The 57,671-nt window shown below is 46.2% G+C and carries 53 protein-coding genes, 4 tRNA genes and 1 pseudogene (2 of these 58 running past the window's edge); 32 read left to right on the top strand and 26 right to left on the bottom strand.

Annotated features, from left to right (window positions below):
- The 14 genes from rseP to FIU99_RS12790 form a co-directional block, all read left to right on the top strand.
- Positions 1-922 carry the 3' portion of a sigma E protease regulator RseP gene (rseP, locus tag FIU99_RS12855; protein ID WP_006957905.1) on the top strand. Its footprint begins 437 nt before the window's first position, so the window shows 922 of its 1,359 coding nt (coding positions 438-1,359); its start codon lies beyond the left edge, outside the window; it ends in the stop codon at positions 920-922.
- Between the two features lie 38 nt (positions 923-960).
- On the top strand, positions 961-3,366 hold the full coding sequence (gene bamA / locus FIU99_RS12850) for an outer membrane protein assembly factor BamA (protein ID WP_006957904.1): 2,406 nt from the start codon (positions 961-963) through the stop codon (positions 3,364-3,366).
- A gap of 26 nt (positions 3,367-3,392) precedes the next feature.
- A complete protein-coding gene (locus FIU99_RS12845; RefSeq protein WP_171366175.1) occupies positions 3,393-3,893 on the top strand; it encodes an OmpH family outer membrane protein in 501 nt (166 codons plus the stop codon).
- A 6-nt stretch (positions 3,894-3,899) separates the two neighbouring features.
- Complete coding sequence (lpxD, locus tag FIU99_RS12840; protein ID WP_152472300.1) at positions 3,900-4,931, top strand: UDP-3-O-(3-hydroxymyristoyl)glucosamine N-acyltransferase; 1,032 nt, start codon at positions 3,900-3,902, stop codon at positions 4,929-4,931.
- Between the two features lie 158 nt (positions 4,932-5,089).
- Positions 5,090-5,542, top strand: a complete 453-nt coding sequence (fabZ, locus tag FIU99_RS12835; RefSeq protein WP_006957902.1) for a 3-hydroxyacyl-ACP dehydratase FabZ — start codon at positions 5,090-5,092, stop codon at positions 5,540-5,542.
- 1 nt (position 5,543) lies between these two features.
- A complete protein-coding gene (lpxA, locus tag FIU99_RS12830; RefSeq protein WP_006957901.1) occupies positions 5,544-6,332 on the top strand; it encodes an acyl-ACP--UDP-N-acetylglucosamine O-acyltransferase in 789 nt (262 codons plus the stop codon).
- A gap of 73 nt (positions 6,333-6,405) precedes the next feature.
- Positions 6,406-7,551, top strand: a complete 1,146-nt coding sequence (gene lpxB / locus FIU99_RS12825; RefSeq protein WP_006957900.1) for a lipid-A-disaccharide synthase — start codon at positions 6,406-6,408, stop codon at positions 7,549-7,551.
- A gap of 2 nt (positions 7,552-7,553) precedes the next feature.
- A complete protein-coding gene (gene rnhB, locus FIU99_RS12820; RefSeq protein WP_171340005.1) occupies positions 7,554-8,174 on the top strand; it encodes a ribonuclease HII in 621 nt (206 codons plus the stop codon).
- A gap of 91 nt (positions 8,175-8,265) precedes the next feature.
- Complete coding sequence (gene dnaE, locus FIU99_RS12815; RefSeq protein WP_006957898.1) at positions 8,266-11,745, top strand: DNA polymerase III subunit alpha; 3,480 nt, start codon at positions 8,266-8,268, stop codon at positions 11,743-11,745.
- 38 nt (positions 11,746-11,783) lie between these two features.
- Positions 11,784-12,743, top strand: coding sequence for an acetyl-CoA carboxylase carboxyl transferase subunit alpha (gene accA, locus FIU99_RS12810; protein ID WP_006957897.1), 960 nt, complete (start codon positions 11,784-11,786; stop codon positions 12,741-12,743).
- 94 nt (positions 12,744-12,837) lie between these two features.
- A complete protein-coding gene (tilS, locus tag FIU99_RS12805; protein ID WP_006957896.1) occupies positions 12,838-14,172 on the top strand; it encodes a tRNA lysidine(34) synthetase TilS in 1,335 nt (444 codons plus the stop codon).
- Positions 14,173-14,208: 36 nt separating this feature from the next.
- Entirely contained in the window at positions 14,209-14,523 is a 315-nt protein-coding gene (locus tag FIU99_RS12800; protein ID WP_006957895.1) for a c-type cytochrome, read from the top strand.
- 103 nt (positions 14,524-14,626) lie between these two features.
- Entirely contained in the window at positions 14,627-14,965 is a 339-nt protein-coding gene (glnB, locus tag FIU99_RS12795) for a nitrogen regulatory protein P-II (protein ID WP_006957894.1), read from the top strand.
- A gap of 53 nt (positions 14,966-15,018) precedes the next feature.
- Positions 15,019-15,876: an endonuclease/exonuclease/phosphatase family protein gene (locus tag FIU99_RS12790; RefSeq protein ID WP_006957893.1), complete on the top strand. Its 858-nt coding sequence runs from the start codon at positions 15,019-15,021 to the stop codon at positions 15,874-15,876.
- On the opposite strand, the gene FIU99_RS12785 is transcribed toward FIU99_RS12790, so the two are convergent.
- The 3 genes from FIU99_RS12785 to gloB all read right to left on the bottom strand — a co-directional run bounded on the left by FIU99_RS12785 (position 15,856) and on the right by gloB (position 18,933).
- A complete protein-coding gene (locus tag FIU99_RS12785) occupies positions 15,856-16,542 on the bottom strand; it encodes a YIP1 family protein (protein WP_006957892.1) in 687 nt (228 codons plus the stop codon). The two genes, FIU99_RS12790 and FIU99_RS12785, sit on opposite strands and share 21 nt — an antisense overlap.
- Positions 16,539-18,104 carry a LysM peptidoglycan-binding domain-containing protein gene (locus FIU99_RS12780; RefSeq protein ID WP_006957891.1) on the bottom strand — a complete coding sequence of 522 codons (1,566 nt, stop codon included), beginning with the start codon at positions 18,102-18,104 and terminating at the stop codon, positions 16,539-16,541. Before FIU99_RS12780 ends, FIU99_RS12785 begins: the two co-directional genes overlap by 4 nt.
- Before the next feature lie 70 nt (positions 18,105-18,174).
- A complete protein-coding gene (gene gloB / locus FIU99_RS12775) occupies positions 18,175-18,933 on the bottom strand; it encodes a hydroxyacylglutathione hydrolase (RefSeq protein WP_006957890.1) in 759 nt (252 codons plus the stop codon).
- 39 nt (positions 18,934-18,972) lie between these two features.
- On the opposite strand from gloB, the gene FIU99_RS12770 reads away from it, so the two are divergent.
- Positions 18,973-19,716 carry a class I SAM-dependent methyltransferase gene (locus tag FIU99_RS12770; protein WP_006957888.1) on the top strand — a complete coding sequence of 248 codons (744 nt, stop codon included), beginning with the start codon at positions 18,973-18,975 and terminating at the stop codon, positions 19,714-19,716.
- Here FIU99_RS12770 and rnhA read toward each other — a convergent pair.
- Entirely contained in the window at positions 19,709-20,173 is a 465-nt protein-coding gene (gene rnhA / locus FIU99_RS12765) for a ribonuclease HI (protein ID WP_006957886.1), read from the bottom strand. The two genes, FIU99_RS12770 and rnhA, sit on opposite strands and share 8 nt — an antisense overlap.
- 56 nt (positions 20,174-20,229) lie before the next feature.
- Between rnhA and dnaQ the strand changes: the two genes are divergently transcribed.
- Entirely contained in the window at positions 20,230-20,970 is a 741-nt protein-coding gene (gene dnaQ / locus FIU99_RS12760; protein ID WP_006957885.1) for a DNA polymerase III subunit epsilon, read from the top strand.
- An 8-nt stretch (positions 20,971-20,978) separates the two neighbouring features.
- Complete coding sequence (locus FIU99_RS12755; RefSeq protein WP_006957883.1) at positions 20,979-22,226, top strand: TIGR03503 family protein; 1,248 nt, start codon at positions 20,979-20,981, stop codon at positions 22,224-22,226.
- A gap of 62 nt (positions 22,227-22,288) precedes the next feature.
- Here FIU99_RS12755 and fadE read toward each other — a convergent pair whose 3' ends face one another.
- Complete coding sequence (gene fadE / locus FIU99_RS12750) at positions 22,289-24,739, bottom strand: acyl-CoA dehydrogenase FadE (RefSeq protein ID WP_152472299.1); 2,451 nt, start codon at positions 24,737-24,739, stop codon at positions 22,289-22,291.
- 309 nt (positions 24,740-25,048) lie between these two features.
- Here fadE and lpcA point away from each other — a divergent pair, with 309 nt between their 5' ends.
- Complete coding sequence (gene lpcA, locus FIU99_RS12745) at positions 25,049-25,627, top strand: D-sedoheptulose 7-phosphate isomerase (RefSeq protein WP_006957880.1); 579 nt, start codon at positions 25,049-25,051, stop codon at positions 25,625-25,627.
- Positions 25,628-25,701: 74 nt separating this feature from the next.
- A complete protein-coding gene (locus FIU99_RS12740) occupies positions 25,702-26,547 on the top strand; it encodes a class II glutamine amidotransferase (protein WP_006957877.1) in 846 nt (281 codons plus the stop codon).
- A gap of 85 nt (positions 26,548-26,632) precedes the next feature.
- On the opposite strand, the gene FIU99_RS12735 is transcribed toward FIU99_RS12740, so the two are convergent.
- A complete protein-coding gene (locus FIU99_RS12735; RefSeq protein ID WP_006957875.1) occupies positions 26,633-28,348 on the bottom strand; it encodes a proline--tRNA ligase in 1,716 nt (571 codons plus the stop codon).
- Between the two features lie 111 nt (positions 28,349-28,459).
- Positions 28,460-29,155 carry a tRNA (N6-threonylcarbamoyladenosine(37)-N6)-methyltransferase TrmO gene (gene tsaA / locus FIU99_RS12730; protein WP_006957873.1) on the bottom strand — a complete coding sequence of 232 codons (696 nt, stop codon included), beginning with the start codon at positions 29,153-29,155 and terminating at the stop codon, positions 28,460-28,462.
- A 116-nt stretch (positions 29,156-29,271) separates the two neighbouring features.
- Here tsaA and FIU99_RS12725 point away from each other — a divergent pair, with 116 nt between their 5' ends.
- The 4 genes and pseudogenes from FIU99_RS12725 (at position 29,272) to FIU99_RS12710 (ending at position 32,091) form a co-directional block, all read left to right on the top strand.
- Positions 29,272-29,532: a type B 50S ribosomal protein L31 gene (locus tag FIU99_RS12725; protein ID WP_006957871.1), complete on the top strand. Its 261-nt coding sequence runs from the start codon at positions 29,272-29,274 to the stop codon at positions 29,530-29,532.
- Complete coding sequence (gene ykgO, locus FIU99_RS12720) at positions 29,533-29,658, top strand: type B 50S ribosomal protein L36 (RefSeq protein ID WP_005380299.1); 126 nt, start codon at positions 29,533-29,535, stop codon at positions 29,656-29,658. It abuts the gene before it with no gap.
- Positions 29,659-29,886: 228 nt separating this feature from the next.
- Positions 29,887-31,473, top strand: a complete 1,587-nt coding sequence (locus FIU99_RS12715) for an AbgT family transporter (protein WP_006957869.1) — start codon at positions 29,887-29,889, stop codon at positions 31,471-31,473.
- 119 nt (positions 31,474-31,592) lie between these two features.
- Positions 31,593-32,091, top strand: a pseudogene (locus tag FIU99_RS12710) (N-acetyltransferase family protein).
- A gap of 75 nt (positions 32,092-32,166) precedes the next feature.
- On the opposite strand, the gene FIU99_RS12705 reads toward FIU99_RS12710, so the two are convergent.
- The 3 genes from FIU99_RS12705 to metN are packed head-to-tail and all read right to left on the bottom strand — an operon-like array spanning position 32,167 to position 34,709.
- Positions 32,167-32,976, bottom strand: coding sequence for a MetQ/NlpA family lipoprotein (locus tag FIU99_RS12705; protein ID WP_006957865.1), 810 nt, complete (start codon positions 32,974-32,976; stop codon positions 32,167-32,169).
- Between the two features lie 31 nt (positions 32,977-33,007).
- On the bottom strand, positions 33,008-33,685 hold the full coding sequence (locus FIU99_RS12700; RefSeq protein WP_006957863.1) for a methionine ABC transporter permease: 678 nt from the start codon (positions 33,683-33,685) through the stop codon (positions 33,008-33,010).
- Entirely contained in the window at positions 33,675-34,709 is a 1,035-nt protein-coding gene (gene metN, locus FIU99_RS12695) for a methionine ABC transporter ATP-binding protein MetN (protein WP_006957861.1), read from the bottom strand. Before metN ends, FIU99_RS12700 begins: the two co-directional genes overlap by 11 nt.
- A gap of 224 nt (positions 34,710-34,933) precedes the next feature.
- On the opposite strand from metN, the gene gmhB reads away from it, so the two are divergent.
- From gmhB to treC, 5 genes are all read left to right on the top strand, one after another.
- Entirely contained in the window at positions 34,934-35,485 is a 552-nt protein-coding gene (gene gmhB / locus FIU99_RS12690) for a D-glycero-beta-D-manno-heptose 1,7-bisphosphate 7-phosphatase (protein ID WP_006957858.1), read from the top strand.
- A 60-nt stretch (positions 35,486-35,545) separates the two neighbouring features.
- On the top strand, positions 35,546-35,884 hold the full coding sequence (locus tag FIU99_RS12685; protein ID WP_038160950.1) for an MliC family protein: 339 nt from the start codon (positions 35,546-35,548) through the stop codon (positions 35,882-35,884).
- 51 nt (positions 35,885-35,935) lie between these two features.
- Positions 35,936-36,883 carry a trehalose operon repressor TreR gene (gene treR / locus FIU99_RS12680; protein ID WP_006957854.1) on the top strand — a complete coding sequence of 316 codons (948 nt, stop codon included), beginning with the start codon at positions 35,936-35,938 and terminating at the stop codon, positions 36,881-36,883.
- A gap of 193 nt (positions 36,884-37,076) precedes the next feature.
- On the top strand, positions 37,077-38,501 hold the full coding sequence (treB, locus tag FIU99_RS12675; protein WP_039951246.1) for a PTS trehalose transporter subunit IIBC: 1,425 nt from the start codon (positions 37,077-37,079) through the stop codon (positions 38,499-38,501).
- A gap of 84 nt (positions 38,502-38,585) precedes the next feature.
- Positions 38,586-40,265, top strand: coding sequence for an alpha,alpha-phosphotrehalase (gene treC / locus FIU99_RS12670; protein WP_006957850.1), 1,680 nt, complete (start codon positions 38,586-38,588; stop codon positions 40,263-40,265).
- 114 nt (positions 40,266-40,379) lie between these two features.
- Here the strand turns inward: treC and FIU99_RS12665 are convergent.
- The 4 genes from FIU99_RS12665 to FIU99_RS12650 form a co-directional block, all read right to left on the bottom strand.
- Positions 40,380-40,464: transfer RNA gene (locus FIU99_RS12665), tRNA-Tyr, on the bottom strand.
- Positions 40,465-40,520: 56 nt separating this feature from the next.
- A tRNA-Tyr gene (locus FIU99_RS12660) sits at positions 40,521-40,605 on the bottom strand.
- Positions 40,606-40,661: 56 nt separating this feature from the next.
- A tRNA-Tyr gene (locus FIU99_RS12655) sits at positions 40,662-40,746 on the bottom strand.
- A gap of 55 nt (positions 40,747-40,801) precedes the next feature.
- Positions 40,802-40,886 (bottom strand) — tRNA-Tyr (locus FIU99_RS12650).
- Positions 40,887-41,154: 268 nt separating this feature from the next.
- Between FIU99_RS12650 and FIU99_RS12645 the strand changes: the two genes are divergently transcribed.
- Positions 41,155-42,219 carry an efflux RND transporter periplasmic adaptor subunit gene (locus FIU99_RS12645; protein WP_006957343.1) on the top strand — a complete coding sequence of 355 codons (1,065 nt, stop codon included), beginning with the start codon at positions 41,155-41,157 and terminating at the stop codon, positions 42,217-42,219.
- A complete protein-coding gene (vexH, locus tag FIU99_RS12640) occupies positions 42,219-45,329 on the top strand; it encodes a vibriobactin export RND transporter permease subunit VexH (RefSeq protein ID WP_006957345.1) in 3,111 nt (1,036 codons plus the stop codon). The genes FIU99_RS12645 and vexH overlap by 1 nt, the downstream gene beginning before the upstream one ends.
- Before the next feature lie 61 nt (positions 45,330-45,390).
- On the opposite strand, the gene FIU99_RS12635 is transcribed toward vexH, so the two are convergent.
- Positions 45,391-45,990 (bottom strand): YitT family protein, encoded by a 600-nt coding sequence (locus FIU99_RS12635; protein WP_006957346.1) that lies wholly within the window; start codon positions 45,988-45,990, stop codon positions 45,391-45,393.
- A gap of 366 nt (positions 45,991-46,356) precedes the next feature.
- Between FIU99_RS12635 and glyA the strand changes: the two genes are divergently transcribed.
- Both glyA and FIU99_RS12625 read left to right on the top strand, forming a co-directional pair.
- On the top strand, positions 46,357-47,607 hold the full coding sequence (gene glyA / locus FIU99_RS12630; RefSeq protein WP_006957347.1) for a serine hydroxymethyltransferase: 1,251 nt from the start codon (positions 46,357-46,359) through the stop codon (positions 47,605-47,607).
- Between the two features lie 281 nt (positions 47,608-47,888).
- A complete protein-coding gene (locus tag FIU99_RS12625; protein ID WP_006957348.1) occupies positions 47,889-48,455 on the top strand; it encodes a hypothetical protein in 567 nt (188 codons plus the stop codon).
- A 71-nt stretch (positions 48,456-48,526) separates the two neighbouring features.
- Here FIU99_RS12625 and FIU99_RS12620 read toward each other — a convergent pair whose 3' ends face one another.
- The 11 genes from FIU99_RS12620 to holA form a co-directional block, all read right to left on the bottom strand.
- The gene (locus tag FIU99_RS12620) at positions 48,527-48,853 is read right to left on the bottom strand and encodes a hypothetical protein (RefSeq protein ID WP_019277808.1); all 327 of its coding nucleotides are present in this window, start codon (positions 48,851-48,853) and stop codon (positions 48,527-48,529) included.
- Between the two features lie 133 nt (positions 48,854-48,986).
- Complete coding sequence (lipA, locus tag FIU99_RS12615; RefSeq protein WP_006957350.1) at positions 48,987-49,952, bottom strand: lipoyl synthase; 966 nt, start codon at positions 49,950-49,952, stop codon at positions 48,987-48,989.
- A gap of 24 nt (positions 49,953-49,976) precedes the next feature.
- On the bottom strand, positions 49,977-50,630 hold the full coding sequence (lipB, locus tag FIU99_RS12610; protein WP_006957351.1) for a lipoyl(octanoyl) transferase LipB: 654 nt from the start codon (positions 50,628-50,630) through the stop codon (positions 49,977-49,979).
- A 178-nt stretch (positions 50,631-50,808) separates the two neighbouring features.
- The gene (ybeD, locus tag FIU99_RS12605; protein WP_006957352.1) at positions 50,809-51,087 is read right to left on the bottom strand and encodes a DUF493 family protein YbeD; all 279 of its coding nucleotides are present in this window, start codon (positions 51,085-51,087) and stop codon (positions 50,809-50,811) included.
- Positions 51,088-51,230: 143 nt separating this feature from the next.
- Positions 51,231-52,409 (bottom strand): serine hydrolase, encoded by a 1,179-nt coding sequence (locus FIU99_RS12600; protein ID WP_006957353.1) that lies wholly within the window; start codon positions 52,407-52,409, stop codon positions 51,231-51,233.
- Positions 52,410-52,498: 89 nt separating this feature from the next.
- The gene (locus FIU99_RS12595; protein ID WP_006957354.1) at positions 52,499-53,281 is read right to left on the bottom strand and encodes a septal ring lytic transglycosylase RlpA family protein; all 783 of its coding nucleotides are present in this window, start codon (positions 53,279-53,281) and stop codon (positions 52,499-52,501) included.
- Entirely contained in the window at positions 53,282-54,403 is a 1,122-nt protein-coding gene (rodA, locus tag FIU99_RS12590; RefSeq protein WP_006957355.1) for a rod shape-determining protein RodA, read from the bottom strand. It abuts the gene before it with no gap.
- Complete coding sequence (gene mrdA / locus FIU99_RS12585; protein ID WP_006957356.1) at positions 54,403-56,286, bottom strand: penicillin-binding protein 2; 1,884 nt, start codon at positions 56,284-56,286, stop codon at positions 54,403-54,405. Before mrdA ends, rodA begins: the two co-directional genes overlap by 1 nt.
- Before the next feature lie 6 nt (positions 56,287-56,292).
- Complete coding sequence (rlmH, locus tag FIU99_RS12580; protein ID WP_006957357.1) at positions 56,293-56,763, bottom strand: 23S rRNA (pseudouridine(1915)-N(3))-methyltransferase RlmH; 471 nt, start codon at positions 56,761-56,763, stop codon at positions 56,293-56,295.
- A 3-nt stretch (positions 56,764-56,766) separates the two neighbouring features.
- Positions 56,767-57,084, bottom strand: coding sequence for a ribosome silencing factor (gene rsfS, locus FIU99_RS12575; RefSeq protein ID WP_006957358.1), 318 nt, complete (start codon positions 57,082-57,084; stop codon positions 56,767-56,769).
- Positions 57,085-57,144: 60 nt separating this feature from the next.
- Positions 57,145-57,671: the 3' portion of a DNA polymerase III subunit delta gene (gene holA, locus FIU99_RS12570; RefSeq protein ID WP_006957359.1), read on the bottom strand. The gene runs 487 nt beyond the window's last position; 527 of the gene's 1,014 nt are visible here — the last part of the coding sequence; its start codon lies off the right edge, out of view; it ends in the stop codon at positions 57,145-57,147.

Below are 57,671 nucleotides of genomic sequence, written 5' to 3'. Positions count from 1 at the left end.
ATCTGGAATGGAACTAAAAGCCGTCTCTGGCGTCCAAACTCCGGACTGGGAATCCGTCAATATGGGATTGATTGGCCATATTGGTGATAAGCGATTAACGATGACAGTGGCACCCGCTGATGGTGTGGGTGTTGAAGAAGTTAGAACGTTTGACTTAACCAATTGGAACTTTGACCCAGAACACGAGTCTGCTATGTCAGCATTGGGTTTTAAACCTTTTACTCCTGAAATCTCAACCACACTGGTGACGATTTCTGAAGGAGGTGCTGGTGAGGCGGCAGGCTTACAAGCTGGAGATACATTGCTCGCGGCTAATGGTCAACCGATCATCAATTGGCAGCAAGTAGTTGAGCTGATTCAAGGGCACCCGAATCAAGCCATTGACTTGCAGATTGAGCGTGCTGGTGAGGTACAAAACCTCATCCTAACTCCTGATAGTCGTGAACTTGCGGATAAGCGAACGATTGGATTTGCCGGAATCGCTCCTGAAGTCGCAGAATGGCCGGAAAATTATCGCTTCGAGCTCCAATTTGGTGTATTTGAATCAGTCGGAAAAGCGGTTGAGAAAACCGGACAAATTATCGATCTAACGATCAGCATGCTTAAAAAGCTGATCGTTGGTGACGTTGGATTAAATAACCTAAGTGGACCTATTTCAATTGCGAAAGGAGCAGGGACGACCGCCGACTACGGGCTGGTATATTTCCTAGGTTTCTTAGCGTTAATTAGTGTCAACTTAGGCATCATTAACCTTGTACCATTACCTATGTTGGATGGTGGACACTTATTGTTTTTTGCTATTGAAGCAGTGATCAGACGACCAGTTCCTGAGCGCATTCAGGAAATGGGGTACCGCATTGGTGGGGCAATTATTTTCTCTCTGATGGCAGTGGCGATATTTAATGATTTTGCTCGTCTGTAACAGGGCAAAGGTTGTAGTAAGGAATAACTAAAACAAATATGGCGATGAAAAAAATTCTATTTGCAACGCTATTGGCAACGAGCGTAACTGCAAATGGTGCCGAGAACTTTGTTGTTGAAGACATACAGATTGACGGTTTACAGCGTGTCGCACTGGGTGCGGCATTGTTAAAAATGCCGGTACGCATCGGTGATACTGTCGACAACCAAGACGTGTCTGAGATCATTAAAGCGTTGTACGCGTCAGGCAATTTTGAAGACATCAAAGTGCTGCGAGATGGTAACCAGTTATTGGTTCAGGTCAAAGAGCGGCCTACGATTGCTAACATCTCCTTTTCTGGTAACAAGGCTATCAAAGAAGAGCAATTACAACAGAATCTAGACGCATCTGGTGTGCGTGTGGGTGAAGCTCTGGATCGCACAACGCTATCGAACATTGAAAAAGGTCTCGAAGACTTTTACTACAGTGTTGGTAAGTACAATGCAACGGTGAAAGCGGTCGTCACTCCTTTGCCTCGTAACCGCTCGGATCTGAAATTTGTTTTCTCTGAGGGTGTGTCGGCAAAAATCCAGCAGATTAACTTTATTGGTAATGAGGTCTTTACTGATGAAGAGTTACTAAGTCGCTTCAACCTGAATGTAGATGTCGCTTGGTGGAACTTCCTGTCTGATGATAAGTATCAGAAGCAGGTATTAGCGGGTGACATCGAAGCTCTTAAGTCTTATTACCTAGACCGTGGTTATCTCAAATTCAAAGTCGATTCAACGCAGGTAGCGATCTCCCCAGATAAGAAAGGGGTCTACATTACCCTTGCGGTGAATGAAGGCTTACCTTACACGGTTAAAGACGTGAAGTTCCGTGGCGAGCTGATTGGCAAAGAAGCGGAGTTTGAAGCTCTGGTTCCGTTTGAAAGCGGTGACGTCTATAACGGTTCCCAGGTAACAAGCTTAGAAGAAAACGTGAAACGTGTTCTTGGTGAAGCTGGTTACGCGTACCCTCAGGTTCGTACTATTCCAGAATTTGATGATGAGACTCAACAGGTCTCTCTCGTGGTTAACGTTGAAGCTGGTAAGCGTATCTATGTGCGTGATATCCGCTTTGTCGGTAACAACGCTACTAAAGACGAAGTCTTACGTCGTGAAATGCGTCAGATGGAAGGCAGCTGGCTTAACTCAAAATCGATTGAAACCGGTAAGAACCGCCTTAATCGTCTAGGGTACTTTGAAACAGTAGACGTCCAAACTGTTCGTGTGCCGGGTAGCGAAGATCAAGTTGATCTCGTCTATAACGTTAAAGAAGCGAACTCAGGCAGCGTAAACTTTGGTATCGGCTACGGTACAGAGTCTGGTGTGAGTTTCCAGGTTGGTTTACAGCAAGATAACTTCTTAGGTTCAGGTAATCGCGTGGGCGTCAGCGCAATGATGAACGACTACCAGAAAAACGTGAGCCTTGATTACCGTGACCCATACTGGAACCTTGATGGTGTCAGTTTGGGCGGTAAGATTTTCTACAACACTTTTGAAGCTTCTGAAGCGGGTATCGTTGACTATACCAATGAAAGTTACGGAACCAGTTTGACATGGGGTTTCCCAGTTAACGAGCTGAACAGTCTAGAGTTTGGTATCGGATATACGCACAATAAGATTGGTAACGTCCCTACTTACGATCAGGCTCAATTATTTGCTCAGAGTATTGGTCAACCTGAAGGCGATATCATTACCAACGATTTTGATTTGAATATCTCTTGGACACGCAACAATCTGAACCGTGGTTTCTTCCCAACTGCCGGTAACTATCAGCGTGCATTTGCCAAAGCAACCATTCCAAGCTCGGACGCACAGTACTTCAAAGTTCAGTATGATGTACGTCAATACGTGCCAATTACTAAGAAGCACGAGTTTACTCTCTTGATGCGTGGTCGTTTAGGTTACGGTAACGGCTATGGTCAAACAGATGGTAACGATAACCTGTTCCCATTCTATGAAAACTACTATGCGGGTGGCTTTACTTCATTACGCGGCTTCCGCTCTAACTCAGCCGGTCCTAAAGCGGTGTATACCACCAATAATGGCAGCTGTGGTAACAACGGCTGTGTGAATGCTACCGATGATTCTGTGGGTGGTAACGCGATTGCGCTGGCGAGCATGGAGCTTATTGTACCGACGCCATTTGCTTCGGATGAAGCGCGTAGTCAGATTCGCACCAGTTTATTTGTCGATGCGGCTAGTGTCTGGGATACAGAGTTTGCTTATAACTCAGCCTATCAAGGTACGCAGTACTACGAAGATTACTCTGATCCAACCAATTACCGTGCATCTTATGGTGCCGCACTGCAATGGATGTCTCCAATGGGGCCATTGGTCTTCTCTATTGCGAAACCAATTAAAATTTACGAAGGTGATGACGAAGAATTCTTCACTTTCACTATCGGCAGAACCTTCTAAATACAGAGGAATATACAGTGAACAAAATGATTAAAGCGGCTGGTCTTAGCCTTGTTGTAATGTCGTCTTCATTCTTTGCTAATGCAGCAGAAGCCGCGCAGAAAATTGGCTATATCAATACAGCTCAAGTTTTCCAAGCACTTCCTCAACGTGAAGTCGTACTGCAAAAAATGCAGGAAGAGTTCAAAGATAAAGCCGATGAACTGAAATCTATTCAGGCTGAAGCTAAAACAAAAATTGAAAAGTTGCAGCGTGATGGCGAGTTGTTAGGCCAAGAAGAAGTTGAAAAGCTGCGCGTTGAAGTTGCTCAGCTTGACAGCAAATACAAAATCAAAGCTCAAGCCCTAGAAAAAGCTTCAGCTCGCCGTGAAGCGCAAGAAAAACAGAAACTGTTCAAAGTAATTCAGGAAGCTGTTAAGAAAGTGGCAGAGAAAGAAGGCTACGACATCGTTGTCGATATTCAGACAATGCAATACGGTAAGCCAGAATACAATATCTCTGAACAAGTTATTAACTCACTGAAATAATTGGCTATGACAGCAATTACACTAGCCGAATTGGCTTCAATTACTGGCGGGAAACTACATGGTGATGCCGATGCAGTCGTGACCATGGTAGCCCCTATGGATAGAGCGATGGAAGGCCATGTTACTTTCCTATCTAATCCTAAATACGCTAAGCACCTTGGTGAATGTCAGGCGACTGTCGTAATGGTTAAGGATGCGCAGCGTGAGTTGTGCACTGGTAATGTTTTGGTGGTTGACGATCCTTACATCGCTTTTGCTAAAGTGACACAAGCTTTGGATACCACGCCACTACCGGCCAATGAGATAGCACCTTCCGCGGTTATCGCCGATGATGTTCAGCTTGGTAACAATGTTTCCATTGGTGCAAACGCTGTGATTGAGTCGGGTGTTCAACTAGCTGACAACGTCGTGATTGGCGCTGGCTGTTTTATTGGTAAAAAGGCTCAAATTGGTGCAAATACCAAATTGTGGTCGAATATCAGTATCTATCACGATGTTGTGATTGGTTCTGATTGTCTTATCCAAGCGAACACAGTTATTGGCGCAGATGGGTTTGGGTATGCGAATGACAAAGGTGAGTGGGTTAAAATCCCTCAACTGGGTACTGTGCGCATTGGCAATCGTGTTGAAATTGGCTCTTGTACAACGATAGACCGTGGTGCTTTAGATGATACTGTGATTGAAGACAATGTGATCATTGACAACCAAATGCAGATCGCTCACAACGTACACATCGGATATGGTTCAGCTTTAGCTGGTGGTACGATTGTCGCTGGTAGTACTACAATCGGCAAATACTGCATTATCGGTGGTGGTACTGTTATCAATGGCCATATCGAAATTGTCGATGGCGTTACTATTACCGGTATGGGAATGGTCATGCGCGGCATTAAAGAAAAGGGCATGTACTCTTCCGGTATCCCACTGCAGCCAAATAAAGAGTGGCGTAAAACTGCAACTCGGGTTCATCGAATTGATGAGATGAACAAGCGTCTTAAGGCGGTTGAAAAACAGCTGGATCAGGGTGAAGACACTTAATCTGATTCTGAATAAAAAGACTCGCGATGTGCGGGTCTTTTTTTCTGACTGATTATGTGGACTCAATACAACAACATCGCAGTGCGTACTTAGCATATTGGGATGACTTGGGTATAATGCCTGCCAGTTAATTTAGCATTCAAGATAGGAATATGACTTTGACTACTGAAAACAAAACGATGAACATCACTGAAATCCAGGAACTGTTACCACATCGCTACCCATTCTTGCTGATCGATCGTGTTATCGATTTCCAAGAAGAAAAATACCTTAAGGCGATCAAAAACGTTTCAGTGAATGAGCCTCAGTTTACAGGTCATTTCCCTCAACTGCCGGTTTTTCCAGGTGTTCTAATCTTGGAAGCGATGGCTCAGGCTACGGGTCTTCTAGCATTTAAATCGTTTGGTGCGCCTTCTGAAAACGAGCTGTACTACTTTGCAAGTGTTGACGGAGCAAAGTTCCGCAAACCAGTAACGCCAGGCGATCAACTGGTTATTGAAGTAGAATTCATTAAAGAGCGTCGTGGTATTGCAGCATTTAACGGTGTTGCGAAAGTAGACGGCGAAGTTGTGTGTTCTGCAGAGCTTAAGTGTGCTCGTCGAGAGTTTTAATATGATTCATGAAACAGCTCAGGTGCATCCTTCTTCAGTGATTGAAGGAGATGTGAAAATTGCCGCTAACGTGACTGTCGGCCCTTTTACCTATATTTCAGGCAACGTTGAAATTGGTGAAGGTACAGAAATCATGTCGCACGTGGTTATTAAAGGCCATACCACGATTGGTAAAGATAACCGTATTTTCCCGCATGCCGTGATTGGTGAAGAAAACCAAGATAAGAAATACGGTGGTGAAGATACAACAGTTGTTATTGGCGACCGAAATGTGATTCGTGAAGCAGTGCAGATCCACCGTGGTACCGTGCAAGACAAAGCGACAACGGTCATTGGTGATGACAATTTACTGTGTGTTAATGCACACATTGCTCACGATGTAATTGTTGGTAACCACACTCACGTTGGCAACAACGCTATCTTAGGTGGCCATGTGACAGTTGAAGATCATGCCGGTGTGATGGCATTGTCTGCAATTCATCCTTTCTGTAAAGTGGGGGCATTCAGCTATATCGGTGGCTGTTCAGCGGTAGTGAAAGATGTCCCGCCATATGTGCTTGCTCAAGGTAACCATGCGACACCATTTGGGTTGAATTTAGTGGGCTTGCAGCGTAATGGCTTTGAAAAGAGTGAACTGCGCGCATTACGCAACGCTTATAAAGAATTCTACCGAGCGGGTAAAACACAGGCTGAGGCCAAAGAAGTTTTGCTGGAAATGGCACAACAGTGGCCGTCCATTAAGCACTTTATTGATTTCGTAGAAAGTTCAGAGCGTGGCGTTATTCGCTAACTGTTACTGAATCTAAATTGAAAAGATCGCGGCCTTAGGTTGCGGTCTTTTTGTGTTTTTGAGGTTAGGGATTATGGATAACAAAAAGCCACTTCGCGTTGGTATCATTGCTGGGGAGTTATCTGGCGATACTTTAGGTGAAGGTTTTATCAAAGCCGTTAAGCAACAGTATCCAGACGCAGAGTTCGTGGGTATTGGTGGCCCGAAAATGATCGCTCAGGGCTGTGAATCTCTGTTTGATATGGAAGAACTTGCGGTTATGGGGCTTATTGAAGTGCTAGGCAGGCTCCCTCGCTTACTGAAAGTCAAAGCTGAGTTAGTTCGCTATTTCACCGAAAATCCACCGGATGTCTTTGTCGGAATTGATGCACCAGACTTTAATCTGCGCCTTGAACTTGACCTTAAAAAAGCGGGAATCAAAACCGTGCATTATGTCAGCCCTTCCGTATGGGCATGGCGTCAAAAACGGATTTTTAAAATTGAAGCAGCCACTAATTTGGTGTTGGCTTTTCTGCCATTTGAAAAAGCGTTTTATGATAAATACCAGGTGCCATGCGAATTTATTGGCCATACCTTAGCCGATGCGATTCCTCTAGAGTCTCCAAAAGCGCCGGCCCGTGAGCTGCTAGGTCTCGAGCAGGAGAAAAAGTGGCTCGCTGTTTTACCGGGGAGTCGTGGTAGTGAACTAAAAATGCTGGCTGCCCCTTTTATTGAAACGTGTCGTCGTTTGCATCATAAATATCCGGATCTAGGCTTTGTCGTCGCCTTGGTCAATCAAAAACGCCGTGAGCAATTTGAACAAGTTTGGCAGGAACTGGCTCCAGAATTGGATTTCAAATTGGTCAATGATACTGCCCGAAATGTGATCACTGCTTCTGATGCGGTAATGCTGGCATCGGGTACTGTAGCATTGGAGTGTATGCTGATTAAGCGACCAATGGTGGTAGGTTACCGGGTGAATGCTGTGACTGCGTTTATTGCTCGCAAAATGCTCAAAACTGAATACGTTTCTCTCCCTAATATTCTTGCTGAACAAGAGCTGGTCAAAGAGTTGTTGCAAGAAGACTGCACGCCTGAAAACTTAGAGATCGAAGTTGAAAAGCTGCTTGGTGAACAAGGGCAGTGCATGATTGAGAAGTTCACAGAAATGCATCACTGGATTCGAAAAGATGCAGATAAACAAGCCGCCAAAGCCGTATTGAACCTGATAGGTAAATAGCCATCATGACAAAAGAAAAAAAAGAACTGCCACCATTTGAATACCCACAAGGGTACCGCTTGATTGCCGGTGTTGATGAAGTGGGGCGTGGCCCGTTGGTCGGTGATGTGGTGACTGCGGCCGTGATTTTGGATCCGAATAACCCTATCGAAGGTCTCAATGATTCAAAAAAATTGACTGAGAAGAAGAGACTCGCATTACTGCCAGAGATTAAAGAGAAAGCACTCGCTTGGTCTGTCGGGCGCTGCTCTCCGGAGGAAATTGATCAGCTCAATATTCTCCAAGCGACCATGGTCGCGATGCAACGAGCGATAGAAGGGCTGGAGGTGGCGCCTGACTTTGCACTCATCGACGGAAACCGCGTACCTCAACTCAATATGGATGCTCAGGCGGTGGTCAAAGGTGATATGCGCGTCGCAGAGATCAGTGCAGCTTCGATTATTGCTAAGGTTGTGCGCGATCAAGAGATGGAAGAGCTCGACAAGCTTCATCCTCAATTTGGTTTTGCAAAGCATAAAGGCTATCCAACCAAAGCCCATTTTGAGGCCATTGAGCAACATGGTGTGATTGATCAGCATCGTAAGAGCTTCAAGCCAGTCAAAAAAGCCTTGGGTTTAGATTAGAAACCCTTACTGACTGGGGTATATCTAAGATTTTATATCACGTAAAATACCCCAGTAATCTCTCCGAATAAGCAAAACTGCGGAATCATTGATGTCAGATCCTAAATTTATTCACCTAAAAGTTCACAGTGACTTTTCCATGGTCGATGGCCTATCGAAAGTGCCTCCTTTGGTTAAGAAAGTGGCTGAAATGGGAATGCCAGCCATGGCATTAACTGATTTCACCAACTTATGTGGTTTGGTGAAGTTTTATGGAACGGCTCATGGGTGTGGCGTGAAGCCAATTATTGGCGCTGATTTTGCGATGCAGTCAGAAGAGTTTGGTGAAGAGTTGACTAAACTCACCGTGCTGGCAGCAGACAATGAAGGGTATAAAAACCTAACTTTGTTGATATCTAAAGCGTATCTGCGCGGCCATGTTCAGCATCAACCCGTCATCGATAAACAATGGCTAGCTGAGTTGTCGGCAGGGCTGATTGTTCTATCAGGAGCAAAAAGTGGAGAGATTGGTAAAGCGTTACTGAAGGGGAACCATAAAGTTGCTCAAAACTGCGCGGATTTTTATCATCAACACTTTGCAGACCGATTTTTCCTTGAGCTGACGCGTACAGGACGAGCAGATGAAGAAACTTATCTTCATTTCGCCTTGGAGTTTGCAGAGAAAGAGCAACTGCCTGTTGTCGCTACTAACGATGTGGTGATTCTAGATGAAACGACGTTTGAGGCACATGAGATTCGAGTAGCGATTCATGATGGTTACACGTTAGAAGATCCTCGCCGCCCTAAAAACTACAGTGCTCAGCAATATTTACGTAGCGAAGAAGAGATGTGCGAGTTGTTCGCCGATATCCCTGAAGCGCTGGAAAATAGTGTTGAAATTGCTAAGCGTTGTAATGTGACGGTACGTTTGGGCGAGTACTTCCTGCCTGCATTTCCGACAGAAGGGATGGAGGAAACCGAATTTCTGGTCAAAAAGTCAGAGGAAGGTCTTGAAGAACGCTTGGAATTTCTGTTTCCCGACGAAGAAGAGCGAGCGAAGCGACGTCCTGAATATGATGAACGCCTAAAAGTCGAATTGGAAGTTATCAATAATATGGGTTTCCCCGGTTACTTCCTGATCGTAATGGAGTTCATTCAGTGGTCGAAGGATAATGATATCCCTGTTGGACCTGGACGTGGTTCGGGGGCTGGTTCGTTGGTGGCTTATGCGTTGAAAATTACCGACCTTGACCCGCTGGAATACGATCTGCTCTTCGAGCGATTCCTCAACCCAGAACGTGTCTCCATGCCCGACTTCGATGTCGACTTCTGTATGGATAAGCGTGACCAAGTGATTGACCACGTAGCAGAAATGTACGGCCGTGATGCGGTATCTCAGATCATCACCTTCGGAACCATGGCCGCTAAAGCGGTAATTCGCGATGTAGGCCGTGTACTAGGCCACCCATTTGGCTTTGTTGACCGCATTTCAAAACTGGTGCCGCCTGATCCTGGTATGACACTGGAGAAAGCGTTTAAAGCCGAGCCTGCGTTACCTGAACTGTACGAAGCTGACGAAGAAGTGAAAGAGCTTATCGATATGTGCCGCATCCTTGAAGGGTGTACACGTAACGCCGGTAAGCACGCGGGTGGTGTTGTAATCTCGCCAACCACCATTACTGACTTCGCGCCAATTTATGCCGATGCAGAAGGTCACTTCCCGGTTACTCAGTTCGATAAGAACGACGTAGAAACTGCTGGTCTGGTCAAGTTTGACTTCTTAGGTCTACGTACCTTAACCATCATCGACTGGGCTCTTGGCCTGATTAACCCACGCCTTGAGCGTGAAGGCAAAGATCCCGTTCGCATCGAATCGATTCCATTGGATGATGCGGCATCATTCCGATTGTTACAAAACTCGGAAACGACCGCGGTATTCCAGCTCGAATCGCGCGGTATGAAAGAACTGATCAAACGCCTGCAACCGGACTGTTTTGAAGACATCATCGCATTGGTGGCGCTGTTCCGCCCGGGTCCTCTACAGTCGGGCATGGTAGATAACTTTATCGACCGTAAGCATGGTCGAGAAGCGATCTCGTACCCAGATGAAAAGTGGCAACATGAATCGCTAAAAGAAATCCTCGATCCGACTTACGGCATTATCCTCTATCAGGAGCAGGTAATGCAGATCGCACAGGTATTGTCTGGCTACACCCTTGGTGGCGCGGACATGCTTCGTCGTGCGATGGGTAAGAAAAAACCGGAAGAAATGGCGAAGCAGCGTGCGACCTTCGAAGATGGTGCGGTAAAGAACGGCGTCGACGGCGAGTTGGCGATGAAAATCTTCGACTTGGTAGAAAAGTTTGCTGGCTACGGTTTCAATAAGTCACACTCAGCCGCTTATGCATTGGTGTCTTACCAAACGCTGTGGCTGAAGATGCATTACCCAGCTGAGTTTATGGCTGCCGTAATGACCGCCGATATGGACAACACCGAAAAAGTGGTCGGCCTGGTAGACGAGTGTTTCCGTATGAAGCTCAAGGTGCTTCCGCCGGATATCAACGCTGGCTTGTACCGTTTTAACGTCGATGAAAATGGTGCGATCGTCTACGGTATTGGGGCGATTAAAGGGGTTGGTGAAGGTCCAATTGAAGCCATTCTAGAAGCGCGCAATAAAGGTGGTCACTTTAAAGACTTGTTCGATTTCTGTGCTCGTATTGATCTTAAGAAAGTGAACAAGCGCGTGATAGAGAAGCTCATTTATGCAGGAGCGCTTGACCGACTTGGCCCGCACCGTGCGGCGATGATGGCATCGCTTAATGATGCGGTAAAAGCTGCCAGCCAATACCACCAAGCGGAAGCGTTTGGTCAAAGCGACTTGTTTGGTGTTCTGACCGAAGCGCCTGAAGAAGTTGAACATAAATATACCAAGGTACCCGCGTGGCCAGAAAAAGTTTGGCTGGAAGGAGAACGTGATACACTTGGCTTATATTTGACCGGGCACCCAATAAATGCCTACATAAAGGAACTTGGTAAGTACACCAGTTGTCGACTAAAAGATGCGACACCAACGAGACGTGATCAGAGTGTCACGGTTGCCGGTCTGGTGATTGCGGCTCGAGTAATGACAACCAAGCGCGGTACTCGTATTGGTATCATGACCTTGGATGACCGTAGCGGTCGTATGGAAGTCATGTTGTTCTCCGATGCGCTTGATCGCTACGCTGAATTGCTCGAACAAGACAAAATTTTGGTCGTTTCTGGACAGGTCAGCTTTGATGATTTCAATGGTGGTCTTAAAATGTCCGCGCGCGAGGTTATGGATCTCGGCACGGCGCGTGAAAAATATGCCCGTGGCTTATCGGTATCCATTGAACAATCTCAAATTGATGATCAATTTTTTGAGCGCTTTAGTAAGATACTAGAGCCTTACAAGGCAGGAACGGTTCCTGTTCATATATACTACCAACGCAGTGACGCGCGAGCGCGCTTAACGTTAGGTACCGAATGGCGTGTGACGCCTAGTGACGAATTAATAGACAATTTGAAACAACTGCTTGGTAAGAGCCAGGTAGAACTCGAATTTAACTAAGTTCGGCAGTCGAATGCCGAATCAGAAAGGATCTATAGATGAGCCTGAACTTTTTAGAATTTGAAAAGCCTATCGCAGAACTTGAAGCTAAGATTGAAGCACTTCGTGGTGTTTCTCGTCACGGTGGTGACTCTGGCGTTGATCTAGACAAAGAGATCGAACAGCTAGAAAAGAAAAGCTTAGAACTGAAGAAGAAAACGTTCAGCGACCTTGGCGCGTGGGAAACAGCTCAGATGGCTCGTCACCCGCTACGCCCATACACGCTTGATTACATTGAGCACGTTTTTACTGAATTCGAAGAACTAGCCGGTGATCGTGCTTACGCTGACGACAAAGCGATTGTTGGCGGTATGGCTCGTCTTGATGGCCGCCCTGTTATGATCATTGGCCACCAGAAAGGTCGTGAGACGAAAGAGAAAGTGAAACGTAACTTTGGTATGCCAAAGCCAGAAGGTTACCGTAAAGCGCTTCGCTTGATGGAAATGGCTGAGCGTTTCAACATGCCAATCATCACTTTCATCGATACTGCAGGTGCATACCCAGGTGTTGGTGCTGAAGAACGTGGTCAGTCGGAAGCGATTGCGAAAAACCTTAAAGTAATGGCTGGTCTAAAAGTGCCTGTTATTTGTAACGTGGTAGGCGAAGGTGGCTCTGGTGGTGCACTAGCTATTGGCGTAGGCGACTACGTGAACATGCTGCAATACTCGACTTATTCTGTTATCTCACCTGAAGGTTGTGCTTCAATCCTTTGGCGCGATTCAGATAAAGCGCCACAAGCAGCGGAAGCGATGGGACTAATTGCTCCACGTTTGAAAGAGCTAGAACTGATCGATGAAATCATCGAAGAGCCTTTAGGCGGTGCGCATCGTGATCACATCCAAATGGCTTCTAATATGAAAGCGACTTTGGTCAAGCAGCTTGATGAGCTACAACATTTTGACAATGATGCTCTGCTTGAACGCCGTTACCAGCGCTTAATGAGCTACGGTTATTGTTGATCGCTCAAGATTAAAAATCAAAGGCTGAACTTAGGTTCAGCCTTTTTTGTTATGGGTGGTAAACTAGCAGCATTGAAAACTCTCTTCTTTGTGTATGAATTTATATCAGACATTTTCTTCTGTCATTGACCAACACAGGCTGCCTGACGGTAAGTTAGTGCTTGCTTTGAGTGGTGGTCTGGATTCCAGAGTCCTGCTGTCACTAATGGCGAGGTACTGCCGCGAGCATCAGCAAGAGGGGCTAGCAGTACACGTCCATCATGGTTTAAGTAGTAATGCTGACGATTGGGCTGAGCAGTGTAAGCAGTGGTGCTCAGAAGACGGTATTCCTTTTAATCTTGAGAGAGTGACGCTGGAAAAAAGCGGAAAAAGCATTGAAGAAAGCGCACGAGAGGCTCGCTATCAGGCTCTAAGTAAGTATGTTTCCAAGGAAGATTTACTGCTTACGGGTCAGCATAGTGACGATCAGTTTGAGACATTCTTGCTGGCATTGAAACGCGGCAGTGGACCCAAAGGACTATCCGCTATGGCTCAGGCTATGTCTTTTGGTGAAGCACTGCTTGTTAGGCCATTGCTAGCAGTAAGCCGATCAGATGTAAAAGCCTATGCAGTAGCTGAACAGTTGCAGTGGGTTGAAGATGAAAGTAACCAAGACACGCGATTTGATCGCAACTTCATTCGCCATCAGGTAGCGCCTGTCATCACACGACGTTGGCCGCATTTCTCTCAGGCCGTGCAGCGCAGTGCCGAGCTGTGTGCTGAGCAAGAGCAACTTCTTGATCAATTATTGACTGAGCGCTTAGTAGAGGTGCTGCATCAAGATGGCAGCTTATGGATTGAGCCTTTGCAGAATATGACGCCCTTGATGCGAGCTCGCTTACTCAGGATGTGGCTCTCTCATCATCAGGCACGCATGCCCAGCCGTGAGCAACTGAACAAGGTGTGGCAGGAAGTAGCGCTCAGTCGTCAAGATGCCAACCCTGCACTCTCCATATCGGGTGGACAAGTTCGCCGCTTTGAACAGCGCTTGTATCTGGTTGAGCAGTGGCAAGAACTGTCTGGCTGGCAGCGGGATATTACCATTGGTACAGCGTTGAACTTGCCTGACTCATTAGGCTCTTTATTACTCCAACCTAGTAATAATGGGCAGCTTTCAAAAGCTGCACTTGAAGCCGCGCCATTATCCGTTACGTTTGAGCCTCAAGGCTTGAGCGCGAAGCCTACTGATCGCAACCATAGCCGAAAATTGAAAAAATTGTTTCAGGAATATGGAGTGCCGAGTTGGTTGAGGCGCCGCGTGCCGACTTTAATGTGTGGGGAGCGGGTTGCCGCTGTAGCCGATTTATTTGTTGATCATCACTTTGCAGGCCAAGACTGTGAACTTGTCTGGGACAAGCCAGTACCAGTTGTGTCAAAATTGTATACATAAAGACATATAAATAAAATGGAATTATAAGGAAGAGCAATGAAAAAAATCGCTATTGGACTAGTAGTCGGAATGAGTCTGTTTGCTGGACAAGCTATGGCTGCAGGTGATGTCGCAGCCGGAAAAGCAAAAGCGGCGGTATGTGCCGCGTGTCACGGCGCAGATGGTGTCGCTGTTATTCCAGGTTACCCTAACCTGAAAGGCCAAAACGAACAGTACATTGTGACGTCAATTAATGCCTACAAAAACAAAGAACGTAACGGTGGATTAGCTGCTGTTATGCAGGCACAAGCTGCAGCGTTAAGTGATGCGGATGTGGCCAATTTAGCGGCGTACTACGCGAGTCTAAAGTAAGTCATTAACAATAGTATTTGGCCCGAGCATAAAAAGCTCGGGCTTTTTATTGCCTGTTTATCATGGGATAATGAGACAAATTGCTGAAGTTTAAGGGATGAACATGAAAAAAATCGAAGCCATTATTAAGCCATTTAAATTGGATGACGTTCGTGAAGCGTTGGCGGAAGTTGGTATTACGGGCATGACGGTTTCTGAAGTGAAAGGCTTTGGTCGTCAAAAAGGGCATACAGAGCTGTACCGTGGTGCAGAATACATGGTGGATTTCTTACCTAAGGTTAAGCTTGAGATTGTTGTGACGGACGATGTTGCAGAGCAATGTGTCGATACCATTGTTGAGACGGCTCAAACCGGTAAGATTGGTGACGGCAAAATCTTTATCACTGATATTGAGCGCATTGTCCGTATTCGTACTGGTGAAGAAGACGAAGACGCAATCTAATTCGATATTCTTAAAAGAGCCGCAAGGCTCTTTTTTCTTAATGGTCGTTTCAAGTGAAAAAAAAGCGTCTGCTGATCTTACCTATTGTTGTTCTTGCCGCTGTAGTTGGAGGTTTCCAGCTGACATTTTCTCTTCCTAAGCAGCCTCAACTATTGACTATTTCTCCGTCAGGGGAAGATATTTCAATGCGTTGTACGCATGCATCTAACGTGGAGCCCATTGACAACAATGGCAACATAAATCTGCTCGTTTGGAATATTTATAAGCAAAATCGTGGCAACTGGTCACAAGAACTGACCAAGTACTCTAGCGAAAAACAGCTGGTTTTACTTCAAGAAGCTAGCATGACCGCTGAACTAAAGGAGTGGATGAAACAGCAACTTTGGTTTGGTAACCAAGTGGACGCGTTTAAAGCGTTTGAACGCAGCGCTGGGGTGCTTAATTTATCTAAGTCTCTGCCTAAACTCGCTTGCGCTTACACTGAGCTGGAACCTTGGCTGCGCTTACCTAAATCTGCTATTTATGCCACGTACCCTTTATCTGATGGTCAGGTGCTGTCGGTTGTCAATATCCATGCGGTGAACTTTACCTATGGTACGGATGAGTATCAGAGGCAGCTTGGTACACTGGTTGATGAGCTGAGCAAGCATCAAGGGCCGATTATCGTCGCCGGTGATTTTAATAGTTGGAGTGCAGATAGGATGGCGGTAATGAGAAGCGCACTGGACACGCTTGGAGTGAAAGAGGTGAGCTATCGCCCTGATCACCGTACTCAATTTATAACCGGATTGCCACTCGATCATGTTTTTTATCGAGGATTAACCCTGATAAAAGCAGAGGCGCCGGAATCCGACGCCTCTGACCATAATCCTCTTGAGGTTACGTTTAGCTTAGCTGATGACGATATATAGCGCCCAGATAATGTAATACGCCACCCATGGTAGCGCTGAAATTACCAACGCTTGACCACGTTCGAATTCCGTCCAAGTTCCGACAGCAGCATAGCCTAAAGCGATATACCAAGGTAAGAGCAGCGGGAATGAACTGGCAAATTGTGACCACTCATTGGTCAACGGCAGTTTCAACAGGCCATTGAGGCTATTGAGATCCGCCGCATACACCATTACCTGACCATGCTTGAGAAGCAGGCTGACGTAACTCGCCAGATCGCCAATGATCGCTGGAAACACGACGACAGTGCTTGCGGCAAACCAGCGCCAGAAGCCATGTTGGTGCTGACTGGGTTTGGTGGCTAAATTGAACCAGAACGCCAACATCACAATAGTTAACGTTCGGCCTGCTACGTCGCTGATGATCTCACTGGCCATCAGAGTGTTCGCATCAAGCAGCTCCAATTGTGTCGGGTTGGTTTGTGCGAGCTGAGCAGACAAGCCCTGTCGCAGCCACTCAAAATCGACAATATCAAAGTAGGCGCCCCAAAAGAGAAATGGGGACAACATCAACACGATATAGGTTTGCCAGCCCCAAGCACCACGTTGGTAAAGTGCGAGGAAACAAGCGCTGGGTGAGCGAAATACGTCAACCAGCATCACGAGAGGGTTTGAAGAAGGCGTCATACACTCACCTTAGTTACATCGACATAGAGTTTTAGCTTTTGACCAGGCTGTAGATATTTCTTTTTGCTTAGCCCGTTCCACTTCACGATGTCATTAGATTTCACTTTAAATTTGTTGGCGATGCCGCTGATGGTATCGCCAGATTTCACGTTGTAGAAAACGGTACGGATGATTGCGCCGTCAGAACTGTTTTTCCAGATAACCAGCTTTTGTCCAACACGTAGCGTGTCTCTTGGTCCCATGCCATTCCATTTTGCTAGAGACTGATGGGAGACTTTATTGGCACGCGCGATGCTCCATAAGCTATCGCCTGAGCGTACAGTGTGGGTGAGCTTATACTGACCACGCGATTTGGCTTGAGTTTTTGCCAATCGGTTGGTTGCACTCAGTGTATAGGCTTGATCATCCTTGGTTGATGTCGGGATCATCAAATGCTGGCCGACACGGATGTTGTATCCGTTAAGGTTGTTTGCACTCTGAATGACTTTCGTTGTGGTGTTGTATCGGGTGGCTAATACACTCAAGCTATCACCGGACTTGACCTTGTAACGAACCACTTTCATGCCTTTGCCACGGTTTTCCGCCACTTTGGCTTTGAACGTGTTGATCTTTCCAACTGGCAGCAACAGTTGATGTGGGCCATCAGGGGCAGTTGCCCACTGGTTGTATGCGGGGTTTAGGCTTTGTAGCTGTTTGACACTGATGCCTGCGTAGTTAGCGGCTATCGCTAAATCCAGTTGTTCCTTAGGATCAACCAGTTCTACTACTGGTCGGTTGGCAATGGCAGGTATATCGATGCCGTATTTATCTTGGTTTGCGATGATATCTGCCAGTGCGAGTAGTTTTGGCACATATCCACTGGTTTCCTTAGGCAGGTCCAGAGAGAAGAAATCAGTTGGCTTACCTAAACGCTTATTCTTGCGAATGGCGCTGGAAACACGGCCACCGCCGCTGTTGTATGCCGCGATTGCGTGACTCCAGTTTCCTTCAAAACGCTTATTCAATACTTCTAAATAATCAAGAGCCGCATCTGTAGAGGCGGCAACATCACGACGCCCGTCGTACCAGAAGTTTTGCTTTAATCCGTAATATTTTCCTGTACCTGGAACAAACTGCCATAGACCAGCGGCGCTGCCGTGAGAGTATGCAAAGGCATCAAATGAGCTTTCAACGATAGGTAGAAGAGCAAGCTCTAGGGGGAGGTCACGTTGTTCAATTTTTTCCGTGATTAGGTAAAGAAACGGCTGGGCACGTTCGGAAACGGTTTTAAGGTGATTGGGGTGTTTGAGATACCAGGTACGGTAGTAATCCACCATTTTGTCATCAGGAATCGGGAAATCCAATTGCATGGCAATGCGATGCCAAACATCTTCCTGAGATTGAGGTGTTACAACAGTTTTAGATGACTCTACCGACTCTGAAGTTTTGGTGGTCGGTTCTGAAGAAGTTACCGGTGGTGGATTATTGGTCTCCGGAGAAGCAGTTTTATCGCTCTCTGTCTGCTGGGTAAGCTGACATCCTGTTAGTAGCAGTGCTAATACCCAGCTGTGTTTAACTCGCATTTCACAGCCCTTTTTTTATTTGGCTGCTGATAATACTTGTCTAAATATGGAAGTGACAAGTTGCAAAACGTTAAAATTCGTTCTTCCACTCACGTAACGCCGAAAAAATGGCGAGTGAGTCCGTTTGTTGGGTCCGGTTAGCGACGGAACGTATGACGCTTTGCTGGTCTGTACGCAGAAAAGGGTTAATCCATTTTTCCTTACGAATGGTGGTCGGCAGAGTCGGTTTGTTTTGCGCTCGCAGGCGATTCACTTCGTCACGGTATTGCTGCAGTAGTTCGTTGTCTGGCTCCACCGCAAGGGCAAAAGCGACATTGCTGGCTGTGTATTCATGCGCACAGTAAACTTCGGTTTCCTCGGGTAGGGCAACCAGTTTATTGAGCGAAGTGTGCATTTGTTCCATCGTGCCTTCAAATACGCGGCCGCATCCGGCGGAGAACAGAACATCGCCGCAGAACAGTTTTCCATCACCGACATAACCAATATGTCCGCGTGTATGCCCTTCTAAGCCTAAAACGAAAAAGATCTCGCCAAACAGCTCGATTTGCTCACCGGCCTCAACGGCGTGGGTCAGCGTTGGCACTGGCTCATTGGCAGGGCCTACCACATCGACGCCCGGAAATTGTCTGACCAACTCTGGAACGCCGCCGATGTGATCATTATGGTGGTGGGTAATTAAGATCGCCTCTAAGCTTAACTCGTGCTGTTTAAGGTATTCCAATACTGGGGCCGCGTCTCCCGGATCGACAACAGCACAACGCTGATCGCTATTTTTAATCAGCCAGATGTAATTGTCGTTAAATGCAGGTATGCTTTTGATATCTAACATAGTTGTCTCTCCGGTTACCAAGAGTGAAGCAGGTTAAGTATGAAGCCAGCACGCAGTACTAAGAAGCTCGAAAAGCCTCATTCATGGTCTCAGCTTAAGAATGGCCAATGGGTCAGTGAATCAATACAAACCCGTGTTGATGAATGGTGCCCAAAACTATTTGGCTATCATATGCTTAAGCTGGGTGGGCTGAGCTGCGAGTTAACCAGCTTTAATTGTAATATTCAACACCAAGTTAACCTCGATATCCAGAACCCTTTGCACAATGTGATTGCAGATGGTTATGACCTTCCGTTTCTTGAAAAAAGTTTCGATGCTGTTGTGATGGCGCACCAGCTGGATTATTGCAATGACCCCCATCGAATGTTGAGAGAAGTCGATCGGGTGATGATCGACGATGGGTATTTGATCATCACTGGGTTTAATCCTATCAGCCTCACTGGTTTGGCGAGTCTGATGCCGTGGCGTAAGAATAACTTGCCTTGGAGTGGGCGTATGTTTACCCCGAATCGTATCCGCGACTGGTTGAGTGTCTTGAACTATCAAGTGATTGAGTGTGACAGCTACGCACTGTTTCCAATGCAGAAATACCGCACAATGTGGACTTGGCTGGAAAACAGCTTAGGGGATTGGGCATCTCCTATGGGCAGTTTGTACTTTATTGTTGCCCGCAAACGTACTTACCCACTAAAGCCTATCAAGCCACATTGGAAGCTAAAACGAAAATTGACGCCGATTGGCGTCAATTACAAAATCTCGAGCAAGCGAAGCAGCTCTAACTAGGCTGATAGCCTGTGTCTTCGTCGGTCGGATTTTCAGCAGCAGCACGGGCGAGCTCATCGCACATCTCATTCTCTCGATGACCCGCGTGGCCTTTGACCCAGCGCCAGTCTATTTTATGACGTCCGGTTTCAGCGTCGAGCGCTTTCCATAAATCGGCGTTCTTAACTGGCTTCTTATCGGACGTTTTCCAATCCCGTTTTTTCCAGTTATGGATCCATTGAGTAATGCCTTGTCGAACGTACTGGCTGTCAGTGGTGAGTATGACGTCACAAGGTTCTTTTAATGCTTGCAGTGCGACTATAGTAGCCATCATTTCCATGCGATTGTTCGTGGTTAGGGTATAACCTTTAGCAAGGGTCTTTTCTACTTGTTTGTAGCGTAAAACAATGCCGTATCCGCCAGGACCCGGATTGCCTAAACAAGAACCATCTGTGAAAATTTCCACCTGTTTCGTCATGATTTGATACTATTGGGTTAAGCACATTATTGGCATAGTCTGACACACAATTTGTTATGAATACCAGCAACAATTCCAACCACAATCGTATCGTGGTACTCGATACCGAAACTACAGGTATGAACCGTGAAGGCGGGCCTCATTATCAAGGGCACCGTATTATCGAAATCGGTGCGGTGGAAATCATCAACCGTAAACTGACCGGACGTCATTTTCATGTTTACATCAAACCCGATCGCGAAATTCAGCCTGACGCGGTCGAAGTTCACGGTATCACTGACGAGTTTCTGGTCGACAAACCAGAGTATCAGGATGTCCATAAGGAATTTCTCGAGTTTATTAAAGGCGCTGAATTAGTCGCTCACAACGCGCCCTTCGATACCGGCTTTATGGATTACGAGTTCAATATGCTCGATCCCGGCATTGGTAAGACGGATGACTACTGTAAGGTGACCGATACCCTTGCCATGGCGAAGAAAATCTTCCCAGGTAAGCGAAACAACCTTGATGTGCTATGTGACCGCTATGGTATAGATAACTCGCACCGTACCCTCCACGGGGCATTGCTCGATGCGGAGATTCTGGCTGACGTCTATCTGTTGATGACAGGTGGCCAGACATCACTGCAATTTAATTCTGGCAACGCAGACGGCAATGTGGGAGGCGAGTCAATAAAACGTGCAGCTGGTGGTCGAAAATCACTAAAGGTTATCCGTGCAACGGCCGATGAACTAGAAGCACATCAAAATAGATTGGATCTGGTGGAGAAGAGCGGAAGCTGCCTCTGGCGTCAATAGGAGAAGGAATGTTGAGGATTTGGTTTGCCCTGCTGGGCTTGTTGGTCAGTACCTTTGGTTATGCTGAGGAATCCTCAATGTCGCTGCTCGACAACCGTTTTCGAGTAGACCCAACCATTAAACAAATTACCTTTGTTATCTATCGTGCGGAGCGCTCACGTCCGGTCGTTCTGGTACGCCCGGATGGTAAAAAGTACTACGCCTGGCGCAGCCCAGACAATGTCCGTTGGTATCAAGAATCGTCCATGGACATCATCTCGATTGACAATCCCATGCCCGGTCCTTGGCAGGCAATAGGCAAAATCACACCTAAGAATAAAATCATTCTTATCTCCCACCTTGAATTGTCGACGGATACCATGCCGACACGGCTATTTCAAAATGAAGAAATTAAATTTACCGCTCGCTTGACGGCGGATGGCAAACCTTTGGTGCTCAGAGACTTCCTTGAACGAGTCAAGCTGATGGTCACTTTTACCAAGTATGTAGAAAACGAAGAGGAACTGATCAAGGAAGCAAGACCAATTCCCTACACGATTGGTGAGTTTGCTGATGATGGCCGTGGATTGGATGAAGTGGCAGGGGATGGTGTATTTACGGTTTCTTTGAACATATCCCCAGAACCGGGCAAATATCGTGTACGCATTACATCAGGCAATGGTGTGTTCCTCCGTGCTCAGGAGCAGGAAGTGCTGATTTATCCAACACCGATTGAAACCACTTTTATTCAAAGCCGAGAAGAAGGGAAAGATCACCAAGTGGTTTTCTCTGGGGAGCAGGGGATGATTCAGCCGGGCAGTTTGGCAGCCCAGATTGAGCACAAGTCTCCAGATAATAGCGAAATCTCGGCGGCGGAAAGCGCCTCAGAAGAATCAGAAAAAGTGGTACTGACCATCCCTTATAACGGCGAAATCGGCAATTATTCTTGGATGGGGCAGGTGTTTGCGACTGAAATGGGCTCCGGCCGCCCACTGGTGTTTCCAATCAAAGAACATACTTATAGTGTGCTTGAAGAAATTGATTTTGCAGAAACGCGTCGACTGCAGGAAGAAGAACGCATGATGCAACAGAAGCTGATGGAAGAAATGCGTTTGATTCAAATGCGAGAAGAAAAACGCACTCGAACCTTCATTATGATTGGGGTCGGAAATGTTGTGATGATTATTCTTGGTTTAGCGGTTTGGTTTGTGATGCGTAAGTTAAGAGCTAAGAAAGAAATGATGCCTGAAATGCAATTAGAGATGCCGAAGAAATAAGATTCGTGGTTACCTCAAAAAAGGGTTGCCAACTTGGCAGCCCTTTTTAGTCAGTGTGAACGTTATGCCACTTCATCCATCTGAGGTGTTATCTCTAGCGGCTTGGCAGCTAAGTCCTTTGGGTCAAAATCATCCACGTTAATGGCATATAAGCGATGCTCTTCTGCTTTGCGCAGTAGTTGTGCATCCGCAGAATCGATAATGCCTTTTTCTAAGCCAATGTCTGCGATTAAGTCGAGACGTAGGAATGGACGTCGTTCGTTGATGGCTTTACAGACTTTCTTAAATACCGGTTCAGCCTCAAGAATGATGTGCAGTGCCTCTTCAATCTTACCTGCGGCATTGAACTCGCTCGCCTGGAAGTATTGGTTGCGACCCAATCGATCACGTGTCGCTGACGGTGTTTGAAGAATCTGAGCAACTTGGCTATCAATCTTATCGCTTGGCGCTTTACGCACTCGACCAAATGGCAAGATCATCACGCGTAGCACTTTGCCCAGCCATTTGTTCGGAAAGTTAGCTAGGAATTCATCAATCGCTTCTTCTGTCTGCTTCAGGCTATCTTGTAGTCCCCAGTGAACCAGTGGAAGATCGTCGGCGATACGGCCATCGCTCTCATAACGTTTGAGTGTTGCTGAGCTGAGGTAAAGCTGGCTGAGAATATCACCCAGACGTGCTGATAAACGCTCTTTACGTTTCAGCGAACCACCTAACACGGCCATTGAAATATCTGACAGGAATGCAATGTTCGCACTGTAGCGGTTAAGCTGCTGGTAGTAGCGAGTAGTAGTGTCTTTGACTGGTGCGGATGAGAAACGGCCATCAGTGAGACCTAGCCAGAAGCTGCGTACCAGATTGCTCATTGTGAAGCTGATGTGGCCTGCAAGTGCAGCATCAAACTTATCTAGTGCATCAGAAGCGTCTGAATAAGCCGCATTCATCTCTTCAAGAACGTAAGGATGGCAACGGATAGCACCTTGACCATAGATGATCATTGAGCGGGTTAAGATGTTTGCCCCTTCAACGGTTACAGCAATAGGTGCGCCTTGGTAGCCACGTGCTAGGAAGTTCGAAGGCCCCATACAGATACCTTTACCGCCCACAATGTCCATGGCATCGATGATGCTCTGCTGACCTCGGTGGGTACAGTGGTATTTTACAATCGCGGAGATAACGGAAGGTTTTTCGCCCAAATCAATACCTGCGACAGTTAGGTTACTGGCTGCATCCATCACGTAGGCGTTGCCACCCAGACGCGCTAATGGCTCTTCCACACCTTCCATCTGACCGATTGGCTGTTTGAACTGGCGGCGAATACGAGCATAAGCCCCTGTAGCAAGCGCTGCCGTTTTAATACCACCTGTAGAGTTTGAAGGCAGTGTGATACCACGGCCAACTGACAGACATTCAACCAGCATACGCCAGCCTTGGCCAGCCATCTTAGGGCCACCGATGATGAAGTCGAGTGGAACAAACAAGTCCTCACCACGAGTTGGTCCGTTTTGGAAAGGAACGTTCAGTGGAAAATGGCGGTTACCAATCTCAACACCTTTAAGGTGGGTAGGGATCAGAGCACAGGTGATGCCCAGTTCTTCCTGTTCACCAAGTAAGCCTTCAGGGTCACGCAGTTTAAAGGCAAGGCCCAGAACCGTAGCTACAGGCGCTAAGGTAATGTAGCGCTTGTTCCAGGTTAAGCGCATACCTAGGACTTCTTTGCCTTCCCACTTGCCTTTACACACCACGCCGAAGTCAGGAATGGAACCCGCATCAGAACCAGCTTCAGGGCTGGTTAGGGCGAAACAAGGGATTTCTTTACCTTCTGCAAGGCGAGGTAGGTAGTAATCTTTTTGATCTGTCGTACCGTAATGTTGAAGTAATTCACCTGGGCCTAAAGAGTTAGGTACACCAACGGTAGAAGAAAGAACGCCAGACACGCCGGTCAATTTCTGTAGTACTAAGGACTGGGCATAAGCAGAAAACTCTAAACCACCGTATTTCTTTTTGATGATCATGGCGAAGAATTTGTTGTCTTTGAGGTACTGCCAGACTTCAGGGGGTAAATCTGCCAGTTCGTGCGTCACTTGGTAATCATTCACCATTGCGCAAACCTCGTTTACTGGACCGTCAAGAAACGCTTGTTCCTCGGCAGTGAGTTGAGGGTTTTGAATTGCATGCAGTTTGTTCCAGTCTGGCTTGCCTTTGAACAGCTCGGCTTCCCACCAAACGGTACCAGCATCGAGAGCTTCTTTTTCCGTTTGCGACATCGCTGGTAAGACTTTTTTAAATAAAGTCAGCGCTTTTTGACTGATCAGAGATTGGCGAACGGAAGGAATCGCGATTACCGCAGTAGCTGCGATGAAAAGAATCCAGCTGAGTGAGCCTGCGGTGCCAAGTATAGAAAGCACTGCCAGAGTGGCGGTAAGAGCAGCAATCGACTTCACCAGCGAAGTGCGATGGTAGAGACAGATCGCCAGAACTGCAGCAAATCCAAGTATAGAGAGCAAGATGTCCATAGTTAATGTTCCTTGTTCGGCGCTTGATATTCAGGTTACGCCGTTATCTAGTAAGAGGTCATACCAGTTAAAGTGTAATCAAAATATTAAAGAAATGTAAAACCCAAATGTGTTCAAAAAGTGATCTTGGTAGAGTGAAAGTTCTAAAAATGAAGAGGCAAGCGCTTTTTGATAGTGCAGAAACGGAATAAAGACGCAATTGTTTGCGGGCAGCTATCGACAGTGAGAATTGTTTGAGTAAACTCTGACTATAACCTTGGCGACGATAAGCGTCGGCCTTTTTAATACAAAATAATTAGAGAAAAACCTATGTACCAGGATCTGATTAAAAACGAACTTACCGAAGCTGCTGACGTACTGAATAAATTCCTTAGCGATGAAAGTAACATTGCGCAAATCGAAGCGGCGGCGAAGATGCTCGCTGACTCATTTAAGCAGGGTGGCAAGGTGCTTTCTTGTGGTAACGGCGGCTCACACTGTGACGCTATGCACTTCGCTGAAGAGCTGACAGGTCGTTACCGTGAAAATCGCCCGGGTTTACCAGGTATCGCTATCTCAGATCCAAGCCACCTATCTTGTGTAAGTAACGACTTTGGTTACGAGTATGTGTTCTCTCGTTACGTAGAAGCAGTTGGTGCGAAAGGCGATGTTTTGTTTGGTCTGTCGACATCGGGCAACTCTGGTAACATTCTTAAAGCGATTGAAGCCGCTCAGGCCAAAGGCATGAAGACGATTGCTCTGACTGGCAAAGATGGCGGTAAGATGGCGGGCTTGGCGGATATCGAAATTCGTGTTCCTCATTTTGGTTACGCTGACCGTATTCAAGAGATCCACATTAAGATCATCCACATTGTGATTCAGTTGATCGAAAAGGAAATGGAAAAGTAATTTTCAAACTGGTTTAGCAAGTGCCAGTGTTGTTTAAGCTGGCACTTAGGTAGTGCAAGGGAGTTTTATAAACCATGTGTGAATTGCTCGGAATGAGCGCCAATGTACCGACAGACATTTGTTTCAGTTTTACTGGCTTGATGCAGCGTGGTGGCAATACCGGCCCTCATCGCGATGGCTGGGGGATCACTTTCTATGAAGGTAAAGGTTTTCGGACGTTTAAAGATCCGAACCCAAGCTGCAAGTCTAAAATTGCTGAATTGGTTCAGAATTATCCGATCAAAAGCTGCGCAATAGTCAGCCATATTCGTCAGGCGAATCGTGGAGGTGTCAATCTAGAGAACACGCATCCATTTACCCGAGAATTGTGGGGACGCTATTGGACTTTTGCTCACAATGGTCAGCTGTCTGGTTATCAGGATCTGCATACGGGGCGTCATCGACCTGTGGGTCAGACAGACAGTGAATTAGCTTTCTGTTGGTTGCTTAAGCAGATGGAAGACCGATTTCCAGAGCCGCCTCAGGATATGATTGGTGTGTTCCGCTTTGTGGCGAAATGTTGTGAAACCCTGAAAAGTAAAGGGGTGTTCAACATGCTGTTGTCAGATGGTGAATATGTCATGACGTATTGTACCAACCATCTCTACTGGATTACTCGTCGTGCTCCATTTGGTAAAGCTTCTTTAATTGATGAAGACGTCGAGATTAATTTTCAGGAAGAAACGACACCCAATGACGTGGTTTCAGTTATCGCGACGCAGCCGCTAACTGATAATGAAGAGTGGCATCGAATGAAGCCTGGGGAATTTGGCATTTTACATTTTGGTGAAATTATCGATGGCAATGCCGATGAGCTCATTGACGTGCCATTTGCTCCGAAAAAGGTCGAAAGTCAGGCGCCAACTGAGCCGTTGGAGTGAGACAACAGATTGGGCTTGATGGAAACTCCAAGTAAAAAAGGCTGATGCAATGCATCAGCCTTTCTGTTTTTAAGCGTTAATCAACTTAAGCCAGTTGAGCTTTAATGTGTTCAACGATGTCAGCCATCGCAACAGGTGTCTTGTCACCAGTGCGGCGGTTCTTGTACTCAAAGTTTCCTTCTTTCATCGAACGATCGCCGATCACGATAGTGTGAGGGATACCGATAAGTTCCATATCAGAGAACATAACACCCGGGCGCTCTTTACGGTCATCGAATAGTACTTCGATGCCCATCGCCGTCAGTTCAGCATACAGCTTCTCAGCCGCTTCTTTTACTTCTTCTGACTTGTGCATGTTCATAGGAACGATAGCCACTTGGAAAGGTGCTAGTGCGTCTGGCCATATGATGCCGTACTTGTCATGATTTTGCTCAATCGCAGAAGCAACAACACGGGAAACACCAATGCCGTAACAACCCATCTCTAGAATAACGTTCTTACCGTCTGGACCAAGAACTCCACAGTTCATGGCTTGTGAGTAAACGTTACCTAGCTGGAAGATGTGACCCACTTCGATACCACGTTTTAGTGCGATAGTACCTTTACCACAAGGGCTTGGATCGCCTTCAACTACGTTACGCAAATCTTCAACTTGGCTTAGCTCAACATCACGACCCCAGTTGATACCGAAGTAGTGTTTGCCGTCAATGTTAGCGCCCGCGCCAAAGTCACTCATGACTGCTACAGAGCGATCAACGATGAATGGCAGTTCAAGACCCACAGGGCCTAGTGAGCCAGGGCCAGCACCGATTAGACCACGGATCTCTTCTTCTGTTGCCATCTCTAGAGGAGCTGCAACTTGAGGAAGGTTTTCCGCTTTCACTTCGTTCAGTTCGTGGTCGCCACGGATGATAAGCGCAATTAGGTCAGCTTCAACTTCATCAGACGCCTTAACAAATAGAGTCTTAACGGTTTTCTCAATTGCTAGACCGTGTTGCTCGACTAACTCTGCGATGGTTTTCGCGTTTGGTGTATCAACAAGTTCCATCTCTTGAGTTGGAGCAGCAGCTTCGTCAGCCAGAGCTAGCGCTTCAGCTTTTTCGATGTTCGCTGCGTAATCCGATTCAGTAGAGAATGCGATCAGATCTTCACCGCTTTCTGCTAGTACGTGGAACTCTTGAGAACCGCTGCCGCCGATTGCGCCAGAGTCAGCCAGTACCGGACGGTACTCAAGACCCATGCGGTCAAACGCTTTACAGTAAGCATCGTGCATTGCATCGTAAGACTTCTGCAGACCTTCTTTATCGATATCAAAGCTGTACGCATCCATCATGCAGAATTCACGTGCACGCATTACGCCGAAACGTGGGCGGCGCTCATCACGGAACTTAGTTTGAATTTGGTACAGGTTTAGCGGTAACTGCTTGTAAGAGCTTACTTCATTGCGCACAAGGCTAGTGATGACTTCTTCAGCGGTAGGGCTAAGAACAAACGGACGAGTATGACGGTCAGTAAAGCGAAGTAGCTCAGGACCCATCTTTTCGCTGCGGCCTGTCTCTTCCCATAGTTCAAACGGCTGAACAACGGGCATCAAAGTTTCGACTGCACCTGCATTGTCGATTTCCTGACGAACGATGTTTTCGACTTTACGCAGTACACGTAGACCGGTAGGTAGCCAGGTGTATAGACCTGAAGCCAGCTTACGGATCATACCTGCACGTAGCATGAGCTGGTGGCTCACTACTTCTGCGTCGTTTGGAGTCTCCTTCAGAGTAGAAAGAAGATAATTACTGGTACGCATTAAATTTATCCGTTTATTTAAGTTAGATACTCTAGCCAGAACGAGCTCGAGTAAAGAGATCCCATCAAGGGAAAATAGTTAGCCGCCTATAATATCAGCCAATTGGCTTTGTCAAAAGCGTTCAATGGTCGTAACCGTCACTAAGTTGCCTTCAACACGAAATTTCACGTTCAGATCGAATAGATTTACCGCGTATTCCTTATTGTCGGGCTTATTCTTCTTATAAGCGGGACGAGGATCTTGAGCCAGCACTTGTTCAATAACCAAAGTGACGTGTTGGCTGTCAGGAAGGAGGCTGAGTGTCGCTAACGCGCTATCGGTGAATACGACTTCTGAGGTGGACGGCGCTTCGTCGGCATAGCCGTTACTGCTATCAGTAATAGCATCTGAGTATTCGATGTAAGGTTTGACGTCGATAACAGGGGTACCATCAACTAAGTCAACACTTCCAAGCTCGATATAAAATTGGTCACCACACTGTGACATGCCTTTGAGTTCCACCGCAGACATGCCAATCCCGTTTGGTCTGAATGTCGAGCGTGATGCGAACACACCAATGCGTTCGTTTCCGCCTAATCTTGGTGGGCGTACTGTCGGCTTCCATCCGGCCTGCAAATTCTGATCGAACATAAACAGCAGCCATAGGTGGCTAAACTGCTCGATGCCTCTGATCGCTTCTGCACAATTTGCATCGCCCACTAAACGAAGTCTCGCTTTTGCCTCAGGCACCAGTCTAGGCTGCCTTGGTACGGCAAACTTCTCTTTATAAGGACTTTCAATAAAACCAATCGGCTCTACAGAATACATTTGTTTTCTCTCAAATACAGTGATTCGCAAAAAGTATCACAAAAAGGGTAGTAAAACCTTTTGATAATGATTATCATTTATTATGTTATAACATAACAGTTTATAGTGAGGTAACTATGCAACCTAATATTCACCCTGAATACAGAACCGTCGTTTTTCATGACACAAGTATTGATGAGTACTTCTTGATTGGCTCAACGCTGCAAACACAACGCACGATCGAGTGGAAAGATGGCAAGACGTATCCGTACTTTACGATTGAAGTTTCATCAAAATCCCATCCTTTCTATACCGGCAAACAGCGTGTTATTCATCAGGAAGGTCGAGTAGCTAACTTCAAGCGTCGATTTGGCCAATTCTCGAAAGGAGATAAGTAAATGAAAGTCGTGAAGTCTCTGAAAAGTGCCAAGAGCCGCCACCCTGATTGTCAGATTGTAAAAAGAAGAGGACGGTTATACGTAATATGTAAAACTAATCCCAGATTCAAAGCTGTCCAAAAATAGTGAATACATTATAAATTTCGATGATTCTATGTAATTTATAATTCTAATGATTGTTATATATGTGGATGAAACTGCTGGTTTTTTGTTTTTTTAGCGTTAAATATAATGATCTGGATAACACTTTATTACATTTCCGATTTCTAATTGACCTCTTTGTCGAGTAACCTGCGCGAGTTTTGTGGCAGCTCGTCACAATGACGCGCAGGAATAACTACAAGGAGGGAACAGATGAGTTCATCTGCTTCGATTAAACAAAACTCGCCTAAGAGGCCGATATTTACGCGCTTCTTAGATACAGTCGAATATTTGGGGAACCTGTTACCCCACCCGATCACACTTTTCGCCATCTTCTGTGTTGCTATATTAGTAGCTTCCGGTATTGCTGGTTACTTTGAAGTGGCGGTGGCAGACCCTCGTCCGGAAGGCGCACCTGGTCGTGCGGCTGACGGTATGATTCAGGTTGTTAGCTTATTAAATGCTGACGGTCTTGAGTTAATTGTTACCAATCTGGTTAAAAACTTTGTCGGCTTCGCGCCATTGGGCACTGTATTAGTTGCACTACTAGGTGTCGCGGTTGCTGAATATTCAGGTCTACTGTCTGCTGCAATGCGTGGTTTGGTGATGGGTGCTTCGAAAAGCATGGTCACTGTCACGGTAGTATTTGCTGGTATCATTTCTAATACGGCATCTGAGCTAGGCTATGTGGTACTTATCCCACTAGCGGCTATGCTGTTCCACTCTTTAGGTCGTCACCCTCTTGCGGGTCTGGCAGCTGCATTTGCAGGTGTATCGGGCGGCTATTCAGCAAACTTACTAATCGGTACCGTTGATCCACTGCTTTCTGGTATTACAGAAACTGCAGCACAAATGATCGACCCGACTTACACTGTTGGCCCAGAAGTTAACTGGTACTTCATGTTTGTTTCTACTTTCTTCATCGCTGGTATGGGTGCCTTCGTAACGGAGAAAATCGTTGAGCCTAAATTAGGTAAATACAACGAAGAAGAAGCGTCAGAAGATTTGTCCAACGATTCAATGGGCAAGCTGACAGACGTTGAGAAGAAAGGTCTGAAAATGGCTGGCCTAGCGGTACTTGCGGTTTCTGCTCTACTTGCTTGGACAATCGTTCCAGCAGATGGAATTCTTCGTTCAGACGCAGGCACGGTTGCGGGGTCTCCATTCCTGAAAAGTATCGTTGCTTTCATCTTTGTCTTCTTTGCTATCCCTGGCCTTGTTTACGGTAAGGTAGTTGGCACAATGAAGAACGATCGCGACGTGATTGATGCGATGTCTAAGTCAATGTCTTCAATGGGTATGTACATTGTACTGGTGTTCTTCGCGGCTCAATTTGTTGCGTTCTTCAAGTGGACTAACTTTGGTCAGGTGTTCGCGGTAGCAGGTGCAGACTTCCTACAGAGCATTGGTTTGACAGGCCCTATGTTGTTCTTCGCCTTCATTCTGATGTGTGGCTTCATCAACCTGATGATCGGCTCAGCTTCTGCACAATGGGCTGTGACTGCACCAATCTTCGTACCTATGCTGATGCTAGTCGGTTACGCGCCTGAAACGATTCAAGCGGCATACCGTATCGGTGACTCTACGACCAACATCATTACACCAATGATGAGCTACTTTGGTCTGATTCTGGCTGTTGCATCGCGCTACATGAAGAACCTAGGTATCGGTACGCTGATTGCGACCATGTTGCCTTACTCAATCTGCTTTATTGTGGGTTGGAGTCTACTGTTCTATCTATGGGTATTCGTATTTGGCTTGCCAGTTGGTCCTGGCGCAGCAACTTACTACACACCATAACGTATTATCGAACGACAAAACCGGAGCCAAGTGCTCCGGTTTTTTGTTTTTGGTATTGTGAGTAGACCTAACATTGCACAACTTGCGATTTCTAGTGGATAAGGGTGATGAGAGTGCCAATGGAAGTAACAATTAGAGAAGTCAAAATCGAGGATGCTGATGGTGTTCGTGGTGTATTAAATCCAATTATTGAGCAAGGCAAATTTACCGTGATTGATACCCCCGTTTTCACTTGCCGAAGAGCAGGCTTTTATACGCCAGTTTCCTGAGCGAGGTGTCTTCAATGTTGCCATATCAGAGAATCAACAGGTTCTAGGGTTTCAGAATGTAGAGCCGTTCGCGTCCTATACTCAGGCCTTTGCCCATGTTGGAATTATCGGGACCTATGTGGATGAGCAGTTTCGAGGGATGAAGATCGCCAGCCGTCTATTTGCTGAGACGTTTGCAGCGGCAAAAAATAAGGGATACGAAAAGCTGTTTGCTTACGTTAGAGAAGATAATCTAACGGCGTTAGCGGCGTATCTTAATCAGGGCTTTGAAGTGATAGGGACGGCAAAGAAGCACGCTTATGTGCAAGGTCAGTACATAGATGAAGTGCTGATTGAGAAGTTCCTTTGAACAATAATCAAAAAGAGGAAAGAAAAAGGGCTGACGCAGTAACGTCAGCCCTTGTTTAATTCGGCGAGTAAGTGATTACCAACCCTTAACTACGCCACCTTTAAAGATGTCTGAAGCGGCTGTGTATACTTCGTCTGTCTGGTAAGACTTAACGAAGTTTTGTACGTTTTCAGCTTCGACGTTATCTTCACGCGCAACAATCAGGTTTACGTATGGAGACTCTTTGTCTTCAACAAATACGCCATCTTTTTGTGGTGTCAGGTTAATTGAGCTTGCGTAAGTCGTGTTGATGATAGACAGAGCTACATCGTCAAGAGAACGAGGAAGCTGAGCGGCATCTAGCTCAACAATGGTGATGTTTTTTGGGTTCTCTGCGATATCACGCACAGTTGCTAGGAGGCCAACACCGTCGCGTAGTTTAAGCAGGCCTTGCTGTTCAAGAAGCAGTAGAGATCGACCTAAGTTAGTTGGATCGTTTGGCACTGCGATACGTGCACCGTCTTGAATTTCATCAACCGATTTCACTTGCTTAGAGTAACCCGCGATAGGGTAAACAAACGTATTACCAGCAATCGTTAGCTTGTAGCCACGGTCAGTCACTTGCTGATCTAGGTATGGTTTGTGCTGGAACGCGTTGATGTCGATAGAACCATCATCCAAAGCTGCGTTTGGCGTTACGTAATCTGTGAAAGTCACTAGCTCTACATCCAGACCGTATTTTTCTTTTGCAACTTTAGCTGCGACTTCTGCTACTTGAGCTTCAGCTCCCGCCATAACACCAACTTTAATCTTGCTAGTATCTGCTTGCTTTTCACCACATCCTGATAGGACAAGTGCAGAAGCAACTGCTGCGATGGCGAGTAGACCTTTTAATCCAAATTTCATGACTTTCTCCTTATTCGTATCTGTAAATTTATTATCTGTGATCGACGCGGCGCACAATTGCATCACCGATAGACTGAATGATTTGTACCAAAACAATAAGCATCACCACGGTTACTGCCATGATAACTACATCATAGCGATGGAAGCCGTAACGAATGGCGACATCACCTAAGCCGCCGCCACCAACCGTTCCGGCCATGGCTGAATAGCTGACTAAAGTGACCAACGTGATGGTGACTGAGTTCACTATCGTTGGCATTGCTTCAGGAAGCAGAACCTTGTTGATGATTTGCATCGGAGTAGCGCCCATCGATTGAGCCGCTTCCACTAAGCCTGTTGGTACTTCCAACAAAGCACCTTCAATAAGGCGAGCAACAAATGGGATCGCGCCGATAGTCAACGGTACGATAGCTGCTGTAGTACCAATAAAAGTGCCGACCAGAATTTTAGTGACTGGAATGATGGCAACCATTAATACTAGGAATGGCACTGAGCGGCCAACGTTGACGACAGCGCCTAGAATGCTATTAAGTTTGGTGTTCTCAAGTAGGCCACCTTTCTTCGTTGTATGAAGAATAACGCCCAGTGGAATACCAACGGCAAAGCCAACAATACCTGCCACTGCGACCATGTAGATGGTTTCCCAAGTCGCACCGATTAAAAGGTTACTGTTAAGGCTCAGCCACTCAGAAATTGTGTTAAAGGACATAACCCAGTACCTCTACTTTTACATTGTGTTCACGGAGGAATTCGATTGCCGCGTTGTCATCTTGCTCGTTACCAAACAGCTCAGCGACCATCATGCCGAATTTAACGCCACCGGCGTAATCAAGATCAGAACTTAGAATGCTGACATCAATATTGAATTTACGCGCGATCTGGCTGACGAGTGGCGCGTCTACAGTTGCACCAGTAAACTCAAGTCGAACTAATGGGTAGCTACCTTCAACACGAGTCTCTTGCAGGCGTGCCTGATAATCATCAGGGATAGATAGATCAAGCGTAGAACGGATGAACTCATGAGCCAGCTCTGTTTTCGGGTGGGCAAAGATTTCACCTACCGTGCCTTTCTCAACCAGTTCTCCGCCACCAATGATCGCCACTTCATGGCAGATACTCTTTACCACGTCCATTTCGTGGGTGATGAGCAGCATAGTGATATTCAGCTTACGGTTAATCTCTTTAAGCAGTTCGAGAATAGACTGCGTTGTCGCAGGGTCCAAAGCGCTGGTTGCCTCGTCACACAGCAATACTTTTGGATCAGAAGCCAGAGCTCGTGCGATAGCCACACGCTGCTTTTGGCCACCACTCAGGTTAGAAGGGTAGCTTTCTTGTTTATCAGAGAGGCCTACCAATTTGAGCAGTTCGGTGACTTTCTCATCGATTTGAGCCTTATCTTTGCCTGCAAGCTCTAGGGGTAGAGCAACATTATCGAACACAGTACGTGAAGATAGCAGGTTAAAATGCTGGAAGATCATGCCGATGTTACGGCGCGTTTCACTCAGTTCTGATTTGGACTGCTTAGTAAGATCAATACCGTCAACAATGATAGAGCCCGACGTTGGCGCTTCCAGCATATTGACACATCGAATAAGCGTACTTTTCCCTGCTCCTGATGAGCCAATTACACCGAATATCGTCCCCTGTGGGATATGAAGGTTGATGTCCTTCAGGGCATGTATTTCTTTGCTTCCTTGAAGAAATACCTTGTTTACTTGATTAATTTCTATCATCGAGAAATCCGCTATCAGACTGCTTTGGGAAAAAGTAGATAATTTTGAACTACCTCTCATTTAGTAGAGGATGCTATGGCTTTGCATTAATTGTGTCAATAGATATTTTTACGGCTAGACGTCTAAACGTTCATTTCAATCAAACAGATTAGTAATTAGATAGTGATGAAAGAAATAAAGCGTGTAATAATTCTGGTAATAAATAGTAGACAGAGAAGCAAATTTTGGCGAAACCAGCAGTCTTTTTGGATCGTGATGGCGTAATCAACGTCGACCACGGATATGTTCATGACGAGCACGACTTTGAATTTATTGATGGCGTGTTTGAAGCGACGAAAAAGCTCAAAGAGATGGGCTATATGCTTGTATTGGTGACCAACCAGTCAGGGATTGCTCGTGATAAATTCAGTGAAGATCGTTTCCTTTCACTAACGCAGTGGATGGATTGGAACTTTGTTGATCATGGCGTTGAATTTGATGGCTTCTACTATTGTCCACACCATGCAGAACATGGTCAGGGTAAGTACAAAGAAGATTGCAATTGCCGTAAACCTAAGCCAGGCATGTTCATTTCTGCTCGTGACTTTCTCAAAATCGATATGGCGAATTCTGTTATGGTCGGCGACAAGGCTGAGGATATGATGGCCGCAGAAGCCGCTGAAGTGGGTACGCGTATTTTAGTACGTACTGGCAAGCCTGTTACGGAAAAAGGTGAGGCGATTGCCTCTGTTGTACTGGACAGTATCAAAGAAGTCCCTGCCTACTTAGCGAAGTAAATTATCGAGAAAAGAGGTCGCTTGAGGCGGCCTTTTTTCTATTGGAGAGTTTGGATGAAAATGAATGCTTTGTTAGCGTTTCTGGCTGGAACGACACTATTTGGTTGCAGCCACTCAGCGATTGAGCGCGAAGCAGATGACACTTATCAATTCGTGACCTACCAGTGTGAATCAAACAAGCAGTTTGAGGTCGCCTATCTGATTGAAGAGCAAGCAGCGCTTTTACGTTTGCCTAAACATGACTACCGCCTCACTCAGGTCCCATCTGGTTCTGGTGCAAAATACATCCTAGATAATGGAACAAAGCCGATTCTTAATCCGGTAACTTTACACACCAAAGGTGATGATGCGCGGTTAGAATTAGGCAGAGTCGTTTACAAAAACTGTAAAACCCAATAGCGTTAATCTTCTGTACACTCTGCTTTGTCAATTGAGCGAATCCACAGCATTATGAATAAAAAACTGACAATCCTTGATATTGCGAAACTTTCTGGCGTTGGTAAATCTACGGTTTCCCGTGTGTTAACTAATGATCCTAAAGTCAAACCGGAAACTCGTGCCAAAGTTGAGCGTGTGATTGAAGAGTCTGGCTATGTGCCTTCTAAGTCGGCGCAAGCGATGCGTGGCGGTAGTCAGAAAGTGGTTGGGGTTATCATTTCGCGTCTTGATTCGCCATCGGAAAACAAAGCCGTCAGCAGCATGCTGCAAGTTCTCTACAGTAACGGCTATGACGCGGTGATCATGGAAAGCCAATTCGACCGCAAGATGACCAATGAACATCTCGACGTCCTGCGTAGGCGTAATGTTGACGGCGTGATTGTGTTTGGCTTTAGTGATTTTGACATTGAACGTCTCTCTAGTTGGCAACATCGTTCACTGGTGATTGCCATGGATACCGACGCAACCTCATCAATAAACTACGACAATACAGGCGTCATTCGCTGTGCGCTGGAACACCTTCAGCGCCAATCGGTGAGTGAGATTGCTTTTATTGGTGTTGATCCTTCAGACCGAACTACTGGGCAGATTCGTCTCAATGCATACTTAGATTGGTGTTCAGAGCGGCGATTATCCCCTAACTACCAAACAGGTCATCTTCATCACGAAAGTGCTTATCAGCTGGTGGATAAAGTGTTGAATCCAACCACACAGGCAATTGTGTGCGCCAGTGATACTTTGGCACTTGGTGTAATTAAGCGTCTTCAGGAGTTGGATAGGGAAGACGTGATGGTGACTGGTGTCGGTGGTAATGAGCTGCTGTCTTTTCTATTTCCGAGAGTATTCAGTATTGACCCGGGTTATGCTCAGGCTGGAGAAAGAGCTGCCAAGTTATTGATTTCTCAGCTTAATGGAGAGTCTGAACTGGTGCACCTCACTCAGGAACCAATCCTGAGTTAAGCCTCTCTTTTCTCTATGGTTTAAAATTATACTGTGATCTCATTCAATTAATGGGATTGTTCCCATTTATCTGTTTCGATAGATTTGACAATATAATAAATACAAATGGGAATGTTCCCAAATTAATTATAACTAACCTTTTGATCAGAGAGTTCTGATCTGAACGAGAAACCAATTTAGGGTGGACAAGGATATGAGTAAGATTGCGAAACAAGAGGTTGAGCGTCTGATAGAACTGGTTGGCGGTCGCGATAACATCGCCAGTGTAAGCCACTGTCTGACGCGCCTTCGCTTTGTGTTAAATGACACGAGTAAAGCCGATACTAAAGCACTGGAAGCATTGTCGCTGGTGAAAGGCTGTTTCACTAATGCGGGTCAGTTTCAAGTTGTTGTCGGTACTGAAGTTGATGAAGTGTATAAAGTTCTGATTGAACTGTCGGGTAAGTCTGAAGCGTCGAAAGATGAATCCAAACAGGCTGCACGTCAGAATATGAACATTTTGGAACGTGGTATCTCCCATCTTGCTGAAATCTTTGTACCACTGTTGCCAGCAATCATTACAGGTGGTTTGATCTTGGGCTTCCGCAACGTGATTGGCGACATCAAGATGTTTGATGGTCAATCATTGACGGAAATCAGCCAATTCTGGGCGACTGTTCACAGCTTCCTATGGTTAATTGGTGAAGCTATTTTCTTCTTCCTGCCTGTTGGCGTGTGTTGGTCAACAGTGAAGAAACTCGGTGGTACACCGATTCTCGGCATTACGCTTGGTGTCACTTTGGTCTCTCCTCAGCTGATGAATGCGTACCTGATTGGTAAGCAAGTGCCAGAAGTGTGGGACTTTGGCTTATTTGCTATCGAGAAGGTGGGCTATCAGGCTCAGGTTATTCCAGCCATGTTAGCGGGTATCGCGTTGGCGTTCATCGAAACGAACCTTAAGCGTATTGTTCCTTCTTACCTATATCTGGTTGTTGTTCCTTTTGTTTCTATCATTGTCTCTGTTGTATTGGCGCATTCTCTGATTGGCCCGTTCGGTCGCGTATTGGGTGATGGTGTGGCGTTTGCCGCGAAAGCAGCAATGACGGGTGATTTCGCTGTGATTGGCTCAATGGTGTTTGGCTTCCTGTATGCACCTTTAGTGATTACCGGTATTCACCATACAACCAACGCTGTTGATCTGCAGTTGATGCAAGACCTAGGTGGTACTCCAATCTGGCCTCTGATTGCGCTGTCTAACATTGCTCAGGCATCAGCGGTTGTCGGTATCATCATCATCAGTAAGAAACACGGTGAGCGTGATATCTCAGTACCTGCGGCTATCTCTGCTTATCTAGGTGTCACCGAGCCAGCGATGTACGGTATTAACCTTAAATACAAATTCCCAATGCTGAGTGCGATGATCGGTAGTGCTATTGCAGCAGCGATCTGTGGTAGTGCCGGTGTTATGGCTAATGGTATCGGGGTGGGCGGCCTGCCGGGCATTTTGTCTATCCAACCACAATTCTGGGGCATCTACGCGATTGCAATGCTGGTGGCGATTGCACTGCCAGCAGTATTGACCCTGTTCTTCTACAAGCGTGCACAAATGAAAGGTGAGCTAGAGCCTGCAAACGCTTAAGCGCAAACAAAAAGGAGCGATCGCAATTCGGCGATCGCTTCTGCTATTTTTTCGATTTTTATTTTTTGGTAAGTGAGTTTAGCAATGACAACAATCACAAATGATGCGAACTGGTGGAAAACGGCTTCGATATATCAGATTTACCCGAAGAGCTTCTGTGATAGCGGTAGTAAAGGAACAGGGGATATTAAGGGCATCATTTCTAAGCTCGATTACTTAAAATTGCTCGGTATTGATGCCATTTGGCTAACACCAGTCTATCAGTCTCCGATGATTGATAATGGTTATGACATCTCAGACTACTACGCTATTAACCCTCAGTTTGGCAGTATGGACGATTTTGAATGTCTGCTTGATGAAGCACACCAGCGTGGTATTCGTATCATCATGGACATTGTCGTTAACCACACTTCTACCGAGCACGCTTGGTTCCAATCTGCGCTGGGGGATAAGAGTAGCCCATACCGTGATTACTACATTTGGAAAGATCCGGTTGCAGGTGACGTTCCAAACAACTGGCAGTCCAAGTTTGGCGGAAGCGCTTGGGAAATGGATGAGCAAACAGGCCAGTATTTTCTGCACCTCTTTGCCAAAGAGCAAGCGGATCTTAATTGGGAGAACCCGACAGTTCGTGAGGAAGTGAAAAAGGTCATCAGCTTCTGGGCTGAGAAAGGAGTGGATGGCTTCCGTCTTGATGTGATTAACCTAATTTCTAAGCAGCAAGATTTCCCGAATGATGATATTGGTGACGGTCGCCGCTTTTACACAGATGGCCCTCGTGTACATGAATACTTGCAGGAAATCAGCGAAGCTGTGTTCCAAAAATATGGCAGCGTTACGGTTGGCGAAATGTCATCTACCACATTGGAACACTGCCAGCAGTATTCCTCTCTGGATAACAAAGAACTGTCGATGGTGTTTAACTTCCACCATCTCAAAGTGGATTACCCAAATGGCGAGAAATGGACCAAAGCGCCTTTTGATTTCTCACAACTAAAGCAGATCTTTAACCATTGGCAAACTGGATTGAACGGCAAAGGTTGGGGAGCACTGTTCTGGTGTAATCATGATCAGCCACGTGTCGTTAGCCGTTTAGGTGATGACAAAAACTATCGAGTGGAATCCGCTAAAATGTTGGGAGCCTCTGTCCATATGATGCAAGGTACACCATACATTTATCAAGGGGAAGAGATTGGGATGACCAATCCCGGCTATAGCTCGATAGAGCAATACCGTGATGTGGAAAGCACCAATATGTATGACATCATGGTCAACCAGCAAGGTGTCAGTAACGAAGAGATGATAGATATTCTGGCTCAGAAGTCCCGTGATAACTCACGTACACCAATGCAATGGAATGACGAGCAGTATGCTGGTTTCTCTCAGGCTCAACCTTGGTTGGCGGTGGCAGAAAATTATCCTCAAGTGAACGCAGCTAAAGCCGTTGATGACAGTGATTCGGTTTTTTACTTCTATCAGAAGTTAATTCAATTGCGCAAAGAAATTGAAGTTATCACGACAGGGGACTATCAAGATCTGTATCCGAATCACGACCAGATCTTTGGCTATCAACGTAAGAGCGCCAAACAGACGCTGATTTGTCTCAACAACTATTATGGCGTGGAAGCACAATGTGCACTACCAGAGTCCTTCAAGGTGGACTGTGCTAAATATGTATTAGGCAACTACGCTTTGCCTGAATCCGTTGCTCAAACTCAAACTCTACGTCCTTACGAGACACGCATTATTTTAATTGAAGAGTAAACACACCCCCTATAGTGTTTTCTTCATTGCCTCGCTTGTGCGGGGCATTTTTTATGCGTAACTGGAAAGTAGAAACGAAAAAAGCCAGCTCAATGAGCTGGCTTTTTGCTGATATGGTGGAGGGGGACGGATTCGAACCATCGAAGGCAGTGCCAGCAGATTTACAGTCTGATCCCTTTGGCCACTCGGGAACCCCTCCAGGGTATTTTTATCCTTAACTGATGTTTTCCCAACACAACAATCAAGCGTTCAATATGGTGGAGGGGGACGGATTCGAACCATCGAAGGCAGTGCCAGCAGATTTACAGTCTGATCCCTTTGGCCACTCGGGAACCCCTCCAGGGTATTTTTATCCTTAATTGATGTTTTCCCAATACAACAATCAAGCTTTCAATATGGTGGAGGGGGACGGATTCGAACCATCGAAGGCAGTGCCAGCAGATTTACAGTCTGATCCCTTTGGCCACTCGGGAACCCCTCCAGGGCTTTTTATCCTTAACTGACGTTTTCCCAACGCATCAATCAAGCATTCAATATGGTGGAGGGGGACGGATTCGAACCATCGAAGGCAGTGCCAGCAGATTTACAGTCTGATCCCTTTGGCCACTCGGGAACCCCTCCAGGGTGTTTTTATACTTAAGAAATGATTTCCCAACACATCACTCAAGTGCGGAGCGCATCATAGCAAACTCGCTAAACCTGTAAAGCCTTTTCTTATGATTTTGAATTGAATGCTGGCTTTTTGGGCAAAGATGCCAGTAATTAACCTAAAAGCTCACGTAATCAACGTCTAAACTTACAGTTTATTGCTCTCTCTTTACATTACTTGACGTTTCCAGCGCGGTTTAACGAGTACAATGTACGGAGTTTTTTGAGGCAGAATTTAAACATGAAAAATAAAATTATTCTGAGCATTTTGTCGTTGTCTATTCTGGCCGCAGCACCTGGTGTGCAGGCTAAACGACAAGGTCCACAGACAGTTACTGTGGTGACTGAACAGGTCCAGGTTCATCAGGTTTCTCAGTCACTGTCTTTAGTTGGAAAGCTGGAAGCCGAGCAATCTGTTGTGGTCTCTTCGGAAGTGACTGGAAAGGTGGATGTCATTGCTGTTAAGGCGAATCAGGAGGTCAAACAAGGCCAGATGCTGATTCAGCTTAACGATGATAAGGCCAGAGCCAGCGTGGCGGAGGCTCAAGCGTACCTGAAAGATGAAGAACGCAAATTGAGAGAATTTGAACGTTTGGTGACGCGCAATGCGATTACTCAGACAGAAATAGACGCGCAGAAAACCAGCGTAGAAATCGCTAAAGCACGTCTTGATGCCGCGAATGCTAACTTGAGTGACCTACATATTACTGCACCGTTTTCCGGCACGGTTGGCTTTGTGGATTTCAGCTTAGGCAAAATGGTCAGTGCGGGTGATGAATTAGTGGCACTGGATGATCTTTCAGTAATGCAGTTAGATTTACAAGTGCCGGAGCGCTATCTATCTCAGATCTCTAAAGGCATGAAAGTAACATCAAAGACGGCAGCATGGAATGATGCTGTGTTCAGTGGCGAAGTCGTGGGTATCGATTCACGAATCAATGAAGAAACCCTTAACTTAAGGGTTCGTATCCACTTTGACAATCCGAAACAAAGCCTCAAACCGGGCATGTTAGTGGCTGCGGATATGGATTTTCCTCCAATGGAAGCGCCGATTATTCCTGTTCAGGCACTCGAATATTCTGGCACCAAACGTTACGTCTACGTGGTTGGTGACGACAACAAAGCGGTTCGCACTGAAGTCTTCTTAGGCGCTCGTATCGGCAACCAGGTCGTGATTGAAAAAGGCCTGGATATTGGCCAGAAAATCGTTGTTCAAGGCATTGTGAACATGCGCGATGGCGTTGCCGTGAGTGAACTGGGTGAAGATGGCAAACCACTGAATAATGAGCAAGAAGGTAACAGCTAATGTGGTTATCTGATGCTTCAGTAAAACGACCCGTTGCGGCGGTCGTTCTCAGCTTGCTGCTGTGTGTATTTGGTATTGTCTCTTTCAGTAAACTGGCGGTACGCGAAATGCCGGATATTGAAAGTCCGGTTGTCTCAATCAGTACCCGTTATGAAGGCGCTTCAGCGACCATTATTGAAAGCCAAATTACGACTGCACTGGAAGACCAGCTTTCTGGTATCAGCGGTATTGATGAAATTGAATCGACCACGCGTAATGGCAGCTCACGAATCACGATTACTTTTGAACTTGGTTATGATCTCAATACTGGTGTCAGTGACGTTCGGGATGCGGTTGCACGTGCGCAGCGTTCCTTGCCTGATGAGGCGGATGATCCCATTGTTTATAAGAATAATGGCTCCGGTGAAGCGTCTCTCTACATCAATCTGAGTTCTTCAGAAATGGATCGGACCCAGTTGACGGACTATGTCGACCGAGTTCTGCTCGACAGATTCAGTTTGATCTCGGGTGTAAGCTCGGTGGACGTGTCTGGCGGCTTGTACAAAGTCATGTACGTTAAGCTGAAACCAGCCCAGATGGCGGGGCGTGGAGTTACGACTTCTGACATTACTGCGGCACTGAATAATGAAAATATTGAAAGCCCGGGCGGCGAGGTACGTAACGATCAGATCGTAATGTCGGTTCGTACTGCTCGCAGCTACAACGTGGCTGAAGATTTTGAATATTTGGTGGTTAAGCGTGCCAGTGACAATACCCCCATCTATCTGAAAGATGTGGCTGATGTCTATATTGGCGCGGAGAACGAAAATTCGACCTTTAAGAGTGATGGTGTTGTAAATGTCAGCATGGGTATTGTGCCTCAATCGGACGCTAACCCGCTTGAAGTGGCAGACTTAGTGCATGATGAAGTGGAGAAAATCCAGCAATTCCTTCCATCGGGAACTCGTCTTGCCATCGACTATGATTCAACCGTTTTTATTGAGCGTTCGATAGCAGAAGTGTATAGCACTCTGTTTATTACCGGTGGTCTGGTCATTCTCGTGCTGTACATATTCATTGGTCAGGCACGAGCCACGCTGATCCCAGCAGTAACGGTGCCTGTTTCTTTGATTTCATCCTTCATGGCCGCTTACTACTTCGGTTTTTCCATCAACCTTATCACGCTGATGGCGCTGATATTGTCGATTGGATTGGTGGTCGATGACGCCATCGTGGTGGTGGAGAACATCTTCCACCATATCGAGCGGGGTGAAAAACCACTATTAGCGGCATACAAAGGGACACGTGAAGTTGGCTTTGCCGTTGTGGCGACAACTCTGGTACTGGTCATGGTTTTCCTGCCCATCTCGTTTATGGATGGTATGGTCGGCCTGCTGTTTACCGAGTTTTCGGTACTGTTGGCGATGTCGGTGATTTTCTCATCACTGATTGCATTGACACTGACTCCAGTACTGGGCAGCCAACTATTAAAGGCTAACGTGAAACCAAACCGCTTTAACCGTTTCATCGATCGCATGTTTGGTCGTTTGGAAAGCGGTTACCGTAAAGTATTGCGTGGAGCCTTGAAATGGAAATGGGCAGCGCCTCTGATCATTTTGACCTGTATCGGCGGAAGTTGGGGCTTGATGAAGCAAGTGCCTTCTCAGCTCACGCCATCTGAAGACCGCGGGGTGATCTTTGCCTTTGTTCGTGGCGCTGATGCTACCAGTTACAACCGCATGGCTGCGAACATGGATATCGTCGAGGAGCGCTTGTTGCCGCTACTGGGCGAAGGTTTCCTTAAGTCCTTCAGTATTCAATCGCCAGCCTTTGGCGGTAACGCCGGTGACCAGACGGGTTTTGTCATCATGATTCTGGATGACTGGAATGATCGTGATGTAACGGCTCAGCAGGCGCTAGGAGAGGTAAGAAAGGCGCTGGTTGGTATTCCTGATGTTCGTGTCTTCCCATTTATGCCAGGCTTCAGAGGTGGTTCTAGTGAGCCCGTCCAGTTCGTGTTAGGTGGTTCTGATTACCCTGAGCTGAAACAGTGGGCCGAAAAGCTTGAGCAGTTAGCGGAAGAGTCTCCGATCATGGAAGGGGCGGACATTAACTATTCTGAGCGAACCCCTGAGCTGGTGGTGACGGTTGATAAACAACGTGCGGCAGAGTTGGGTATCAGCGTATCAGAGATTTCTGAGACCTTAGAAATTATGCTTGGCGGTAAGAGTGAAACGACTTTTGTCGAGCGTGGTGAAGAATATGATGTTTATTTACGCGGTGATGAGAACAGCTTCAATAACGCGACGGATCTAAGCCAGATTTATCTGCGAACCAGCTCTGGCGAGTTGGTGACACTGGATGCGGTCACCAAGATTGAAGAAGTGGCTTCGTCGATTCGTTTGTCACACTACAACAAACAGAAATCGATTACCGTAACGGCTAACTTGTCTGACGGGTATACCTTAGGTCAGGCACTGGACTTCCTAGATCAACAAGCGGTGGAAATTCTGCCGGGCGATATCTCAGTCAGCTACTCTGGTGAATCGAAAGATTATAAAGAGAACCAATCCAGTATTCTGGTGGTGTTTGGCTTAGCACTGCTGGTCGCGTACCTAGTCTTGGCAGCGCAGTTTGAAAGTTTCATTAACCCACTGGTGGTGATGTTCACTGTCCCTATGGGGGTATTTGGCGGCTTCTTGGGCTTGTTCTTTATGAGTCAGGGGCTGAATATCTACAGCCAGATTGGCATGATCATGTTGATTGGTATGGTGACCAAGAACGGTATCCTGATCGTTGAGTTTGCGAACCAGCTTCGTGATCGCGGCTTCGAATTTGAGAAAGCAATAGTCGATGCTGCGGCACGTCGTCTGCGCCCAATCATGATGACGGCATTTACTACGCTTGCTGGTGCAATTCCGTTGCTCTTATCGACAGGGGCAGGTTATGAAAGCCGAGTGGCGGTAGGTACGGTGATCTTCTTCGGTATGGGCTTCGCAACGCTGGTGACTTTGTTTGTTATTCCTGCGATGTACCGATTGATTTCAGCAAGTACGCAATCACCGGGACATGTGGAAGCTGAACTGAACAAAGAGCTAAGTCACGATGTGAAGGCCAGAACCTCACACTAATCGCAGCAACTAATAACGCAAAAAAGCCCGCAATTCGCGGGCTTTTTTTATCTAGTGGTTCTCAACCGTAATTGACGGAATAACGGGTTGGTTTGTGATTCATAGCTAACACAACATTGAGCAGGATAGCGCCCAGAATGGATAACCCGATGACTTCAGGAGAGACAAAAAAGAATGAAGCGAACAAGATGCAACAATCGATGGCTAGCTGAGATTTGCCCACTGAAATGCCGAACTTATCCTGAATAAACAGGCAAAGTACGTTGAAACCGCCGAGACTTGAGCGATGACGGAACAGTATAAGCATACCCAAACCCATCAGTAACCCACCGGCAACCGCGCAATACACAACGTTGACCGTTTCAAGGCTGACGACCAGAGATAGGTGGTCTGCAAACACAGAAACCAAGGCACCAGAAATAGCACTGTTGAAGGCAAATCTTGAGCCAAAACGCTTCCACGCGAGTAAATAAAAAGGACTGTTGGCCAAAAAGTAAAGCGTACCGAAGGAAAGTGACACAAACTGGCTCATAAGCAGGGCCAAACCTGTGGTGCCTCCGGTTAACAGATTTGCAGATTGGAGGAAGAAAACGCCCTGAGCGACCAGAAATGTTCCAGTTAAAATAGCAATCCAATCTTCTTTGCGTGAGTGTTTTTCCATCAATTTGAAACTTTTACAGTAGATAATGGCGCGCATACTATTTAAAAAATGAGGTTTTCGGTAGCTTGAGAAGCAAATTTAAGGTAAACCTATGTAATTATCGTTTTACGGGGTGTAAAGGGAAAAATTGACACTTTTCATATTTATACGATTTAGAAAGGTGACAATATGACAATCCTTGTAGAACCACATGAAGAATCTGCATGAGAAAAAGTAAAACTTTCTCTTTATGGCCAAGATCAAATTATGTAGAATGCGCGCTATTAACGTGATGCAAACGTTTGCGTGAATCAATTTACGTAGATTAATAGGGTCATTGGTAGGTTTTTTGCAAATTTCAGTTTAAATCTGAGTCAGGAGATACAGATGCTAAAGCGTGATATGAACATCGCAGATTACGATGCGGAACTGTTCGCAGCAATCCAAGAAGAAACTCTTCGCCAGGAAGAACACATTGAACTAATCGCTTCTGAAAACTACACGAGCCCACGTGTAATGGAAGCTCAAGGTTCTCAGCTAACAAACAAATACGCTGAAGGCTACCCTGGCAAGCGTTACTATGGCGGTTGTGAATACGTTGATAAAGCGGAAGCTTTGGCAATTGATCGTGCATGTCAGCTATTCGGCTGTGAGTACGCTAACGTTCAACCTCACTCGGGCTCACAAGCAAACAGCGCTGTGTACATGGCATTGCTAAATCCAGGTGATACTGTTCTAGGCATGAGCCTAGCGCATGGTGGTCACTTGACTCATGGCTCACCAGTAAACTTCTCTGGTAAACACTACAACGTGATTCCTTACGGTATCGACGAAGCGGGTCAAATCAACTACGACGAAATGGAGCAACTTGCTCTAGAGCACAAGCCTAAGATGATTATCGGCGGCTTCTCGGCTTACTCTCAAATCGTTGACTGGGCTCGCATGCGTGAAATCGCAGACAAAGCCGGCGCGTACCTGTTCGTAGACATGGCGCACGTTGCGGGTCTAATCGCAGCAGGCGAATACCCAACGCCAGTCCCTCACGCTCACGTAGTGACGACGACTACGCACAAGACATTAGCAGGTCCACGTGGTGGTCTAATCCTGTCTAACGCTGGCGAAGATATGTACAAGAAGTTGAACTCAGCGGTATTCCCTGGTGGTCAGGGTGGTCCTCTGATGCATGTTATCGCAGGTAAAGCGGTAGCGTTCAAAGAAGCAATGGAGCCGGAATTCAAAGCATACCAAGCGCGCGTAGTGAAGAACGCTAAAGCGATGGTTGCCCAGTTCCAAGAGCGTGGTTACAAGATCGTTTCTAACGGTACAGAGAACCACCTGTTCCTAGTTGACCTCATCGACAAAGACATCACAGGTAAAGATGCAGATGCAGCACTTGGCGCTGCAAACATCACGGTAAACAAGAACTCAGTACCAAACGATCCACGTAGCCCGTTTGTGACTTCTGGCATCCGTGTAGGTTCTCCAGCAATCACTCGTCGTGGTTTCACTGAAGAAGATGCCAAAGAGCTAGCGAACTGGATGTGTGACGTTCTAGATAACATCGGAAATGATGATGTTATCTCGGCAACTAAAGCCAAGGTTCTAGAGATCTGTAAGCGTCTACCTGTTTACGCTTAAATAGCACTCAGCATAGAACCATAAAACTTCCAGTTTTTGGTTCCACTAACTGTATGCTGCAATAGCCTCCTTCGGGAGGCTTTTTATTTTTTGCGAGTTTACTTCATAAAGATCAACTGGATAAACCAGTATTCCTCTAACTTCCCCTATCATACATATTGCTCATTCATTAACGATTAAAAACTAAAACATAATCACAATGTTTCATATCTATAATTGATTGGCATTGAGTTTAAATCTATATACTTAGTCTTAATTGGTAATTCATAAGGGAGAGTTGAATGCGTCCAACGAAAGAAAACCTGACCGCTTTAGTAGGCAAAAACATTGAAATGGATATACGCCTATCATGCCGGCCAGAGAACAGCGAAAATGGCTATTTGGAGAAGCAATATGGCGTCACTTTGCTGGAGCGCGATGGTAAAGTTGTTTTGACTCGTGATGATTCATCAGTCGATGCCGGCGTATGGGTGCCTTATGCTGAAACGAAAGCGGTAGTAGGGCGTTACACGGGCAGCGGTGTTGGTTGGTTGGCATCTGGCCCTTTCAGCGGCTGTGAAATGGCTATTGGTGTGGATAAGGACCAGAATCGTGTCTTTGCTGCGCATATTGCTAAGCAGAGTGGTTCTACGGCTCCAGCCGATTACCGCAAATTTCGGACTGATGCGAAAGCAAGCGAGTTCTACTGGAACCGTATTCCTATGCCTTTTGAAGACAAATTTTCGTGCGCCTATGTCTTCGTGATCTGTTCAACGGATGGCATTATCTCGATGAACTCGCTAGAAGTTGAAGTGACCAGCATGGGGGGCAGCAACGGTAAGGTGTTGTCGGTAAGGACGTTTAAGTAGCTTAATCCACGGATGAGATGCAATAAAAAAGGTTGATATCATATCAACCTTTTTTTGATTCTAGCTTGAGCTTATTTTGAAATGCTCAGCAGAGTGCCTGACTTACATTTGAAAGAGTAGTACTTGCGGCTTTCGCTGAACTTACCTAGGCCTTCACCATCACAGTAATCGATGTTGATGTCACGCATGGTTTCTAGAGTAGCTTCACTAGTTAGAGCAAATTTAGAACCGTCAGCACAAACGATACGTACGCGACCATCATCGCTTACAGAGTAAAGCTCAACCTCTGTATTACACAGCTCAAAAGAAGCTTCACGGAAATTGTCTTGCTGTGTATTAGAAGCGCAACCTGCTGTCAGTGCGGCAAGAGCGACAGCAACAAAACCTAATTTTTTCATAATAATTCCTTGGAAGATGTACTTTTTAGTGTTGTTAGGGGTAAGCCTATAGAAGAGTTGTGTCTCATTCAAGAAACGAAATTAAAAAGGGCTGACTTATGCAGTCAGCCCTTTCTATTAACTAAAAGAACACTTAGCTTACTTCCACACCTTGTGCCTGAAGATCAGCGTGGTAAGAAGAACGGACAAATGGTCCACACGCAGCATGGGTAAAGCCGAGCTCCAAAGCAATCTCTTTGAGCTCATCAAATTCTGAAGGTGGTACGTAACGCTCCACTGGAAGATGGTGGCGACTTGGTGCCAAATACTGGCCTAGAGTCAGCATCGTCACACCGTGCGCACGCAGGTCTTTCAAGACTTCGACGATCTCTTCTTTGGTTTCACCTAGGCCCATCATCAAGCCTGATTTAGTCGGTACATCTGGATGCTGCTCTTTGAATTTCTTAAGCAGTTGCAGCGACCATTTGTAGTTTGCACCAGGACGAGCTTTGCGATACAGACGAGGGGCCGTTTCCAAATTATGGTTGAAGACATCTGGTGGATTGTCTTTCATTAATTCAAGTGCTACATCCATACGGCCGCGGAAATCTGGAACCAGAGTCTCGATGCGGATGTTTGGATTTTTGGCACGAATCTCACGGTTACAATCGGCGAAGTGCTTGGCACCACCGTCACGAAGGTCGTCGCGGTCTACGGAAGTGATAACCACGTATTTTAGCTTCATGTCGGAGATAGTCTGAGCCAGCTTTTGTGGTTCATTCTCTTCTGGAGCAACCGGGCGGCCATGTGCGACATCACAGAATGGACAGCGGCGAGTACAGATTGCGCCAAGAATCATAAAGGTCGCCGTGCCGTGGTTAAAACACTCAGCCAAGTTTGGACAAGAGGCTTCTTCACATACCGAGTGAAGGTTGTTTTTACGCATTGCCGATTTGATATCTTGAATACGTTGGCTGTCAGCAGGCAGCTTGATCTTCATCCAGTCTGGTTTGCGCAGAATTTCTTTTTGCTCAGTTGGCATGTTCTTGACTGGAATCAGTGCCATCTTGTCGGCGTCACGGTATTTAACGCCTTTTTCCATTTGGATTGGTTTACTCATGCTTTCTTTACTTCTCTTTGCTTCTCATCGCGTAGGAGAGGCCTCTTTGCTGAATTCCACTTGCTCGTAGTTAAGCAAAGTGACAAGTTCTTCGACTAGTGTCTTCTCAACCTGGGTAAGATCATCCGGGCCGCCAAGCTGGCTAACCTGAACCATTTCCATGCCAGCATAGCCGCATGGATTGATACGTAGAAATGGTGACAAGTCCATATTTACGTTGAGTGCTAAACCGTGGAAAGAGCATCCCTTACGAATTCTCAATCCTAGTGAGCAGATCTTTTTACCATCAACATAGACGCCTGGTGCATCCGGTCGTGCCGCTGACTCAATATTGTAATTTTTAAGTGTGTTGATCACGAGATTCTCAATATGAGTGACGAGATCTCTAACACCGAGTTTTTTACGACGTAAATTTATCAGGAAATAAGCCACAAGTTGACCTGGACCGTGGTAGGTAACCTGACCGCCTCGGTCGCTTTGAACAACTGGGATGTCGCCCGTATTGATCAAGTGTTCTTCTTTACCTGCTTGTCCCTGTGTAAACACTGGGTTGTGTTCAACCAGCCAAACTTCGTCACAGGTGTCCTCTGTACGAGTGTCTGTGAAGTCATGCATGGCTTGCCAGATAGGCTCATAATCTTGCCTACCTAAGTGTTTAACAACAAGCTGGTTGTGCATCCCTAATCCTATTGCCCGTAAATAAAGTTTGTGGATTATAAACTGGTTCTGGTCAATGAACTATATACCAGTAACACATTTTTAACCCTTGATAAAATACAGGATTATTATCTGTTTGATATCTAAAAAGAAAGCAGCTTACGCTGCTTTCAAAATAATTTTACTTTATCAAATAAAATTATAGAACCATGCGCACGATATCAATCTCGCCCAATTCTTTGTATAACGTTTCTACCTGTTCAATGGAAGTCGCTGTGATCGTCACAGACACTGAGTGGTAGTTGCCTTTCGCACTAGGTTTTACACTAGGGCTGTAATCACCTGGAGCGTGGCGTTGGATCACCTCTAGAACCTTCTCTGGCAGTTCAGGTTTCGCATAGCCCATCACCTTGTAAGTAAATGAGCAAGGGAACTCAAGCAGGTCTTTCAGTTTTGCATCTGAGTTGATAGTCAACATGTTGAAACTCCAAGTTGGAAAGTCGTTTTAGCAGCGCGGAATAGTACTGCCATTAATTTTAAATCTCAAGATCCTGCCGACTTGTGTTTGGCAGGAACAAAAAAAGCCGCATTATGCGGCTTTCGATGAATGTGTGGTTTGAATTACAGGAAGCTCTTAAACAGCATCACGATGTAATCCCACAGACGGCTGAACAGACTACCTTTATTGACATCTTCTAATGCCAGAAGTGGGTACTCAGCAACATCTTCGCCTTCTAGTTGATAGTATAGCTTACCAACTACGTCACCTTTCTTAATTGGGGCTTCCAGCTCTTTTTCAAGTACGAAGCTCGCCTGGAGGTTTTTGGCCTGCCCACGAGGAAGGGTAACGTAAGTATCCTGATCTAGACCCAGTGCAACAGTATCTTTGTCGCCCATCCAGATTTTTTCTTCAACGAAGGTTTCACCAGCTTTATGTGGAGCAACGGTTTCAAAGAAGCGGAAGCCGTAACTCAGTAGCTTTTTGCTTTCTGATTTACGTGCGTTTGCGTTCTTAGTGCCCATGACGACGGCAACAAGGCGCATTTTACCTTCAGTCGCCGAGCTCACTAGGCTATAACCAGCATTGCTTGTGTGACCGGTTTTGATACCGTCAACGTTCATGCTCTTGTCCCAAAGCAAGCCGTTGCGGTTGTATTGGGTAATGCCGTTGTAGGTGAATTTCTTCTCTGAATAAATACGGTACTCGTCTGGCACGTCACGAATTAACGCTTGGCCAAGTAGAGCCATATCGTAAGGCGTCGAGTACAGGTTAGGGTTGTCTAAGCCGTGAACGTTAGCAAAGTGAGTGTCTTTCATGCCTAACGTATCCGCCCAAGCATTCATCAGATCAACGAAGGCATCTTCTGACCCTGCAATATGCTCTGCCATAGCAACACATGCATCGTTACCCGATTGAACAATGATGCCGCGGTTAAGTTCTTCGACTTTAACTGTCGTGCCGACTTCGATAAACATCTTTGAAGAATCTGGGAAGTTTTTAGCCCACGCATTCTTGCTGATGGTTACGTCGTCCTGAAGCGAAATATTACCACGCTCTAGTTCTTGGCCGATCACGTAACTGGTCATCATTTTGGTCAGACTTGCAGGAGACAACTTAGTGTTCATCTCTTTCTCTGCGAGGATCTTACCTGAGTTATAGTCCATCAAAACGTAGCCTTTCGCAGCGATTTGAGGAGCGTCTGGTACAACAATTGGGGTGGCAAACGAAGATGATGCGAAAGTTGCAGAAAGCGCAATAGAAGACGCAAAAACGGATTTAATTAGCGTTGTTTTTTTCATATTGACTACAGGTTTTTATTAACTGTCCATATATTAACAGAAACAATCGCTCAAACCAGTGTGCGGCGTACCTCACACTGGATTGAGGACTACTGGGATTTTATAAAAGCACTCGAATAGCCCATCAGCTTAACTTGTTCTAAGGCCTTTTGCGTCAGCATATAGTCATCAAACGGGCCCAAAAACACGCGGTGAAGGTTTTTATCCGAGCTGATATAGCTCTTTACCGAAAGTGTTTGACTCAGATCTTGCGCTAAAGTTCGTACTCTGTCTTCATGTTGTGAAGACGCAACCTGAACAACGAACTTTGGTAGTGCTTTTTGTTTATGTACTTCCGTTGGCTTGTCGACAGAGATGACCTCTATTGACACATTGGCAGTGCCTGTACGGACCACATCTAATTTGGTGGCGGCTGCAAAGCTGAGGTCGATAATCCGACCTTCATGAAAGGGACCACGATCGTTAACGCGTACAATGGCTGTTTTACCATTATCTTGATTGGTTACTTTGACATAACTCGGTATCGGTAAGGTCTTATGCGCCGCCGTCATGGAATACATATCGTACACTTCGCCGTTGGAAGTTAGGTGACCGTGGAACTTCTTCCCGTACCAAGATGCCTGTCCTTCCTGAGTAAATCCTTTGGGCTCTCTTATGATCTGGTAGCGTTGTCCACGAAGCGTATAGTCGCTATTGCCGCCCAAACTGTACGGTTCGTACTGAGGGTTTGCATCTTCGATATGATCGACAGAGATCGGGGCATCCGGTGCAATATCGTCGTCTATCGTGTAACGCTTTGAAGGCGCAGAGGAACAACCTGCTAGAATGGTTACGGCGCATAGCGTGCCTAGCAGAGCTTTATTTATTGTCATTTAAGTTGCCTTCGAAAATGCTTTTCTGTGAGTGTGGATCGACATTAATATGCCAAAGCCTGCCATTAAGGTCACCATGGACGTACCGCCATAGCTAATCAGAGGCAGCGGAACACCTACGACTGGCAAGATGCCACTCACCATACCAATGTTTACGAAAACATAAACAAAGAAACTGAGCACGATACTGCCGGCCATCATACGGCCAAAAGCTGTTTGCGCTTTACTTGCTAGCACTAGGCCGCGTCCGATGATAAACAGGTACAAGCTAAGCAGAATCAGAATACCAATCAGGCCCCATTCTTCGGCTATCACCGCAAAAATAAAGTCGGTGTGACGTTCTGGTAAGAACTCAAGTTGAGACTGAGTCCCTTGTAGCCAACCTTTACCAGCGATGCCGCCAGAACCAATGGCAATCTTGCTCTGGATAATGTGATAACCAGCGCCAAGAGGATCAGACTCTGGGTTGAACAGAGTACGAACTCGGACTTTCTGGTATTCCCTCATCAAGAAGAACCACAAGATTGGCAAAAATGCGCCGAGGCCACAGGCTGCTGCGAAGATGATTTTCCAGCTGATGCCGGCAAGGAAGATAACGAAAATTCCTGAGGCGGCAATTAGAATCGAAGTGCCTAAATCGGGCTGTTTCGCGATCAAAATGGTTGGTACAAAGACCATCACCAACGACATCACAAGAGTCTGAAACGTTGGGGGTAGTGAACGCTTACCAATGAAGCGCGCAACCATTAATGGAACAGCAAGTTTGAGTAGCTCTGAAGGCTGGAAACGAACAAAGCCTAGGTTTAACCAACGCTGCGCGCCTTTTGAAGCCTCACCAAAAAACAGAACCCCGAACAGCAGCAGAACGCCGACAATGAACATTAGAGGAGCTAGAGATTCATAGGTTCTGGGAGGTATCTGAGCGAGAATTACCATCACACCGAGTGATAGCCCCATACGCATCGCTTGTCGATCCATCATCGCTAAGCTTTGGCCACTGGCGCTGTACATTACGACCAGACCGAAGCCCATTAATACCAAAATACCTAGCAGTAAAGGCAAGTCGATATGGAAGCGCTCGAACAGCGCTCGGTTTTGGCCTGTAGCAGGATCAAAATCCATTATTCTTTCGCCTCTTTATCTTCTACTAACACGCGGTCAAAGACCTGCCTGACCACAGGGCCACCTTGTGAAGAGCCTCCGCCCGCATTTTCAAGTACGACCGTCACTACCACTTCAGGTTCTTCCAATGGAGCAAAGCCGGTAAATAGAGCGTGATCTCTTAAGTGCTCAGCAATTTCATCTGCGTTGTATTCTTCATCCTCTGCTAGACCGAATACCTGCGCAGTACCAGATTTACCGCCACTGACGTAAGGCGTATTGTAGAAGGAGCGTCTTGCTGTGCCTTTTTTACCGTGGTTAACCAGTCGCATCCCTTCTATCGACAAATCCCAGAATTTTTCTTTAACGTCAGTAATTGGCGGGTAAGTCTCGATCTCAGACATCACTTGCTTATCGAATTGCTGGCCATTGTCGATGGTTGCTCTCAATAGGTGAGGTGCGATCACTTCGCCTCGGTTAACCAACACAGAGGTCGCTTTCGCAATTTGCATAGGTGTTGCTGTCCAATACCCTTGGCCTACGCCGACAGGAATGGTGTCTCCCTGATACCAAGGTACACGGTGACGAGCCATTTTCCATTCACGAGTTGGCATGTTTGCTTTGCTCTCTTCATAGATATCGATGCCGGTTTTTTCACCAAAACCAAACATCATCATCCAGCGAGAGATTCGGTCGATGCCCATGTCGTAGGCTATCTGATAAAAGAAGGTATCCACGGACTCTTCTATCGATTTGACGATATTAACTTTACCGTGTCCCCAACGTAGCCAATCTCGGAAAGGCCTTGTTTTAGAGTTAGGAATCTTCCAGTAACCAGGGTCATTACGCGTGGTGTATGGAGTGATGACGCCTTCTTCCAGAGCCGCTACCGCTAAAAATGGTTTAATTGTCGATGCTGGTGGATAAATGCCGAGAGTGGCTCGGTTAACCAATGGACGGTTCTTATCGTTGAGAAGAGCACTGTAGGCTTTGCCAGAAATGCCATGTACGAAAGCATTGGGGTCATAGCTTGGGCTCGAGACCATAGCCAACACACCGTTGTCTTTGGGATCGAGCACTACGGCACTACCACGGCGTCCAGCGAGTAATTCGTGAATGTAGAGCTGCAAATTTATATCGAGATTGAGAACGATGTCTTTTCCAGGAACTGGCGGAATGTACTTCAAGGTGCGGATAATACGACCACGGCTATTGACTTCGACTTCCTGATAACCAGCTGTTCCGTGAAGCAGATCTTCGTAATAACGCTCGATACCAAGCTTACCGATATCACGTGTTGCTTGATAGTTAGCGTCTTTTTCCTCGCGGATCAACCGCTGCATATCGCGGTCATTGATGCGCGACACATAACCAATCACATGGGTCAAAACATCGCCGTATGGGTAATGACGTTTTAAGCTCGCGTTGACAGCGACACCGGGAAACTTATGCTGATTGACCGAAAACTTGGCGACCTGTTCTTGCGTGAGCTGAGTCAGTATTGGCACTGATTTGAAACGTCGGGTCTGGCGTCTTTCCCTCTCGAAGCGTTCGACTTGCTCTGGAGTTATTTCAATGAACTCTTGAAGACCAGCGATAGTGGCTTCCATATCTTTAATTTTTTCTGGAGTAATTTCCAAATTAAAGACAGGTCGATTTTCAGCAAGTAATTGGCCATTGCGGTCATAGATCAACCCGCGGTTTGGTGCGATAGGAACGACTTTGATACGGTTATCGTTTGAGCGAGTTTTGTAATCTTGGTATTGATTGATCTGGATGTTGTAGAGGTTGGCCACTAACAAGCCAACCATAGTGACAATACCAATGAAAGCGACAATAGCCCGGCTTTTAAACAGCCGTGCTTCTTCTTGATAATCCCTGATTCGGGTACGCTTCCTTAACATTAACGCTTATTCTCGGTGATATGGATGATTAGCAGTGATACTCCAGGCTCGATACAGGCTTTCTGCCATCACGATGCGAACCAGAGGGTGGGGCAAGGTGAGTGCAGACAGCGACCAGCTTTGATCGGCCGCCGCTTTACAAGCTGGAGCTAACCCTTCCGGGCCGCCAATAAGAATGGAGACATCGCGGCCATCTAACTTCCAACTGTCTAGTTGCTGCGCCAGCTGAGGGGTATCCCACTTTTTGCCGGGAATATCTAGGGTAACAATTCGATTGCCTTTTGGCACCGCAGCCAGCATGGCTTCGCCTTCTTTTTGCAGAATCCTTGCAATATCGGCGTTTTTCCCCCGTTTTCCGGCTGGAATTTCAACAAGTTCCAGTGGCATATCGTGAGGAAACCGGCGCTTATATTCTTGAAAGCCTTCTTCAACCCATTTAGGCATTTTAGTGCCAACGGCGATCAATTGCAGTTTCATCGCTTAGCCCCAGAGTTTTTCCAGTTGATATAGCTCGCGTTGTTCTTCCTGCATAACATGAACAATGGTCGTGCCCATATCAAGGACGACCCACTCACCTTCACTTTCACCGTCTATGCCTAGTGGTTCAAGTCCAGCCATTTTTGATTCTTTTGCTACGTGTTCAGCAATAGAGGCAACGTGGCGTTTTGAAGTGCCTGTGCAGATAATCATGTAGTCTGTGATGCTGGATTTGCCTTGAACATCAAGTGTTTTAATGTCCTGTGCTTTCATGTCGTCGGCTTTATCTACTAGAAAATCATTCAGTTCTTCAAGTTGCAAAGTCAGTTCCTCGTTTGTTTATTCGGTTTAAAATCAAAGCGGCGCAGTATATCACGCTTTTTAAAGCTTCACTTGTGGCAAGCACATCTCAGTACTTAACTGATGCAATAGTGGCCAACTGGAAATCTCATATTGAGTTTTAGAGATAACTTCGGCTTTAGCAATTAACTGGATTAGCTGAGTGATCTTTGTCTGTGAAAGACGGTTTAACGCCGCAGAGTACAGTGGCCGCTTTGATTGCCATATCCGGTAGCGTTCAAATACTTGTCCTATAGCTTGCGATTGCATTTGTTGCTGCATCGAGAGTAACTGAGTCAACTCTTTCTGAATGGTTCGAAGCAAAATTACCGCTTCAACGCCTTCCGCTTCTAGTTGTCTTAATACTCGCTGAGCTCGGTTAGCTTTACCTGCTAGCAGAGCATCTGACCAGTGGAATGCAGTAAAATGATTGTGTCGGCTCAATGATTCTTCGAGTCTGATAAGATTTAACTGCCCATCGGGGTACAAAAGGGCGAGTTTTTCCAAGCTTTGTGTCAATGCAAACAAGTTGCCTTCATGCCACTGAGCTAACATTTGAATCGCTTCCG

Source organism: Vibrio sp. THAF64, assembly GCF_009363455.1.
In the GTDB taxonomy this organism is placed as follows: Bacteria; Pseudomonadota; Gammaproteobacteria; order Enterobacterales; family Vibrionaceae; genus Vibrio; species Vibrio coralliilyticus.
Note: the sequence above shows the minus strand (reverse complement) of the source record. Positions and strands in the feature narration are given on the sequence as shown.

Excerpts from the sequence above, each read along its gene's own strand:
- bamA (WP_006957904.1), top strand. The coding sequence starts at position 961 with ATGGCGATGAAAAAAATTCTATTTGCAACGCTATTGGCAACGAGCGTA.
- FIU99_RS12845 (WP_171366175.1), top strand. The coding sequence starts at position 3,393 with ATGATTAAAGCGGCTGGTCTTAGCCTTGTTGTAATGTCGTCTTCATTC.
- lpxD (WP_152472300.1), top strand. The coding sequence starts at position 3,900 with ATGACAGCAATTACACTAGCCGAATTGGCTTCAATTACTGGCGGGAAA.
- lpxA (WP_006957901.1), top strand. The coding sequence starts at position 5,544 with ATGATTCATGAAACAGCTCAGGTGCATCCTTCTTCAGTGATTGAAGGA.
- lpxB (WP_006957900.1), top strand. The coding sequence starts at position 6,406 with ATGGATAACAAAAAGCCACTTCGCGTTGGTATCATTGCTGGGGAGTTA.
- dnaE (WP_006957898.1), top strand. The coding sequence starts at position 8,266 with ATGTCAGATCCTAAATTTATTCACCTAAAAGTTCACAGTGACTTTTCC.
- accA (WP_006957897.1), top strand. The coding sequence starts at position 11,784 with ATGAGCCTGAACTTTTTAGAATTTGAAAAGCCTATCGCAGAACTTGAA.
- tilS (WP_006957896.1), top strand. The coding sequence starts at position 12,838 with ATGAATTTATATCAGACATTTTCTTCTGTCATTGACCAACACAGGCTG.
- FIU99_RS12800 (WP_006957895.1), top strand. The coding sequence starts at position 14,209 with ATGAAAAAAATCGCTATTGGACTAGTAGTCGGAATGAGTCTGTTTGCT.
- glnB (WP_006957894.1), top strand. The coding sequence starts at position 14,627 with ATGAAAAAAATCGAAGCCATTATTAAGCCATTTAAATTGGATGACGTT.
- FIU99_RS12785 (WP_006957892.1), bottom strand. The coding sequence starts at position 16,542 with ATGACGCCTTCTTCAAACCCTCTCGTGATGCTGGTTGACGTATTTCGC.
- FIU99_RS12780 (WP_006957891.1), bottom strand. The coding sequence starts at position 18,104 with ATGCGAGTTAAACACAGCTGGGTATTAGCACTGCTACTAACAGGATGT.
- gloB (WP_006957890.1), bottom strand. The coding sequence starts at position 18,933 with ATGTTAGATATCAAAAGCATACCTGCATTTAACGACAATTACATCTGG.
- FIU99_RS12770 (WP_006957888.1), top strand. The coding sequence starts at position 18,973 with ATGAAGCCAGCACGCAGTACTAAGAAGCTCGAAAAGCCTCATTCATGG.
- rnhA (WP_006957886.1), bottom strand. The coding sequence starts at position 20,173 with ATGACGAAACAGGTGGAAATTTTCACAGATGGTTCTTGTTTAGGCAAT.
- dnaQ (WP_006957885.1), top strand. The coding sequence starts at position 20,230 with ATGAATACCAGCAACAATTCCAACCACAATCGTATCGTGGTACTCGAT.
- FIU99_RS12755 (WP_006957883.1), top strand. The coding sequence starts at position 20,979 with ATGTTGAGGATTTGGTTTGCCCTGCTGGGCTTGTTGGTCAGTACCTTT.
- fadE (WP_152472299.1), bottom strand. The coding sequence starts at position 24,739 with ATGGACATCTTGCTCTCTATACTTGGATTTGCTGCAGTTCTGGCGATC.
- lpcA (WP_006957880.1), top strand. The coding sequence starts at position 25,049 with ATGTACCAGGATCTGATTAAAAACGAACTTACCGAAGCTGCTGACGTA.
- FIU99_RS12740 (WP_006957877.1), top strand. The coding sequence starts at position 25,702 with ATGTGTGAATTGCTCGGAATGAGCGCCAATGTACCGACAGACATTTGT.
- FIU99_RS12735 (WP_006957875.1), bottom strand. The coding sequence starts at position 28,348 with ATGCGTACCAGTAATTATCTTCTTTCTACTCTGAAGGAGACTCCAAAC.
- tsaA (WP_006957873.1), bottom strand. The coding sequence starts at position 29,155 with ATGTATTCTGTAGAGCCGATTGGTTTTATTGAAAGTCCTTATAAAGAG.
- FIU99_RS12725 (WP_006957871.1), top strand. The coding sequence starts at position 29,272 with ATGCAACCTAATATTCACCCTGAATACAGAACCGTCGTTTTTCATGAC.
- ykgO (WP_005380299.1), top strand. The coding sequence starts at position 29,533 with ATGAAAGTCGTGAAGTCTCTGAAAAGTGCCAAGAGCCGCCACCCTGAT.
- FIU99_RS12715 (WP_006957869.1), top strand. The coding sequence starts at position 29,887 with ATGAGTTCATCTGCTTCGATTAAACAAAACTCGCCTAAGAGGCCGATA.
- FIU99_RS12705 (WP_006957865.1), bottom strand. The coding sequence starts at position 32,976 with ATGAAATTTGGATTAAAAGGTCTACTCGCCATCGCAGCAGTTGCTTCT.
- FIU99_RS12700 (WP_006957863.1), bottom strand. The coding sequence starts at position 33,685 with ATGTCCTTTAACACAATTTCTGAGTGGCTGAGCCTTAACAGTAACCTT.
- metN (WP_006957861.1), bottom strand. The coding sequence starts at position 34,709 with ATGATAGAAATTAATCAAGTAAACAAGGTATTTCTTCAAGGAAGCAAA.
- FIU99_RS12685 (WP_038160950.1), top strand. The coding sequence starts at position 35,546 with ATGAATGCTTTGTTAGCGTTTCTGGCTGGAACGACACTATTTGGTTGC.
- treR (WP_006957854.1), top strand. The coding sequence starts at position 35,936 with ATGAATAAAAAACTGACAATCCTTGATATTGCGAAACTTTCTGGCGTT.
- treB (WP_039951246.1), top strand. The coding sequence starts at position 37,077 with ATGAGTAAGATTGCGAAACAAGAGGTTGAGCGTCTGATAGAACTGGTT.
- treC (WP_006957850.1), top strand. The coding sequence starts at position 38,586 with ATGACAACAATCACAAATGATGCGAACTGGTGGAAAACGGCTTCGATA.
- FIU99_RS12645 (WP_006957343.1), top strand. The coding sequence starts at position 41,155 with ATGAAAAATAAAATTATTCTGAGCATTTTGTCGTTGTCTATTCTGGCC.
- vexH (WP_006957345.1), top strand. The coding sequence starts at position 42,219 with ATGTGGTTATCTGATGCTTCAGTAAAACGACCCGTTGCGGCGGTCGTT.
- FIU99_RS12635 (WP_006957346.1), bottom strand. The coding sequence starts at position 45,990 with ATGGAAAAACACTCACGCAAAGAAGATTGGATTGCTATTTTAACTGGA.
- glyA (WP_006957347.1), top strand. The coding sequence starts at position 46,357 with ATGCTAAAGCGTGATATGAACATCGCAGATTACGATGCGGAACTGTTC.
- FIU99_RS12625 (WP_006957348.1), top strand. The coding sequence starts at position 47,889 with ATGCGTCCAACGAAAGAAAACCTGACCGCTTTAGTAGGCAAAAACATT.
- FIU99_RS12620 (WP_019277808.1), bottom strand. The coding sequence starts at position 48,853 with ATGAAAAAATTAGGTTTTGTTGCTGTCGCTCTTGCCGCACTGACAGCA.
- lipA (WP_006957350.1), bottom strand. The coding sequence starts at position 49,952 with ATGAGTAAACCAATCCAAATGGAAAAAGGCGTTAAATACCGTGACGCC.
- lipB (WP_006957351.1), bottom strand. The coding sequence starts at position 50,630 with ATGCACAACCAGCTTGTTGTTAAACACTTAGGTAGGCAAGATTATGAG.
- ybeD (WP_006957352.1), bottom strand. The coding sequence starts at position 51,087 with ATGTTGACTATCAACTCAGATGCAAAACTGAAAGACCTGCTTGAGTTC.
- FIU99_RS12600 (WP_006957353.1), bottom strand. The coding sequence starts at position 52,409 with ATGAAAAAAACAACGCTAATTAAATCCGTTTTTGCGTCTTCTATTGCG.
- FIU99_RS12595 (WP_006957354.1), bottom strand. The coding sequence starts at position 53,281 with ATGACAATAAATAAAGCTCTGCTAGGCACGCTATGCGCCGTAACCATT.
- rodA (WP_006957355.1), bottom strand. The coding sequence starts at position 54,403 with ATGGATTTTGATCCTGCTACAGGCCAAAACCGAGCGCTGTTCGAGCGC.
- mrdA (WP_006957356.1), bottom strand. The coding sequence starts at position 56,286 with ATGTTAAGGAAGCGTACCCGAATCAGGGATTATCAAGAAGAAGCACGG.
- rlmH (WP_006957357.1), bottom strand. The coding sequence starts at position 56,763 with ATGAAACTGCAATTGATCGCCGTTGGCACTAAAATGCCTAAATGGGTT.